The 46,422-nt window shown below is 73.4% G+C and carries 41 protein-coding genes and 1 pseudogene; 14 read left to right on the plus strand and 28 right to left on the minus strand.

Features of this window, described 5'->3' with window-relative positions; genetic code table 11:
• Positions 1–89: 89 nt before the first annotated feature.
• The 13 genes from QC029_RS23195 to QC029_RS23255 all read right to left on the minus strand — a co-directional run bounded on the left by QC029_RS23195 (position 90) and on the right by QC029_RS23255 (position 15,589).
• Entirely contained in the window at positions 90–1,169 is a 1,080-nt protein-coding gene (locus tag QC029_RS23195; protein ID WP_279557697.1) for a pectinesterase family protein, read from the minus strand.
• Complete coding sequence (locus QC029_RS23200) at positions 1,166–2,482, minus strand: polysaccharide lyase family 1 protein (protein ID WP_279557698.1); 1,317 nt, start codon at positions 2,480–2,482, stop codon at positions 1,166–1,168. The genes QC029_RS23195 and QC029_RS23200 overlap by 4 nt, the downstream gene beginning before the upstream one ends.
• 113 nt (positions 2,483–2,595) lie before the next feature.
• Positions 2,596–3,453: a rhamnogalacturonan acetylesterase gene (locus QC029_RS23205; protein WP_279557699.1), complete on the minus strand. Its 858-nt coding sequence runs from the start codon at positions 3,451–3,453 to the stop codon at positions 2,596–2,598.
• 107 nt (positions 3,454–3,560) lie between these two features.
• Positions 3,561–4,904: a sugar ABC transporter substrate-binding protein gene (locus QC029_RS23210; protein WP_279557700.1), complete on the minus strand. Its 1,344-nt coding sequence runs from the start codon at positions 4,902–4,904 to the stop codon at positions 3,561–3,563.
• Between the two features lie 109 nt (positions 4,905–5,013).
• Positions 5,014–6,507 carry a glycoside hydrolase 43 family protein gene (locus tag QC029_RS23215; RefSeq protein WP_279557736.1) on the minus strand — a complete coding sequence of 498 codons (1,494 nt, stop codon included), beginning with the start codon at positions 6,505–6,507 and terminating at the stop codon, positions 5,014–5,016.
• Positions 6,508–6,605: 98 nt separating this feature from the next.
• Positions 6,606–7,484 (minus strand): PmoA family protein, encoded by an 879-nt coding sequence (locus QC029_RS23220; protein ID WP_279557701.1) that lies wholly within the window; start codon positions 7,482–7,484, stop codon positions 6,606–6,608.
• Complete coding sequence (locus tag QC029_RS23225) at positions 7,481–8,752, minus strand: Gfo/Idh/MocA family protein (protein ID WP_279557702.1); 1,272 nt, start codon at positions 8,750–8,752, stop codon at positions 7,481–7,483. The genes QC029_RS23220 and QC029_RS23225 overlap by 4 nt, the downstream gene beginning before the upstream one ends.
• Positions 8,752–9,660, minus strand: coding sequence for a carbohydrate ABC transporter permease (locus QC029_RS23230; protein WP_279557703.1), 909 nt, complete (start codon positions 9,658–9,660; stop codon positions 8,752–8,754). The genes QC029_RS23225 and QC029_RS23230 overlap by 1 nt, the downstream gene beginning before the upstream one ends.
• A complete protein-coding gene (locus QC029_RS23235; RefSeq protein ID WP_279557704.1) occupies positions 9,657–10,613 on the minus strand; it encodes a carbohydrate ABC transporter permease in 957 nt (318 codons plus the stop codon). Before QC029_RS23235 ends, QC029_RS23230 begins: the two co-directional genes overlap by 4 nt.
• 104 nt (positions 10,614–10,717) lie before the next feature.
• A complete protein-coding gene (gene araD, locus QC029_RS23240) occupies positions 10,718–12,463 on the minus strand; it encodes an L-arabinonate dehydratase (protein ID WP_279557705.1) in 1,746 nt (581 codons plus the stop codon).
• Positions 12,460–13,377, minus strand: a complete 918-nt coding sequence (locus tag QC029_RS23245) for a dihydrodipicolinate synthase family protein (protein WP_279557706.1) — start codon at positions 13,375–13,377, stop codon at positions 12,460–12,462. The genes araD and QC029_RS23245 overlap by 4 nt, the downstream gene beginning before the upstream one ends.
• Positions 13,374–14,051 carry a GntR family transcriptional regulator gene (locus tag QC029_RS23250; RefSeq protein WP_279557707.1) on the minus strand — a complete coding sequence of 226 codons (678 nt, stop codon included), beginning with the start codon at positions 14,049–14,051 and terminating at the stop codon, positions 13,374–13,376. Before QC029_RS23250 ends, QC029_RS23245 begins: the two co-directional genes overlap by 4 nt.
• A 326-nt stretch (positions 14,052–14,377) precedes the next feature.
• Positions 14,378–15,589, minus strand: a complete 1,212-nt coding sequence (locus QC029_RS23255) for a hypothetical protein (RefSeq protein ID WP_279557708.1) — start codon at positions 15,587–15,589, stop codon at positions 14,378–14,380.
• Between the two features lie 299 nt (positions 15,590–15,888).
• On the opposite strand from QC029_RS23255, the pseudogene QC029_RS23260 reads away from it, so the two are divergent.
• The 4 genes and pseudogenes from QC029_RS23260 to QC029_RS23275 all read left to right on the plus strand — a co-directional run.
• Positions 15,889–16,269 (plus strand): annotated as a pseudogene (locus QC029_RS23260) (hypothetical protein); the annotation flags it as partial.
• 119 nt (positions 16,270–16,388) lie between these two features.
• Positions 16,389–16,661, plus strand: a complete 273-nt coding sequence (locus QC029_RS23265; protein WP_279557709.1) for a GlsB/YeaQ/YmgE family stress response membrane protein — start codon at positions 16,389–16,391, stop codon at positions 16,659–16,661.
• A gap of 79 nt (positions 16,662–16,740) precedes the next feature.
• Positions 16,741–17,919: a TerD family protein gene (locus QC029_RS23270; RefSeq protein ID WP_279557710.1), complete on the plus strand. Its 1,179-nt coding sequence runs from the start codon at positions 16,741–16,743 to the stop codon at positions 17,917–17,919.
• Positions 17,920–18,245: 326 nt separating this feature from the next.
• Positions 18,246–18,437: a hypothetical protein gene (locus QC029_RS23275; protein ID WP_279557711.1), complete on the plus strand. Its 192-nt coding sequence runs from the start codon at positions 18,246–18,248 to the stop codon at positions 18,435–18,437.
• Positions 18,438–18,519: 82 nt separating this feature from the next.
• On the opposite strand, the gene QC029_RS23280 is transcribed toward QC029_RS23275, so the two are convergent.
• Together QC029_RS23280 and QC029_RS23285 are read right to left on the minus strand one after the other, a co-directional pair.
• On the minus strand, positions 18,520–19,995 hold the full coding sequence (locus QC029_RS23280) for an alkaline phosphatase PhoX (RefSeq protein WP_279557712.1): 1,476 nt from the start codon (positions 19,993–19,995) through the stop codon (positions 18,520–18,522).
• 93 nt (positions 19,996–20,088) lie between these two features.
• Positions 20,089–21,669, minus strand: coding sequence for a hypothetical protein (locus tag QC029_RS23285; protein ID WP_279557713.1), 1,581 nt, complete (start codon positions 21,667–21,669; stop codon positions 20,089–20,091).
• 292 nt (positions 21,670–21,961) lie between these two features.
• On the opposite strand from QC029_RS23285, the gene QC029_RS23290 reads away from it, so the two are divergent.
• Complete coding sequence (locus QC029_RS23290) at positions 21,962–23,791, plus strand: endonuclease/exonuclease/phosphatase family protein (protein WP_279557714.1); 1,830 nt, start codon at positions 21,962–21,964, stop codon at positions 23,789–23,791.
• Positions 23,792–23,970: 179 nt separating this feature from the next.
• Positions 23,971–24,861, plus strand: coding sequence for a 4-hydroxy-tetrahydrodipicolinate synthase (gene dapA, locus QC029_RS23295; RefSeq protein WP_279557715.1), 891 nt, complete (start codon positions 23,971–23,973; stop codon positions 24,859–24,861).
• Positions 24,862–24,877: 16 nt separating this feature from the next.
• Here the strand turns inward: dapA and QC029_RS23300 are convergent, their stop codons facing one another.
• From QC029_RS23300 to QC029_RS23350, 11 genes are all read right to left on the minus strand, one after another.
• Positions 24,878–25,690 carry an EI24 domain-containing protein gene (locus tag QC029_RS23300; protein WP_279557716.1) on the minus strand — a complete coding sequence of 271 codons (813 nt, stop codon included), beginning with the start codon at positions 25,688–25,690 and terminating at the stop codon, positions 24,878–24,880.
• A gap of 202 nt (positions 25,691–25,892) precedes the next feature.
• Complete coding sequence (gene dapD / locus QC029_RS23305) at positions 25,893–26,891, minus strand: 2,3,4,5-tetrahydropyridine-2,6-dicarboxylate N-succinyltransferase (protein ID WP_279557717.1); 999 nt, start codon at positions 26,889–26,891, stop codon at positions 25,893–25,895.
• Between the two features lie 200 nt (positions 26,892–27,091).
• Positions 27,092–27,412 carry a multidrug efflux SMR transporter gene (locus QC029_RS23310; RefSeq protein ID WP_279557718.1) on the minus strand — a complete coding sequence of 107 codons (321 nt, stop codon included), beginning with the start codon at positions 27,410–27,412 and terminating at the stop codon, positions 27,092–27,094.
• Between the two features lie 150 nt (positions 27,413–27,562).
• Entirely contained in the window at positions 27,563–27,898 is a 336-nt protein-coding gene (locus tag QC029_RS23315; protein WP_279557719.1) for a metal-sulfur cluster assembly factor, read from the minus strand.
• On the minus strand, positions 27,895–28,362 hold the full coding sequence (gene sufU, locus QC029_RS23320) for a Fe-S cluster assembly sulfur transfer protein SufU (protein WP_279557720.1): 468 nt from the start codon (positions 28,360–28,362) through the stop codon (positions 27,895–27,897). Before sufU ends, QC029_RS23315 begins: the two co-directional genes overlap by 4 nt.
• A gap of 46 nt (positions 28,363–28,408) precedes the next feature.
• The gene (locus tag QC029_RS23325) at positions 28,409–29,665 is read right to left on the minus strand and encodes a cysteine desulfurase (RefSeq protein WP_279557721.1); all 1,257 of its coding nucleotides are present in this window, start codon (positions 29,663–29,665) and stop codon (positions 28,409–28,411) included.
• A gap of 125 nt (positions 29,666–29,790) precedes the next feature.
• Positions 29,791–30,555: a Fe-S cluster assembly ATPase SufC gene (sufC, locus tag QC029_RS23330; protein WP_279557722.1), complete on the minus strand. Its 765-nt coding sequence runs from the start codon at positions 30,553–30,555 to the stop codon at positions 29,791–29,793.
• Positions 30,556–30,561: 6 nt separating this feature from the next.
• The gene (locus QC029_RS23335; protein WP_279557723.1) at positions 30,562–30,921 is read right to left on the minus strand and encodes a non-heme iron oxygenase ferredoxin subunit; all 360 of its coding nucleotides are present in this window, start codon (positions 30,919–30,921) and stop codon (positions 30,562–30,564) included.
• Positions 30,918–32,099, minus strand: coding sequence for a Fe-S cluster assembly protein SufD (gene sufD / locus QC029_RS23340; RefSeq protein WP_279557724.1), 1,182 nt, complete (start codon positions 32,097–32,099; stop codon positions 30,918–30,920). The genes QC029_RS23335 and sufD overlap by 4 nt, the downstream gene beginning before the upstream one ends.
• Before the next feature lie 110 nt (positions 32,100–32,209).
• Positions 32,210–33,631 (minus strand): Fe-S cluster assembly protein SufB, encoded by a 1,422-nt coding sequence (gene sufB, locus QC029_RS23345; protein WP_279557725.1) that lies wholly within the window; start codon positions 33,629–33,631, stop codon positions 32,210–32,212.
• Positions 33,628–34,410 carry a metalloregulator ArsR/SmtB family transcription factor gene (locus QC029_RS23350; protein WP_279557726.1) on the minus strand — a complete coding sequence of 261 codons (783 nt, stop codon included), beginning with the start codon at positions 34,408–34,410 and terminating at the stop codon, positions 33,628–33,630. The genes sufB and QC029_RS23350 overlap by 4 nt, the downstream gene beginning before the upstream one ends.
• A gap of 225 nt (positions 34,411–34,635) precedes the next feature.
• Between QC029_RS23350 and QC029_RS23355 the strand changes: the two genes are divergently transcribed.
• The 3 genes from QC029_RS23355 to QC029_RS23365 all read left to right on the plus strand — a co-directional run bounded on the left by QC029_RS23355 (position 34,636) and on the right by QC029_RS23365 (position 37,512).
• The gene (locus QC029_RS23355; protein ID WP_279557727.1) at positions 34,636–35,562 is read left to right on the plus strand and encodes an ABC transporter ATP-binding protein; all 927 of its coding nucleotides are present in this window, start codon (positions 34,636–34,638) and stop codon (positions 35,560–35,562) included.
• 62 nt (positions 35,563–35,624) lie between these two features.
• Entirely contained in the window at positions 35,625–36,356 is a 732-nt protein-coding gene (locus QC029_RS23360) for an ABC transporter permease (protein ID WP_279557737.1), read from the plus strand.
• A gap of 130 nt (positions 36,357–36,486) precedes the next feature.
• Positions 36,487–37,512: a heme A synthase gene (locus tag QC029_RS23365; RefSeq protein WP_279557728.1), complete on the plus strand. Its 1,026-nt coding sequence runs from the start codon at positions 36,487–36,489 to the stop codon at positions 37,510–37,512.
• 273 nt (positions 37,513–37,785) lie between these two features.
• On the opposite strand, the gene QC029_RS23370 is transcribed toward QC029_RS23365, so the two are convergent.
• Both QC029_RS23370 and QC029_RS23375 read right to left on the minus strand, forming a co-directional pair.
• Positions 37,786–38,148, minus strand: a complete 363-nt coding sequence (locus tag QC029_RS23370) for a hypothetical protein (RefSeq protein WP_279557729.1) — start codon at positions 38,146–38,148, stop codon at positions 37,786–37,788.
• 140 nt (positions 38,149–38,288) lie between these two features.
• Positions 38,289–39,206 carry a heme o synthase gene (locus QC029_RS23375; protein WP_279557730.1) on the minus strand — a complete coding sequence of 306 codons (918 nt, stop codon included), beginning with the start codon at positions 39,204–39,206 and terminating at the stop codon, positions 38,289–38,291.
• A 510-nt stretch (positions 39,207–39,716) separates the two neighbouring features.
• Between QC029_RS23375 and tkt the strand changes: the two genes are divergently transcribed.
• The 5 genes from tkt to pgl are packed head-to-tail and all read left to right on the plus strand — an operon-like array spanning position 39,717 to position 46,381.
• The gene (tkt, locus tag QC029_RS23380; RefSeq protein ID WP_279557731.1) at positions 39,717–41,810 is read left to right on the plus strand and encodes a transketolase; all 2,094 of its coding nucleotides are present in this window, start codon (positions 39,717–39,719) and stop codon (positions 41,808–41,810) included.
• A gap of 35 nt (positions 41,811–41,845) precedes the next feature.
• Positions 41,846–42,964, plus strand: a complete 1,119-nt coding sequence (gene tal, locus QC029_RS23385) for a transaldolase (protein ID WP_279557732.1) — start codon at positions 41,846–41,848, stop codon at positions 42,962–42,964.
• A gap of 5 nt (positions 42,965–42,969) precedes the next feature.
• Positions 42,970–44,496 carry a glucose-6-phosphate dehydrogenase gene (zwf, locus tag QC029_RS23390; protein ID WP_279557733.1) on the plus strand — a complete coding sequence of 509 codons (1,527 nt, stop codon included), beginning with the start codon at positions 42,970–42,972 and terminating at the stop codon, positions 44,494–44,496.
• Entirely contained in the window at positions 44,493–45,593 is a 1,101-nt protein-coding gene (opcA, locus tag QC029_RS23395) for a glucose-6-phosphate dehydrogenase assembly protein OpcA (protein ID WP_279557734.1), read from the plus strand. Before zwf ends, opcA begins: the two co-directional genes overlap by 4 nt.
• Entirely contained in the window at positions 45,590–46,381 is a 792-nt protein-coding gene (pgl, locus tag QC029_RS23400) for a 6-phosphogluconolactonase (protein WP_279557735.1), read from the plus strand. Before opcA ends, pgl begins: the two co-directional genes overlap by 4 nt.
• Positions 46,382–46,422: the final 41 nt, after the last annotated feature.

Raw genomic sequence — 46,422 nt, forward strand, 5'->3', positions numbered from 1 at the left:
GGGGGCGGCTGCCTCCCCCGGAGCCGGCCCACCGGGCCGAGCCGGGGCGGGGGCCCGCCGACGGGCGCCGGGCCCCCGGGCGACGCCGGTCAGCGGACGGCGGGACGCCAGTCGCCGAGGTAGGCCGCCGGGGTGTGCTCGGCCGCCTCGGCGGCGGTGAGCCGCGGACGCTCGGCGGGATCGGTGACGGCCGCGCCCGGCCCGCGGTTGGCGTGCTCCCGGAAGAAGAAGCCCTGCCAGGGGTACTGCTCGCGCATGTTCGCGTACGGCGCCCGCGCGTCGATGCCGGCGCCGAGCAGGCTGTCGCGCACCACCAGGCTCGGACGGGCGGTCGGATCGCTGCTGGGCACCCACGGACGGGCCAGCTTGTACGCGCCGTCCGGGGCGGTGGTGGTGAGGCGGCAGCGGTGGGCGAGGTAGCCATACCGGGTGCCTCCGGCCGTCGACGGCGCGAAGACGAACCCGTACGGCCGGAAGTCCGCGTCCCGGTCGAGGGTGCGCAGTTCGCAGCCGTGGAAGACGGCGGTCGCCCGGCCGAAGACGAAGTCCACGTCGCCCTCGGCGTAGCAGCGGTGGAAGAACTGCCGCGCGGTGAGCGAGGCGTGCCGCGTGTCGGCGTACAGGGTGTCCTGGTGGCCGAGGAAGCGGCAGCGGTCGAACAGCGAGCGGTCGCCCATCACCTTGATCGCCACCGCCTGGGTGCCGCCGGTGATCTCCGGGTGGTCGGCGCGCAGCCAGTCGTTGGCGAAGGTGATCCGGCGGGCGGTGAAGCCGTCGGGCCGGGCGGTGACGGTGGCGCTGCCGGAGGTGCCGTACGTGCCGGACCCGTCGGGCCTGGGGGTGCCCGCGGCGTTGTCGTGGACGATCACGGTGTCGCGCGGGTCGCCCGTGCCACCCAGCAGGGTCAGCCCGGTCTTGCTCTCCGGGATCTGCACCGTCTCGCGGTAGACGCCGGGGGCCAGGACGATGGTCCAGGGCGTCCCGGGGCGGTCGGGGACGGCGTCGACGGCCGCCTGCACGGTGGTGAAGTCGCCGCTGCCGTCCGGCGCGACCCTCAGCCGGGGGCCGGCGTGCCGGTCCGCGGGGTCCGCGTGGGCCCGGCCCGCCAGGGCCAGGGAGAGGGCGGCGCCGGCTCCGGCGAGGAGGGCGCCGCGGCGGGTGGTGCTCACATGCGGTCCTTTCCGTCCTTGACCTTGAGCTTTCCGGCCCCGGCGTGCCGGTCCACCAGGTACGGGACGGCCAGCGGGTGGTGGACGCGGGTGCGCAGGGTCGGGGTCCAGCCCGCGTCGTCGCCGAGGAGGCGGTCGGGGTTGGCGGCGTTGTGGGCGGCCAGCAGGTCGACGTGCCGGCGGTTGACCCAGTTGTCGCGCTCCGTCATGGAGGTGCCGGGGGTCCACTGGCGGATGGTGTCGGCCGGGGTCAGGCCCTTGTGAAGGGTGAAGGCGTTGTGCTCGGCGACGAGCGCGGCCTCCTTGCCGATGCCCCAGGTGTAGCCGTACTTGGCGCCCTCGTTCTGCTTGAAGTGGTTGTTGTAGGCGTCCACCTTGCCGAAGCGCACGCGCGGGGCGCGCTCGTTGACGTCCTCGAAGAGGTTGTGGTGGAAGGTGGTGCGCAGTTTGCCGCGGTCGTCGGCGGTGGCGGAGTCGCTGTTGCCCAGCAGGATGGTCTTGTCGTGCTCGGTGAAGACGTTCCAGCTCACGGTCACCAGGTCGGCGCCGCGCACGATGTCGAGCAGGCCGTCGTGCTGCTGGAAGAGCTGCCCGAAGTAGCGGGGCTGCTCGCTGTCGGGGCGGCGGCCGTCGGTGAAGGTGTTGTGGTCCAGCCAGACGTGGCGGGAGCCGTAGACCACGACGTTGTCGTACTCGGAGTTCCAGGCCCCGTTCTCGCCGTCGGTGGGGTCCCACTGCGGGAAGCAGTCGTAGGTGTCCTCGAAGGTGATGTTGCGGACGATGACGTTCTCCACGCCCCGGATCTGGAGGCTGGCGCCGAGGACGGTGGCGTCGCGGCCCACGCCGACGATGGTGGTGTTGGAGCCGACGGCGAGCTTGACTCGCTTGTTCTGCTCGGCCGCCGAGGCGGCGCGGGCGTCCTCCAGCGGGCCCGAGGGCTCGGCGTCGCCCCAGACGGCGGGGTCGTACGCCTGGAGGTACTTCTCCAGGGTGTAGCCGTCGCGCTGGTAGTCCTCGCAGGTCAGCGGGTTGCCCTGGTCGTCGGCGTTGCCGTGGATCGTGCCCTTGACCTTGATGATCTTGGGGGTGTCGTCGCCGCCGTTCAGCGCCGCGGCCAGCTCGGCGCGGTTGGTGACGGTGAAGACGTGATCGGCGTCGGCGGCGGCGCCGCCGGTGGTGCCGCCCTCGGCGGCGGCCCAGCCGTCGTTCTCCGGCAGCACGGCGCGGGCGGGGTCCCCGCCGAGGCGCGGTGCGGCCTGGGCGGGTACGGCGAGGGCGGCCAGGGCCAGAGAGGCGCATCCTGCCAGGGCCATGACACGCGCTTGGCACACTTTTCTCTGCACTGCGGCTCCTTCGGTCTCGTTTCGGTGGTGACGGGGACGGCGACGGTGGTGACGGGGTGCGGGGGCCGGACGGCCGCGGTGCGTCAGCCGGCCGTCCAGGTGATCACGCTCTCCGGGACGGCGTCGTCCAGCCGCCGGATCGCGCCCGGATGCGGCAGCCGCCGCTCCTTCAGGCCCCGGGCCGCCATCCGGGCGACCTCGATGGCCCCGCGCGGCCGGAAGTGCGTGTTGTCCTGCTTGCCGCCGGGATGGTTCGGGTGCTCGCCGGGGGCGAGGTGGAGGAAGAGCTCCAGGGTGCCGTCGGGACCCAGCCGGTCCCACTCGGCGAGGCTCGCGGCCTGGACGTCGACCAGCGGCACGCCCTCGGCGGCGGCCAGCGCCCGCATCGCCTCGGGGTACTCGCCGTGGGTGGGCCTCGCCCGCCCGTCCGCGCCGAAGCGGCGCCGCTCGACGGGGGTGAGCAGCACGGGAAGCGCGCCGCGGGCGCGGGCGCCGTCGACGTACCGGCGCAGGTAGTCCTGGTAGGTGGTGTACGGGTCGGTGCCGCGGGCCGGGTCGCCCGTCTTCTCGTCGTTGTGGCCGAACTGGACCAGCAGCAGGTCGCCGGGGCGGATCGCCTCCAGGATCGGGGCCAGGCGGCCCTCGTCGTGGAAGCTCTTGGAACTGCGGCCGTTGACGGCGTGGTTGGCGACCGTCCAGCCGTGGCCCAGGAAGGCCGGCAGGGCCGTGCCCCAGCCTGCCTCGGGGGCGGCGGTGGCGGTCTTGGGCGCGGCGGTGGAGTCGCCGGCGATGTACACGGTGCCCCCGTGCCGGGGGCGGCCGGGGCCGCGGGCGGGAGCGGCGCCGGTGCGTGCGGTGGCGGCGTGTGCGGTGCCGGTGGCGGCGAGGGTGAGCGGGAGCGCGGCGAGCGCCGCGGCCGCGTGGCGGCGGGTGACGGGCACGGGGATACCCCTTGGCTCGGTCGATCGGCTCGGTGGTACCGGATGCGGGCGGGAGGCGGGGGCGGTGCGCGGCGGGGCGGTGCGACCGCCCCGCCGCGCCGGGGCCGTCAGCCCTTCTGCTCGCTCCACTCGGCCTGCGCCTCATTGAGCCGCTCCGCCAGGTCGTCGGCGAACTCCTTGGCCGTCATCTGGCCCAGCAGCAGCTTCTGGAAGTTGGGCTCGGTGTCGGCCTTGCTGATGCCGTTCCAGTCCGGCAGGTAGTACGGGAGCTGGACGATCTTGGTGCTCGGGTCGTCGAGCGACTCCATGGCCGCCTTGGTGGGCTTGGCCTCGTTGATCCACTCGTCGTCCGCGGCGTCGGTGTGGGCCGGGATGGCGCCCGCGGACTCGTTCCAGAGGCTGTTCATCTCGGCGGACGCGGCGAACTCGATGAACTTCCAGGCCGCGGCCTTGTTCCCGCTCGACTTGAACAGCCCCATCCCGTCGACCGGGTTGGAGACCAGGGTGCGCGGACCGCCCTCGGAGGAGGGCGGCATCGGCAGCCCGTCGACGCCGTCCTCGCCGAACGCCTTCACGTGGTCGGTGTAGGAGCCCAGGTTGTGCTGGAGCATCCCGACCTCGCCGCCGGTGAAGGTGGCGACCATCTTGGTGAAGTCGTTGTTCAGGTCGGCCTTGGGCGTGTACTTGTTGTAGAGGCCGACGTACTTCTCCAGGGCCTCGACGTTCTTCGGGTCGTTGACGGTGGTCTTGTCGCCGTTCCAGAAGTTCTCGATGCCGGACTGGGCGTACATCATCTCCAGGGCCTGGGCGACGGAGCCCGCGCCGCCCCGGATGGTGAAGCCGAACCGGTTCTTCTTCCTGTCGGTCAGCTCCTCGGCGGCCCGGTAGAAGTTCTCCCAGGTGGCGGGGGGCTCCAGACCGGCCTTGTCGAACATGTCCGTGCGGTACCACAGCACGCCCTGGTTGGCGGAGGTCGGGACGGTGAACAGGTCCTCCTCGCCGCCGGCGGCCCTGACGCTGTCGACCATGCCCTTGACCAGCTTGCCCTTCAGCGGGCCGTCCTCGATCCGCTCGCCGACCGGGTCCAGCGCCCCCTGGGCGACCATGTTGGCGAGGTAGGCGGTGCCGACCATGCCGACGTCCGGCAGGCTGTCGCCGCCGCCCTGGATGGCCGTGTCGTACTTGGACTGCACGTCGGCGATGGGTATGCCGACGTACTCGACGTCGATGTCCGGGTTCTCCTTCTCGAACTCGGTGATGATCTTCTTCCAGACATCGGTGCGCACACCGCCGTTGTTGTCCCAGAAGACGATCTTCCCCTTGCCCTCGCCCTCGCTGCCCGTCTCGGTGCCCGAGTCGCCGCAGGCGGTGGCGGTCAGGGCGAGGGACGCGCTGATGCCCAGGGCCAGCAGGGAGCGGGCACGGGATCTGCGGCTCTTGTTTCCACTCATCGTCGAGTCTCTTTCCTGGATCGTGCGTTTCCGCGTGGGTGTTCGTGGGGTGCGGGTGTGCGGTGTCCCGGGGTGTGCAGTGGTATGCGGTGGTGTCCGGTGGGCCGGCTCAGGTGGAGCGGAACCGGGTGAAGGCCGCCGTTCCGGCCGGTCCGCCGCCTTCGGGAGCGGTGGCGAACAGGCCGAGCTGGGCGCCGACCCAGCGCCAGGGGGTGGCGGCGAAGGGCGGGCCGGAGGGGATGAATCCGGTGTCGTCCCCGGTGCTCGCCGAGAACAGGCAGCGGGCTCCGGGGAGGAGTTCGACGCGCAGGCGCGCGCGGCCGTCCGGTGCGGGCCGGGGGTGTGCGGCGTCCCGCTCGCGATCGGCGGCGGGCTCGGCGAAGCGGTGCACCAGACGGGTTCCGGAGGCGTCCCGCTCCAGGCCGATCCAGGCGAACGCGTCGCCCAGGACCGCCAGTCCGGCCTTGGCGCCGGTCCGCGCGCCGTCCAGCCGCAGCTCGACCTCGACCGCGCACGGGCGGCCGGGCATCCGCTGGACCAGCACGTTCGGCAGCCGGCGCAGGTCGTGGCCGTCGGCGGTGCGGCGGCAGGCCAGCCACAGCCCGTCGCCGGAGTGGGCCACCGTCCAGCCCTGCCCCGGGTTGGCGGTCCAGGACCACTGGTGGCCGAAGCGCCCGCCGGGGAAGTCGTCGTCGGTGGCGGGGGCCGCCGGGCTCTCGGCGGGGACGGCGGGGACGGTGTGGACGGCGACGGGTTCGCCGTCGTCGCCGATCACCGGCCAGCCGGCTTCCTCGCCCCGGCTCCCGTCGGTCCAGCGCATCGGCTGGAGGTGCACCACCCGCCCGTACGCGCCGCGCTGCTGGAAGTGCAGGAACCAGTCGGAGCCGTCGGCCGCCCGCACCCACGCGCCCTGGTGCGGACCGTTGACGTCCGTGCCGCCCTGGGCGAGCACGATGCGCTCCTCGTAGGGCCCGAAGGGGTCCCGTGAGCGGAACGCGCCCTGCCAGCCGGTCTCCACCCCCCCGGCCGGAGCGAAGATCCAGTACCAGCCGTCGTGCCGGTAGAGCTTGGGGCCCTCCAGGGTGAACCAGCCGGGCAGCGCGTCGCCGTCGACGACCGTCCGCCCCTCGTCGAGCAGCTCACGGCCGTCGGGGCTCATCCGGTGGCCGGTCAGCCGGTTCTTGATCCCCGAGCGGGACTTCGCCCAGGCGTGCACCAGGTAGGCGCGGCCGTCGGAGTCCCACAGCGGGCAGGGGTCGATCAGTCCGCGGCCCGCCTTGAGCAGGTGCGGTCTGCTCCACGGGCCCCGGACGTCCTCGGCGCTGATCTGGTAGACGCCGTGGTCGGGGTCGCCCCAGAAGATCCAGAAGCGGCCGGCGTGGTGGCGGATGGAGGGCGCCCACACCCCGCAGTCGTGGCGCGGCGCGGCGAACGCCTGCTCCGGCTCCAGCCGCTCCAGGGCGTGGCCGATGATCCGCCAGTTCACCAGGTCGCGGGAGTGGAGGATCGGCAGGCCGGGGGCGCGGCCGAAGCTGGAGGCGGTCAGGTAGTAGTCGTCGCCGACGCGGACGACGTCGGGGTCGGACCAGTCGGCGTCCAGCACCGGGTTGCGGTACGTCCGCTCGGCGGCGGCAGGGGCCGCGGGGGCCGTCGCGGCCCGGGAAGGGGCCGCGGGGGCCGTCGCGGTCCGGGAAGGGGCCGTCACGCGATCGCCTCCTCGGTGAGCCGGGCGGCGATCCGGGCGGCGGCGGCCCGGTCCAGCCGCCCGTCGGCGACGCCGGTGACCACGCGCCGGACGACCGGCCGCCCGGCGGGCAGCGGCAGTCTGCGGTCCCAGGCCAGCGCGGAGCCCACGCCCGGGTACTCGGCGGCGCGTACGAACCACCGGTCGCGGCGGGTCTCCTCGGTGGCCCCGGCGAAGACCAGCGTCCAGGTGTCGGTCGCCATGGCCAGCCAGGGCGCCCGCGAGCCGTGCACCGCCTCCTCGCCCTCGGCCCGGTCGGTGAACACCTCCGGCGGGCGGGCCCCGATCGGCGGGCGCCAGAAGAAGCCGCCGTAGCCGGCGCCGGGACGCCCGTTGGTGGCCGGGCTGCCCACCGAGAGCTCCTCCCCGCAGACGTTGGTGAGTTCGGTGGTGAGGTCCAGCGCCCAGCAGCCGTCCTCCAGCTCCCGGGCGGTGACGGTGCGGCGCTCGGTCAGCAGCCGCCGCTCGCCCCGCTGCCAGGCGATCTCCTCGGTGAAACCGTCCTCCCGGCGGTCCGGCCAGCCCAGGTGGCGCTGGCATCCGTGGTTGTCCAGCTCGGCCGGTCCCCGGTCGCGGACGAAGGTGCGTCCTCCCCAGAAGTTGGCGCCGGAGACGTCCGGGACCGCCACGCTCACCCCGAGGTGGTGCACGTGGTCGGCGGGCCGCAGCTCGGTGACGACGGTGCCGCCCAGGGTGCGGACGGGGTGGAGGTACGGGCGCGGCGACTCGCGTCCGGCCAGGCGCGGCCGGTACTCGTAGCGGGCCACGAGCCGTCCGCCGCAGCGCAGTTCGGCGGTGCCGGCGGTCCCGGCGGTGCCGGTGTGCGACTCGGTCATGCCCCGGCCCCCTTCACCGCGGACTCCGCCGCGGGCACCTTCACGGGCGCCGTCACGGGCACCTTCACGGGCGCTGCCCAGGGGGCGCGCGGGCCGGAGCCGTCGGACAGCTCGGAGTACAGGGCCAGTTCCTCCGCCCCCGCCGCGACCAGGTCGTCGATGCCGGCGACGATCCGCCGGGCGGAGCCGTCGCCGCCCGCGCCGGGCTCGGTGCGCCAGGCGCCGGCGGGCAGCGGGCGCGGCTCGGGGGCGGTGCGGACGGCCTCCACCAGCCGCATGAAGGCGCCGGTGCGCTCGGGCGGCACCAGCAGCTCCTCGCCGTCGGCGAGGTGGGCCACGAGGTTGCGCAGCAGGTCGGTGCGGGCGTGCTCGGTGGTCTCGGGCGCCTGCCCGTCGCGCTCCAGCCGCAGGCGGTCCTGCTTGTACCAGAAGGTGATCCGGCCGCTCTCGCCGTGGACGACGACGTACGGTTCGCCGGGCCGCTCGGCGCACAGCGTCACGGCGGCGGTGATCTCGCCCGTCCTCCCGTCGCCGTGCGCGGTGCGGATGCGGACGCAGGAGGTGTCGTCGGACTCGATGGCGTTGGCGCGGTACAGCTCCAGCTCGATGCCGGCGACGTCCTCGGCGCGGTCGCCGCCGTCGATGCGCAGCGCGGTGGCCACGGCGTGGGCGAGGGGGTTGGTGAGCACCCCGTCCACCACGTCCCGGCCGTCCAGGCGCCGCCGCCCGGCCCAGGGGGCGCGGGCCCAGTACGCGTGGTCGCGGGACCAGGCCCCGGCCGCGCCGATGCCCCGCACCGCGCCGATCGCGCCCTCGCCGACCAGGTCGCGGACGGCGGTGACGGCGTGCGAGCCCAGCGACTGGAAGCCGATCTGGCAGGCGACGTCCGCCGCCCGCACTCCCTTCACCAGCCGCTCGAACTCGGCGTACGAGGGCGTGGGCGGCTTCTCCAGCAGGATGTGCACGCCGCGTTCGGCGGCGGCCAGCGCGAGGTCGGCGTGGGTGTGGATCGGGGTGCAGATCACGGCGATCCGCGCGCCGGTGCTCTCCAGCAGGGCGGGGAAGTCGGCGGACTGCTCGGGGCCGCCCAGGCCCTCCAGCTCGCCGGCCTCCAGCGGCTCCAGCTCGCAGATCCCGGCCAGGCGGACCAGGCCCTCCTCCGCGAGGCGGCGGATGTTCTCCAGGTGCCAGCGGCCGTGGCCGCGGGCGCCGGCCAGGACGACGGGCACGGGGGTGCGGACGGGCTCGGAGGAAGCGGTGGTCGTCATCAGCCCTTCACCGCCCCCGCGCTGAAACCGGTGATCAGCCACTTCTGGATGAAGGCGAAGATGATCACCACGGGCACGGCGGCGACCACGCCGCCCGCGGCGAGCGCGCCGAGGTCCACGCTGTCCGATCCGATGAGGGTGTTGAGGCCGACCGGGATCGTCTGCTTGTCCTGCGAGGAGAGGAACATCAGGGCGAACAGGAAGTGGTTCCAGCTGTGCACGAAGGCGAAGGAGCCCACCGCGATCAGTCCGGGGCGCAGCATCGGCAGCACGATGGCCAGGAACGCCCGCATCCGGGAGCAGCCGTCCACCCAGGCCGCCTCCTCCAGCGACTCCGGGACGTTCTTGATGAAGCCGCTGATGAGGATCATCGACAGCGGCAGCTGGAAGACCGTCTCCGCGATGATCACGCTCCACATGGAGTTGATGAGCTGGAGGTTGCGGAAGGTCTCGAACAGCGGGACGAGCATCAGCGCGCCGGGGATGAACTGCGAGCACAGCAGCGCCAGCATGAAGGCGTTCTTCATCCGGAACCGGAAGCGGGCCAGGGCGTACCCGCCGGCCAGCGCCACCGCCATCGTCATCACCATCGAGGCGATGCCGACCTGGGTGCTGTTGAGGAAGTAGGTGCCGAAGCTGCGCTCGTTCCAGACCTTCTCGAAGTGCTCGCCGGTCATCGGCCAGGGCACCAGCGAGGTGGACCCGTTCGGGCGGACCGCGAACAGCAGCATCCAGTAGAAGGGGATGAGCGTGAAGAGCAGGTAGATGCCCAGGGGGAGGTAGATCTGCCAGCGCGGCGGCCCGTCGTCGAGCTTCCGGCGCCGTGCCCTCCTCTCGGCCGGGGGCGGGGTCTCGCCGTCGGCCGGGACGGGCACGCGGGTGCCCTTCTCCACGAGTGCTGCGGTCACTTGTCGTCGCCTCCGAACTTGCTCAGGCGCAGGTAGAGGATCGAGCAGAAGAGCAGGATCACGAAGGCCACGGTGGTCAGCGCGGAGGCGTAGCCGAAGTCGTGGCCCTCGATGCCGGTGTTGGCGACGTAGAGCGGGAGCGTGGTGGTCACGCCCGCCGGCCCGCCGCCGGTGAGGGTGTAGAGCAGGTCGACGTTGTTGAACTCCCACACCGCGCGCAGCAGGGTGGAGAGGATGATCGCGTCCTTCAGGTGCGGCAGGGTGATGTGCCAGAACTGCCGGAAGCGGCTGGCGCCGTCCACCGAGGCCGCCTCGTACAGGTCCTGGGAGATGGACTGCAGGTCGGCGAGGATGAGGATCGCGAAGAAGGGGACGCCGCGCCACAGTTCGGCCAGGACCGCGGCCCAGAAGACGGTGCCGGTGTCGGAGAGGACCGAGGTGCCGTACTCGCCGATGCCGGCGTCCGCGAGGTAGCGGCTCAGCCCGGTGGAGGGGTTGTACAGCAGGATCCAGATGGTGGTGGTGAGCACACCGGAGACGGCCCAGGGGGAGAAGACCAGGGCCCGGGCGATGCCGCGGCCGACGAACGTCTGGTTGACGATCAGCGCGAGCGCCAGGCCGAAGACGAGCTGGAGGCCGACCTCGGCGACGACCCACTTGGCGCTGAAGGCGAGGGTCTGCCAGAACAGCGGGTCCTCGAAGAAGATCTCCCTGAAGTTGTCCAGACCCGCGAAGCCGTTCCGCCAGGGCTTGGTGACGTTGTAGTGCTGGAGGCTGTAGTAGAGGACGCTGAGCATCGGGTAGGCGATGAAGCCCAGCATCAGCAGCCCGGCGGGCGCGATCAGTACGTACGGCAGGCCGCGCTTCCCGGTGATCCCGGGCTTCCTCGGGCTCCCCGGTTTCCCCGGCCTCCCTGGCAGGGCGCGCTTCTTCGGCACGGCGGTGAGGGCCATTGCCGGTGCTCCGTTCTGTCGTCGAATGACTGTCGAACGTCGTTCGAGATGTCGTGTCGGCGGGTGGTTCGGACGGTGGTGCGGGCGGTGCCCGGCGGGCGGGTTCAGCCCGCGTAGGGTTCGGGGACCTCGCCGGGGCGGGCGAGGAAGGCGAAGTCGCAGCCGGTGTCCGCCTGGGTGATGTGCTCCTCGTACAGCGCCCCGTAGCCGCGGCCGTAGCGCCGCTCCGGCGGGCGCCAGGCGGCGCGCCGACGTTCCAGTTCGGCGTCGTCGACCTCCAGGCGCAGGGTGCGCGCGGCCACGTCGAGGGTGATCAGGTCGCCGGTCTCCACCAGGGCGAGCGGCCCGCCCACGTGGGACTCGGGGGCGATGTGCAGGACGCAGGCGCCGTAGCTGGTGCCGCTCATCCGGGCGTCGGAGAGCCGGACCATGTCGCGCACGCCCTGCTTGAGGAGGTGGTCGGGGATGGGCAGCATCCCGTACTCCGGCATGCCCGGCCCGCCCAGCGGCCCGGAGCCGCGCAGTACCAGCACGCTCTCGGCGGTGATGCCGAGGTCCGGGTCGTTGATGGTGGCCTGCATGGCGCGGTAGTCGTCGAAGACGACCGCGGGCCCGGTGTGCTTGAGCAGGTGCCGCTCGGCGGCGATGTGCTTGATGACCGCGCCGTCGGGGGCGAGGTTGCCGCGCAGGACGGCGACGCCGCCCTCGGCGGCGAGCGGGTCGTCGGCGGTGCGGATGACGTCGTCGTCGTGGACGAGCGCGCCGGCGATCTGCTCGCGCAGGGTGTCGTGGGCGACGGTGGGCCGGTCCAGGTGGAGGTGGCCTTGCAGCCGGGAGAGGAAGCCGGGCATCCCGCCCGCGTAGTGGAAGTCCTCCATCAGGTACTTCCCGCCGGGCCGGAGGTTGGCCAGCACCGGCGTGGTGCGGGCGATCCGGTCGAAGTCGTCCAGGGTGAGGTCGATGCCGGAGCGCCCGGCCATGGCGATGAGGTGGATGACGGCGTTGGTGGAGCCGCCCAGCGCGCACACGGTGGCGACGGCGTCCTCGTACGCCTCGCGGGTCAGGACGGTGGAGAGCCTGCGGTCCTCCCACGCCATCTCCACGATCCGGCGCCCGGCCGCGGCGGCCATCCGGGAGTGCCCGGAGTCGACGGCCGGGATGGAGGACGCGCCGGGCATGGTCACGCCCAGGGCCTCGGCCGCTCCGGTCATGGTGGAGGCGGTGCCCATCGTCATGCAGTGGCCGGGCGAGCGGGCCAGGCCGCACTCCAGCTCGGCCATCTCGCAGTCGCCGATGAGGCCGGCGCGCTTGTCGTCCCAGTACTTCCACATGTCGGTGCCCGAGCCGAGGGTCTCGCCGCGCCAGTGGCCGCGCAGCATGGGCCCGGCGGGGACGAAGACGGCGGGCAGGTCGGCGCTGGCCGCGCCCATCAGCAGGGCGGGGGTGGTCTTGTCGCAGCCGCCCATCAGCACCGCGCCGTCCACCGGGTAGGAGCGCAGCAGCTCCTCGGTCTCCAGGGAGAGCAGGTTGCGGTAGAGCATGGGGGTGGGCTTCTGGAAGGTCTCCGAGAGGGTGGAGACGGGGAACTCCAGAGGGAAGCCGCCGGCCTGCCACACCCCGCGCTTGACGGCCTCGGCGCGCTCGCGCAGGTGCTGGTGGCAGGGGTTGATGTCGGACCAGGTGTTGAGGATCGCGATCACCGGCTTGCCCAGGTGCTCCTCGGGGAGGTAGCCGAGCTGGCGGGTGCGGGCGCGGTGGCTGAAGGAGCGCAGTCCGTCGGTGCCGTACCACTGGTGGCTGCGGAGTTCCTCGGGGGCCCGGCGGGCGCGGGGGCCGTGGTGCCCGGTCATGCCGCCTCCCATCCCTTGACGATCGCGGCGACCTCGGCGCGCTGCTCCTCGGGCAGCGTCCGGCTCGGCGGGCGGACGTCGCGGCGGCACAGGCCGAGCTGGGCCAGGGCCTCCTTGACGACGGAGACGTTGTTGGCCGACTGCTGCGCGGCGCGCAGGTCCTCGAAGGCGCGGATGCTCTCCCACACCTCCATCGCGGCGCCGAAGTCCCCGGCGCGCAGGGCGCGGAGCATCTCGACCGAGATCCGCGGGGCGACGTTGACCAGGCCGGAGGTGAAGCCGGTGGCGCCGCAGGCGAAGTAGGCGGGCGCGTACAGCTCGGCCAGTCCGGCCACCCACACGAAGCGGTCCGCCCCGGCGTCGCGGGCGACGGCGGCGAAGCGGGCGGCGTCGGGGACGGCGTACTTGACGCCGATGACGTTGGGGCACGCCTCGCCGAGCCGGGCGAGCGCGGAGCCCTCGATCAGGGGGTTGCGCAGGTAGGGCACGACGCCCAGGTCGGGGACCGCCTCGGCGATGGCGCGGTGGTAGTCCACCCAGCCGGCCTGCGAGACGTAGGGGTTGACGGGCTGGTGGACCATCACCATGCGCGCCCCGGCGTCACGGGCCTGCTCGGCGGCGGCGACCGCGGTGGCCGGGTCGTGGCCGACGCCCACGACGACCTCGGCCTCCCCTCCGGCGTCCGCCACCTCGGCCACGGTCAGCTCGACCTCCAGCCGCCGCTCCTGGGGCGTGAGGGAGTAGAACTCGCTGGTGTTGCCGTTGGGGGTGACGGCGCGGATCCCGGCGTCCAGCAGCCGGCGGACCAGGGCCCGGTAGGTGTCGGCGTCCAGGCGGCCCTCCTCGTCGAACGGCGTGACCGGGATGGCCACGACGTCGGCGAGGGCGGCGCGCTGGGGGGAGAAGTCCGTCATGCCTGGACCTGACCTTCCTGGTTCTCCATGGCCGGGAAGGCCCGGCGGACGAATCCCTCGATGTGGTCGCGCAGCAGCCGGGCCGCGCCGTCGGCGTCCCCGTCCAGGGCGCGGGCGAGGATCTCCCGGTGCTCGGCGGCCTCGCGCTCCCAGGAGGGCACGGCCTCCCAGGCGACGGTGGACACCAGCGCCGCCTGGTCGCGCAGGTCGTCGAGCATCCGCGCCAGCAGCGGGTTGCCGCAGGGCAGGTACAGGGCGCGGTGGAAGTCCCGGTTGGCCAGGGAGCGGTCGGCGCGGTCGGCCGCGGCGTCGGCCCGCTCCAGCGCGGCCCGGGCCCCGGCCAGGTCGGCCTGCGTGGCGACGGTGCGGCGCAGCGCCTCCGGCTCCAGCAGCAGCCGCACGTCGTAGACCGAGCGGGCCATCGAGGCGTCCACGGTGCGCACGGTGGCGCCCTTGTACTCGCTCATCACGACCAGCCCGCGGCCCGCGAGGGTCTTCAGCGCCTCGCGGACCGGGGTCTTGGACACGCCGAACCGTGCGGCCAGCTCGGTCTCCACCAGGGGCTGCCCGGGCGGGAGCTGGCCGGTGAGGATGGCGTGGGTCAGATGCTCCATGACGTACTGCGTCCTGGAGGGGACGGGTACCGGTGCGAGACCGGTCAGTGGGGCTCTCATGCGGGCGGCTCTCAGGTCGGCTTGGCGACGGGCGTACGGAAGACGGCGTGCGACGGCACCCGGGGGCGCGGCGCACACCGCGCATACGGCATCTCGTATACGACGTATGGCGTATGACGTATGAGGTATGGCGTACGACGTGCGGTGGGAAGAAAGTAGGGCGGCCCCCGGGCTCCGTCAACGGTTCTGACAGAACTTTCGAGGGCCGTCCTGAAAGCGCTTACCGTGCGCGACGGCGGAAGTGTCCGCGGTCACGCGGCGCTGCCGCCCGGCGGCGCGGTCGAGGCCGGTCGAGGCCGGTCGAGGCCGGTCGGAGTCCGCCGGGTTCAGCCGAGTCCGGCCAGCGCGGCGCGGACGGCCGCGAGGTCCGCGTCGGAGGCCAGGCCCGCGTGGTAGAGCCGCAGTTCGTCCGCTCCCAGCTCCCGGGCGTGCGCGGCGTCCTCAGCCAGCGCCGCCGGGCGCCCGCCCATGCCCTCGACCACCGTGAAGTTGGCGGCGAGCACGGTGGAGGGGGTGCGGTGCGGGCCGAACGGCGTGAGCACGGCCTCGCGCTCGGCGCCGTCCCCGGTGCACGGCAGCACCACCCCGTCGGCCAGGGCGAGCACGCCGGCGGGGTCCACGCCGACGTTGGCGCCGCAGCGGTGGGGCGCGGGATCGGCGTGCAGCAACACCCGGAATCCTTCGATCCGTTGGGCCTCGGCCGCCTTCCGGACGGCCCCGACGACCTCGTTTCGGAAAGCGCTCGCTACCTGGTCGCGCCACCCCGCCGCGGCACCGGCGAGCTCCGGTCCGAGCAGCTTCCCCACCTCCTCCCACTCCTCCGCGCGCCCGCCGGCCGCGTCCGTCCGCTCCCCCGCCCACAGCGGCTCCAGGGCGCCGGTGACGGCGCGCCGCAGCCGCTCGGGTTCGGCGCCGTGCGCGGCGTACCCCGCCTCGCAGTCCGGGCAGAAGCACAGCGACATCAGGTACTGGCCGGCGCCGCCGAGCCGCACCCCGCCGGTCTTGTCGTGGGCGCTCAGGTGCCCCAGTCCGTACCAGCCGCAGGACTCCAGCTCCACTCCGCGCGCGCCGGGGCGTACGGCGGCCTCGGCGGCCAGGGAGGCGGCGTAGGCGCGCACCTCCCCGCGCGCGATGCAGGGGGCCCAGGGGTAGCGGTCGCCGTAGGCGTTGCGGACGGTCAGGCCGGGGTGCTCGGCCCCGAGCCGGGTGTTGTGGGCGAGGATCACCCAGGAGTGCACCTCCAGCCCGGCGTCGGCGAGGGAGGCCGCGGCCTCGCCGTACGGGTCGTCGCCCTCGACCCACTCCTGCGCGTACGGGCGCGGCCTCCGGCCCTCCCAGCGGGCCGGGTCCGCCGGGTAGTAGACGGCGGAGTGCCGGGCGGCGACGATCCGGTGGCGTGGGTGGCGCGGGGTGAGGGCACGGGTGGAGTGGTAGGCGGAGGCGAGGGTGACCTGTTCGACGCCGAGGTCGGCGATCCGGCGGGCGGCGTCCGGGTCGCCGACGACGTCCCAGGGGTAGACGAAGGCGGAAGCGCGCATCGGCAGCTCCTTGGTGGCTGGTGGGGCCGTTCGGGCCGGCCGGGCGGACGAACGGCCGAACGGGGAGGGGACGGGCGAAGGTTAGATCAGCGGCGCGGGCGACGGCAGGGGTCTCCGGCCCGCCACGGTCGTCCATGATGGCGTCCGCGGTACGCGTCTGTGAACATGCGGCGGAGCCGGTCCGCCCCGCTCCACCGGGGCTGACCAGTGAGGCCGCGCCGCGAGGCCCCTTGACCGGCTTCGGCGGAACTCCTCGGTGCGCCCTCGCATGTGAATCCCGTTCACCGGTGGAGACGCCGATGCCCGCGCCCCGCACGGTCCCGCCCACCGGTGCCGCCGGCGTCGTCGGCACCCTGATGCGCGACCCGCCGCCGCCCCGCGGCTACGGGCCGCGGCTGCTGGACGCCCGCCCGGTGCAGGGCGCGCCGGACGCCGTCGTCACCGGTCCGTGCGACACCGCATCGGCTCCTGCTTCCCCGAACCCACCTCGGTGCGCATGCCTTCGGTCCGGATGGGCCCGGCCGACGGGGCCCGCCTCCCGCACGCCGCACTGACCGCCGGCCCGCGCCCCGGGACGCCGGCCCCAGGACGACTCCGAGCCGTACGCGGCCGAACTCATCGCCGAACAGGGCGAACCCGGCCCGGACGACCCGGAGCACGCCTGCCCGGGCGGCGCGTTCCGCCCCCTTCCGGCCGCCTGGCAGGAAGGGGTCTGGACGTACTCCCGTTCGGGCATGATGACTCCGAACGATCAAGGGCGGCCCTCCCCGCGGCGGCCGCCGACGGGGAGGGGTTCATCATGGACATCGTCAGCTGGCTGGTGCTGGGGCTGGTCACGGGGGTCGTCGCCAAGATCCTGCTGCCGGGCCGCGACCCGGGCGGGCTGGTCGGCACGACGCTGATCGGCATCGTCGGGGCGTTCGTGGGCGGCTGGCTGTCGGCGACCTATCTGGACCGCCCGGTGGAGCGGGACTTCTACGACCCGGCGCTGTGGGTCTCGGCCGTCGCGGGCTCCCTGGTGCTGCTGATCGCCTACCGCCTGCTGTTCGGCCACTCGCGCCCGCCCCGCTGAGCGCCCGGCGCCGGGCCCCGGACGGGCGAGGTAATGGAACCGTAAAGCGAAGTCGTCCGTTATCCGGACCATGACTGCAATGACTCCCGGTTCGAACCTCCCCCTGTCCGCGGCCCGCGTGGCGGTGGACGTCACCGCACCGGTACGGCTCGACGTCTCCGGCCTGCTGATCGCCGCGGACGGCAAGGTGCGCTCCGACGAAGACTTCGTCTTCTACAACCAGCCGTCCGCGCCGGGGGTGGCCCACAGCTCCGCCGGCGGCTCCGACACCATCACCGTGGACACCGCGGCGGTGCCCGCCGACATCGAGAAGGTCGTGGTGACGGCGAGCCTCGACGCCCCGGGCGCCACCTTCTCCGGCACCGAGCCCACCGCGACCATGCGGGACGCGGGGAGCGGTGCGGTGGTGGCCACCTTCACCCCGCCCCGGCTGGGCGCGGAGACGGCGCTGGTGGTCGTCGAGGTGTACCGCAGGGGCGGCGCGTGGAAGGTCCGCGCGGTCGGCCAGGGGTACGCCGACGGGCTGGCGGGCATCGCCACGGACTTCGGCGTGACGGTGGAGGAGCCCGCCGCGACCGCACCGGCGCCCACCGCTCCCCCCGCGACCGCGCCGGCTGCACCGCCGGCACCGGCCGCGCCGCCCGCCGCCGCGCCCGCCCCCGCTCCGGCCTCCGCCCCCGGGAAGATCAACCTGGACAAGGGCCGGGTCGACCTGCGGAAGCACGAGACCGTCTCCCTGGTCAAGGGCGGCAAGCCGCTGCTGACCTCGGTCCGGATGGGCCTGGGCTGGGAGCCCGCCTTCCGCGGCAAGAACGTCGACCTCGACGCGTCGGTCATCGCCTACGACGCCAATCGCAAGAAGATCGACAACTGCTACTTCGGCAAGCTCGCCATCCTGAACGGGGTGATCCAGCACTCCGGCGACAACCTCACCGGCGAGGGCGCGGGCGACGACGAGGCCATCACCGTCCACCTGGGCGGTCTGCCGCCCCAGGTGACGGGTCTGGTCTTCACGGTGAACTCCTTCTCCGGGCAGAAGTTCACCGAGGTCGCCAAGGCGTACTGCCGCCTGATGGACGCCGCCACCGGCGAGGAGCTGGTCCGTTTCGACCTGACCGGCTCCGAGCCGCGCACGGGCGTGCTGATGTGCAAGCTGATCCGCCAGTTCTCGGGCGAGTGGGAGATGACGGCGCTGGGCGACTACGTCGACTCCCGCACGGTCCGCGGCATGGTGAAGCCCGGCGGAGCGGCCCTGTAGGGGACGGGCGGGCATCACACGGGGGAGCGGCGGAGGAGACCTCGAAGGAGACCGCGGAGGGAATCCCGGAGGAGTCGCGGAGGAGTCGCGGAGAAGCCGTGAAGGCCCTGCGCGGGGGCGGCGATCGCGCGTCCGGGCGGTCGGCGGGAGTGATATCCGTCGCATCCGCCGACGGGGTCGGCGCCCCCAACTCCCCGTACCGACGGGAATGTTCGCAGGTCAGCAGCCATTTCGGGCATTTGCGGAGCGATTGAGGTTTGAACCGCACAGGGGGAGGGAAAGCAGTGGGACCTGCCGATGTCATACCCAGCCCCTACGCTGGTTCCATGTCCACCACTCCCGAGCAAGGATCCCCGAGCCCCCAGCGCCAGACGCCCGCCCAGGCGAACGAGGCGCTCCGCGCCTTCGTACGCGCCCACGGAGACCGCCCCTGGTCCCGGGCGGAGCTGGCCGAGCTGGACCGGCTGCGGGCCCTGTGGCGGGCGGCCGAGCGGACCGGGATCACCACCGCGGCCTGAGACCGCGCATGACCGAGGGCCCGCGGGAGGTGACCTCCCGCGGGCCGCGTCACGCGGTACCGCAACCGCCGGCGGCGGCGCCTCAGGGGCGCCGCCAGGGGCCGGTGATCGCGAGCAGGATGCCCGGCTCCTGGATCCCGGCGAACAGCGTCCGGCCGTCCCCTGAGAAGCAGACCCCGGCGAACTCGCTGTACTCCGGCTCCTCCGGCGTGCCGATGTTCACCTCGTTGCGCGCCAGGGGGAAGACCCGGCCGCGGTCGTCGGCGGCCATCAGGTGCTGGAACCCCTCGCCGTCCTCGGCGATGATCACCCCGCCGTGGGGCGAGACCGTGATGTTGTCCGGGCCGTCGAGGCCGCCGGGGGCCAGCGGGTCGCGGTTGACGCCGAAGCGCAGCTTGAGGGTGAGGGTCCGGCGCCGGGGGTCGTAGAACCACACCTGGCCGTCGTGGGGCTCCCCCGGGCTGTCCTCGTCGCGGGCGTAGGAGGCCACCACGTACGCGCCGCCGTCGGCCCACCACATGCCCTCCAGCTTGCGGGCGCGGGTCACCTCGCTCCCGGTGAACTGCCTGCGGACGGGCACCTCGCGGGCGTCGCGGTCGGGGACGTCCACCCAGTCCACCCCGTAGACCGTGCCGGGCCGCACCGCGCGGGAGAGGTCGTCGACGAACCGGCCGCCGGAGTCGAAGCAGCGGAACGCCTGGAGGGTGCCCGCGTCGTCGGCGAGCGAGCGCAGCATCCCCCGCCCGTGCCGGAAGCCGTGCGGCGGCACCCACCGGAACAGCAGGCCGTTGGGGTCGGAGTCGTCCTCCGTCAGGTACATGTGGCCGCGCCGGGGGTCCACGACGACGGCCTCGTGGTCGAAGCGGCCCAGCGCCTTGATCGGCTTCGGGTCGCGGTTGGCGCGCCGGTCGTGCGGGTCGACCTCGAAGACGTATCCGTGGTCGCGGGTCATCCCGTTCTCCCCGGCCCGGTCGGAGTTCTCCTCGCAGGTCAGCCAGGTGCCCCAGGGGGTGACCCCGCCCGCGCAGTTGGTGGAGGTGCCCGCGATGCCCACCCACTCGGCGAGCTTCTCCCCCTCGCGCGAGACCTCCACGACCGTGCAGCCGCCCGCGGCGGCCGGATCGTAGACCAGGCCCTCGGCGAGCGGCACGGGGTGCTCCCAGCCGCCGCGGGGCCCCTTCAGCTCGTGGTTGTTGACCAGCAGCGTCCTGCCCCGCGGCCCGTCGAAGGCCGCGGTGCCGTCGTGCTTGGCGGGGGTGTACTCGCCGGTCTCCAGCCGGGTGACGCCGCAGTGCGTGAGGACGCGGTACGAGAAGCCCGCCGGCAGGGCGAGGATCCCCTCGGGGTCGGGCACCAGCGGACCGTGGCCCCGCGGCCCGTCGCCGCCCTCCCGCCCGTCGTGGTCGTCACGGCTGTCACGGCCGTCACCGCCCTGGGCGCCGAACGCGCCCGAGGTGCCGGCCAGGAAGCCCACACTGCCCGTGAGGGCGATCCCGGCCCCGGCCACGACCGACCGCCTGGTGAGGTCTGTGCGGCTGACTCCGCTGCTGGTCGGCATCGTCTCTCCCGTCGGCTCTGCGCGATGGCACGATGCCGACCACGATCCCGCCCTCCGGCGAACGCGGGTTGAACGCGGTCCGAACCGGTCGGTTCAGCCGCGCGACCGCGCCCTGTACGCCGCCTTGCGGGCGTCCTTCGCCGCCTTGCGGTCGGGGTGCACGCGGCTCATCGCCTCCAGCACCTCCCCGGTCGCCGGGTGGTCGACGCGCCACGCCTTGTCGAAGAAGCCGCTGTGCTGGTCGACCAGGCCGCGCACCAGCTCGCGCAGCTCGTCCGACTCGCCCCCGTCCCCCTCGGTGGCCAGCTGGGCGGCCAGGGTGTCCACGGTCAGCCAGAAGACCATCTCCTCCGACGGCGCCGGCACGTCGGCGAAGCCGCGCTCGGAGAGCCACACCCGGGCCAGTCCGCCCAGGTGGCCGTCGTCGAGGACCTCGCGCAGGGCGGGCTCGGCCTCCGCGCCGGTGAGCGAGAGGGCCTGCTGGCAGGCCAGACGGCGGCGCGGCGCGTCCCGGTCGTCGCCGCGGGCGGCGGCGAGGAGTTCGCGGGCGGCGTCCAGGGGGGCGCGCCGGGCGAGCCACAGCTCGATCTCGGAGCGGGCGGCCTCCTCGCCGTGGCCGGGCAGGGCGGCCAGCAGCGTCCCGGCGCTCTCCTCCGCCAGGTCGCCCACGACCGGGGCGTGGACGCCGGCCTCCAGCATCCGCTGCCGCACGCCGTACAGGCCGAGCGGGGTCAGGCGGACCATGCCGTAGCGGGCCACGTCCTCCTCGCCGAGGTCGTCCGCCCCGTCGAGGTCGTCCAGGACCGCGGAGTCGCCGGGGGCGTTCCCGTCGACCTCCTCGATCAGGGCGGTGTCCACGGGCCGGTAGGCGATGATCCCGGTCGGTTCCAGCACCCGGAACTGCTCGTCCAGCTTCACCATCGTCACCGAGACGTCCTCCAGGACGGAGTCGGTGGGGTGGTCCATGTCCTCGGGGACGACCATCGAGGCGGCGAGCACCGGCAGCGGCACCATCGCCCCGGCCGCCACGGCGGGGTCGGTGGCGGTCAGGACGTAGAGGTTGCCCAGTGCGCCGTCGAGGAAGTCGGCCTCCTCCTCCGGGTCCCAGTCGAGCGCGTCGAGGTCGAGGGAGTCGGGGTCGGTCCGGCCCTCCCCGTCGGCGCCGCCCGGTTCGCCGAGCAGGTCCTCCAGGGCGGGGGTGGCGGCGTCGGCGAGCGCCGCCTCCAGGCCGCCGCGCCAGACGTCCAGGACGTCGGCGGGGCCGCCCCCGGTCAGCAGGGACAGCTCCTCGCCGGGGACCGCCGTGCCGTCGCCGTCCCCGGCGTCCGCTGCGTCCTCGCCCTCGGCGTCCCCGGCGTCCGCTGCGTCCGCTGCGTCCTCAGGGTTCTCGGGGTCCTCGTGGACCTCCAGCAGACCGGTGTCCAGAGCCGTGTCCCACGCCCACGCGGCCTGCGCCGTCCCGTCCTCGTCCCCGTCGAGACCGAGGTGGGCCGCGGCCTCCGCCAGCCGCTCGGCGGACAGCTCGCCCCCGGCTCCGACCCGGACGCCCTCCCCCGCCCAGCGCGCGAGCCGGGCGGCCCGGGACAGCAGCGGCGAGGCCAGTGCGTCCCGCGCCAGTTCGGCTTCGGCGGGCAGCCGTACGGGCGGCACGGTGGGACGGTCGTCACCGGTCATGGGTGAGGTGCTCCTGGGTGAGACGGGCGGTCGGGTCGCTGCCCCAGCGTAGACGGCTTCCGCTTCCGCCGCCCGGTTCACCGGACCTTCCACCGGCGTACACCGGGACCGCTTGACAAGCACCTGACCAGGGCGGCACGTTACGCGCGTAGAAATCGCACAGTGCGAACCACGGGCCGTGCGACCCCGGCACCGCCGGTGCCGGGCGGGCCGCCAACGGCCCCGCCCGGCAACACCCTTCAGCCTCCCCCCAGCACGTCCAGCACCCACAGCACCGTCCCGGAGGGACCCCTTGAGCAGAACCCAGGCGGCCCGTACCGCCGCACTCACCGTCGCAGCCCTGACCTCGACGCTGCTGGCCGTCCCCGCCTCGGCGGCGGAACCGGCCGCCGGCGCGGTCCGCGTCCACGACATCCAGGGCACCACCCGCACCTCGCCCCTGGCCGGCGAGCAGGTGTCGGGGGTGTCCGGCGTCGTCACCGGCGTCCGCGCCTACGGCTCGCGCGGCTTCTGGATCCAGGACACCGCCCCCGACGGGGACGCGGCCACCAGCGAGGGCCTGTTCGTCTTCACCAACTCGGCTCCCGCGGTGGCCGTCGGCGACCTGGTGCGGGTCTCGGGCACGGTCACCGAGTACCGCCCGGGCGGCAACTCCTCCGGCAACCAGACCCTCACCCAGATATCCCGCCCCCAGGTGACCGTCGTCTCCTCCGGCAACCCCCTGCCCGCCCCCGTGACCCTGGACTCCGCCTCCGTCCCCGAGGCGTACGCGCCCGAGGGCGACCCGGCCGCGGGCGGGAGCATCGAGAAGCTCGAACTGCGCCCCGACGCCTACGCGCTGGACCTGTACGAGTCGCTGGAGGGCATGGACGTCCGGATCCGCGACGCGCGGGTGACCGGCCCCAGCACCGAGCACGCCGAACTGTGGGTGACCGTCAAGCCGGAGCAGAACCCGTCGGCGCGCGGCGGCACCGTCTACGGCGGCTACGACGAGCAGAACTCCGGCCGCCTCAAGGTCGAGTCGCTCGCCCCGCTGTCCCAGCGCCCCTTCCCCACCGCGAACACCGGTGACGTGCTGGCCGGCACGACCGCCGGCCCGCTGGACTACGACCAGTACGGCGGCTACCACGTGGTCGCCCGCGAACTGGGCGAGGTCGAGGACCGCGGCCTGGAGCGCGAGCGCACCCGCGCCCAGCGCCGCGGCGAACTGGCCGTCGCCACCTACAACGTGGAGAACCTCCACCCCGGCAACGACCAGGAGAAGTTCGACCGGCTGGCCCGGGGCGTGGTGGAGAACCTCGCCTCCCCCGACGTCCTCGCCCTGGAGGAGATCCAGGACGACAACGGTCCGGTGAACGACGCGGTGGTGTCCGCCGGCGCCACGCTCGCGAAGTTCACCGACGCCATCGTGGCCGCGGGCGGCCCGCGCTACGACTGGCGCGCCGTCGACCCGGTCGACGACGCCGACGGCGGCCAGCCCGGCGGCAACATCCGCAACGTCTTCCTCTTCAACCCCGAGCGGGTCTCCTTCGTGGACCGGCCCGGCGGCGACGCCACCACGGCGGTCGGCGTGGAGCGCGAGCGCGGCCGGGCCGTGCTGACCCACTCCCCCGCCCGCGTCGCGCCGAACGACACGGCGTGGGAGGACAGTCGCAAGCCGCTGGCCGGCGAGTTCCGCTTCCGCGGGCGCACCGTCATCGTGGTCGCCAACCACTTCGCCTCCAAGGGCGGCGACCAGTCCCTGCACGCGGCCGTCCAGCCGCCGAACCGTTCCTCCGAGGTGCAGCGCACGGCCCAGGCGAAGGCGGTCAACCACTTCGTGCGGCAGGTGCTGGCGGTGGAGAGGAAGGCGAACGTCGTCGTCCTCGGCGACATCAACGACTTCGAGTTCTCCGCCACGTCCCGGGAGCTGACCGCGGGCGGCGCGCTGCGCAGCGCGGTGCTCTCGCTGCCCGAGGACGAGCGCTACACGTACGTCTACGACGGCAACGCCCAGGTGCTGGACCAGACCCTGGTCTCCCCGGGGATCCACCGCTTCGACTACGACATCGTGCACGTCAACGCGGAGTTCGCCGACCAGGCGAGCGACCACGACCCCCAGGTGATCCGCTTCCGCCCCTGAGGTGGGGCCCGCCCGGCCGTGCCCCCTCCCCCGGGAGGCGGCACGGCCGGCGCGGCGGGCAGTCGGGGCGCGGTCGGGGGCCTCTCCGGGGAGCCGGGGCGCCCGGGACCGAGGAGGTGGGCCCGTGCCCGGCCGAATCGGTTGGACCGACCGCTTCCGCATGAGCCAGACTCGCCCCCATGCCCGACTCCCCCTTCGGCCGCGTCGCCGCCGCCATGATCACCCCGTTCGACTCCTCCGGCGCCCTGGACCTCCCCGGCGCCCGGCGGCTCGCCGCCCACCTGGTGGACCGGGGCGGCTGCGACTGCCTGGTGCTGAACGGGACCACCGGCGAGTCCCCGACCACCTCCGACGAGGAGAAGACGGCGCTGGTACGGGCGGTGGCCGAGGAGGTCGGCGACCGGGCCCGGATCGTCGCGGGCGTCGGGTCCGCCGACACCCGGCACTCGGTGGAGCTGGCACGGGCGGCCGAGGGGGCCGGCGCCCACGGCCTGCTGGTCGTCACGCCGTACTACTCCCGCCCCACCCAGGAGGCCATCGCCCGCCACCTGGCCACCGTCGCCGACGCCACCGCCCTGCCGGTGATGCTCTACGACATCCCCGCCCGCACCGGAGCGGGCACCGCGCTGACCGCCGAGACGCTGCTGCGGCTCGCGGAGCACCCGCGCGTCCGCGCGGTCAAGGACTGCGCCTACGACCTGATGAAGACGGCGAAGGTGCTGGGCTCCACCGGGCTGGTCTACTACTCCGGCTGCGACGAGACGAACCTGCCGCTGCGCGCGATCGGCGCCCACGGCTGCGTGAGCACGGTCGCCAACGTGGCCGGTCCCGCCGTGCGCGGCGTCCTGGACGCGTTCGACGCCGGTGACCACGCCGAGGCCGCCCGGCGCCACCAGGCCCTGGTGCCGCTGGTCGACGCCATGATGTCGGAGGTCCCCGGCGCGGTCTCCGTCAAGGCGCTGTTCGCGGCGGCGGGGCTGCCGGGCGGCCCGGTGCGCCCGCCGCTGCTGCCGGCCGGGGAGGAGCTGACCGCGCGGCTGGCCGGCGCCCTCCGGCAGGCCCTGTCCTAGCGCGCGGGCCGGGGGCTCAGGCCGGTCCGGCCGGGGGGCCGGGCTTGGTCCACATCCCCTGCGGCCCCTGCGGAGCCGGGTCGCCGTCCGCGGGCGTGCCCGTCAGGTCCCGCACCAGGAGGGTGGCGCCCGCGACCGCGCCGGGCATCAGGAAGACCGCGACCAGCGGCACCAGGAAGCACAGCACCAGCGGGACCCCGAAGCCGATCGCGAGGGCCTTGCGGGTGCGCAGCAGCCGCAGCCGCTCCCGGACCGGGATCTCACGGCGCTGCATGGCCACCGAGGTGAGCTCCAGGGTGAGGAAGAAGCCGGAGACGGCGAAGCCGATCACCGGGACGACCGTCTGGCCGGCGACGGGGACGAAACCGAGCAGGAACAGCACCACGCCGAAGGCCAGGACCCGCACCAGGACGTAGAGGCTGTCGCACAGCGAGATCCACAGGTCCCGCCACAGCGGGCGGTCGGGCCCCTCGGGGCCGCCTCCCTCGGACTCCTCGACCTTCTCCGACAGCGACTCGTAGAAGGGGTCGCCGACCAGCAGGGTGACGGCGGTGAAGGTGATCACCGCCAGCAGCAGGCCGCCGGCGAACAGCAGCGCGGTGAACGTGCCGCGCAACAGCCCCGCCCAGGGCGACTCCCAGTCGTCGGCGAACGGCGTGGCCCAGGCGGCCAGGTCGTCGGCCCAGAAGCCGAGGGCGACCAGGGCCGCCGTGTAGAGCACCAGGGTGACGAGTGCGGGCAGCAGCCCGAAGCCGAACCACCGTCCGTTGCGCAGGACCCACTTCTGGCCCTGTCCCAGGTACCGCATTCCGGTCACGAGATCGCCCATGGCCGCACAGCGTAACGGGCTCGCGGACCGGGGCGCCCGGCGGGCCGGGGAGGACGGCGCGACGGCCGGCGAAACGGCCGGGTGCCCTCCCGGGCCGTCGGGGAACGGCTGTGGGAGGGCACCCGGCGGGGACGGCCCGGCGGGGCCGTGTCCCGGGCTGTTCGGGGCTGCCCAGGGGGCTGTCCCGGGCGGCCCCGCGGCGTCAGTTGTGGCTGTGCAGGGCCTCGTTCAGACCGCCCCAGGAGCCGGAGCGCTGGAGGGCCTCGACGGCTCCGGTGGTGGAGTTGCGGCGGAAGAGGAGGTTGTTCGCGCCGGACAGCTCCAGCGCCTTGACGACCTCGCCGTCGGGCAGGGCGACGCGGGTGCCCGCCGTCAGGTACAGGCCGGCCTCCACGATGCAGTCATCGCCCAGGGAGATGCCGATGCCCGCCTCCGCGCCCAGCAGGCAGCGCTTCCCGATGGAGATGGTCTGCTTGCCGCCGCCGGAGAGGGTGCCCATGATCGAGGCGCCGCCGCCGATGTCGGAGCCGTCGTCGACGACGACGCCCGCGCTGATGCGACCCTCGACCATGGAGGTGCCCAGCGTCCCGGCGTTGAAGTTGACGAAGCCCTCGTGCATCACGGTGGTGCCGGAGGCGAGGTGGGCGCCCAGCCGCACCCGGTCGGCGTCGCCGATGCGCACGCCCGTGGGGATGACGTAGTCGGTCATCCGCGGGAACTTGTCGACGCTGGTGACCGTGAGCTGCCGGCCCTCCGCGCGGGCGGCGAGGCGGACGCCCTCGACCCGGTCGACGGGTACGGGGCCGAGGCTGGTCCAGGCCACGTTGGCGAGCAGACCGAAGATCCCGTCCAGGTTCTGGCCGTGCGGCCTCACCAGACGGTGGCTGAGCAGGTGCAGCCGCAGATAGGCGTCGTGCGCGTCCAGCGGCTTGTCCTCCAGGGAGGAGACGACCGTACGGACGGCGATGACCTCGACGCCGCGGAGCGGGTCCGGGCCCAGGGCCCGCGGTGCGGCCTCGCCCAGCAGCTCGGCGGCGCGCTCGGCGCTCAGCCGCTCGGTCCCGGCGGGGCCGGGGGCGTCGGACAGCTCGGGCGCGGGGAACCAGGTGTCGAGGACGGCACCGCCGTCGAGCGCGACGGTGGCGAGTCCGGCGGCGACGGCGCCGGTCGTACGGGGGGAGGGTGCGGGTGCTTCGGTCATGGCCAAACGCTAACCGGACACGTTCCGCGAGCGCGAACCGGTCCCACCGGCCGGACGCGCACCGGCCCCTTGCCGCGACCCCGTGCCGCCGGGACGTGCCGCCGGGACGTGCCGCCGGAACGTACTGCCGGGACGTACCGCCGGGGCCGGGCTCCGGCCCCGGCGGGAAGCGGGTCCAGGGCGGGTTCACGGCGGCGCCGTCAGTGCCCGCCGCCCAGGTTGAGGACCACCACCCCGGCGACGACCAGGAGGATCCCGGTGATCCTGGCGGCGGTGACCGCCTCCCCGATGAAGACCATGCCGATCACGGCGATGGCGGCGGTGCCGGCACCCGACCAGATCGCGTAGGCGGTGCCCACGGACATGCTCTTGAGCGTCTGCGCGAGCAGGACGAACGCGACGAGGTATCCGGCGGCGGTCCCCAGGGTGGGCCACAGCCGGGTGAAGCCGTCGCTGTACTTCATCGAGGTGGTCGCCAGGACCTCGGCCAGGATCGCGCACGCCAGCGTCAGGTAAGCCATGCCCACGAGGCTACGCAGCGGCCGCGGGCGGGCCGCACGGTGCCCGCGCGCACGCGTCGGCCGGGGCCCCGGGAGGGACCCCGGCCGACGGGGAGGCGGTGGCGTTCCGGACGCCGGACGTTCCTGCTCCGGGCCCGGGCGCCGGGCGTCTCAGACGTTGAAGCCGAGCGCGCGGAGCTGCTCGCGGCCTTCGTCGGTGATCTTGTCCGGGCCCCACGGCGGCATCCAGACCCAGTTGATCCGCAGCTCGTTGACGATGCCCTCGGTCGCCGACTTCGCCTGGTCCTCGATCACGTCGGTCAGCGGGCAGGCCGCGGACGTCAGGGTCATGTCCAGGGTGGCGACGTTGGAGTCGTCGATGTGGATGCCGTAGATCAGGCCCAGGTTGACGACGTCGATGCCCAGCTCGGGGTCCACCACGTCGTACAGCGCCTCGCGGACCTCTTCCTCGCTCGCCGGCTTCGTCGTGGTCGGGGTCTCGCTCATGCGGTCTTCTCCTCAACGGCGCCGTCGCCCAGGGCCTGGGCGGTGGCGTCCTTCCATGCCATCCAGCTCAGCAGGGCACACTTCACGCGTGCCGGGTACTTGGAGACCCCCGCGAACGCGACCGCGTCCTCCAGGATCTCCTCCATCGCGTCGTCCGGCTCGATCCGGCCCTTGGACTGCATCAGCTCCAGGAAGGTCTCCTGGATCCGCCGCGCCTCGGCCAGCTCCTTGCCGACCAGCAGGTCGTTCAGCACCGAGGCGCTGGCCTGGCTGATGGAACAGCCCTGCCCCTCGTAGCTGACGTCCGCGATGGTGGAGCCGTCCATCCTCACCCGCAGCGTGACCTCGTCGCCGCACGTCGGGTTGACGTGGTGCACCTCGGCGTCGCCGTCGCGGAGGCCCCGTCCGTGCGGGTGCTTGTAGTGGTCCAGGATCACGTCCTGGTACATGGAGTCAAGCTTCACGAGTCACCTTCAGCCGCTGCAGTCGTCCGTCGTCGGTCACGGAACATCAACCGAAGAAGTTCCGCACGTGCTCCAGTCCCTCCACCAGGGCGTCGACCTCGGCGGGGGTGGAGTACAGATAGAACGACGCTCGCGTGGTCGCGGGAATTCCGTACCTGAGGCATACGGGTCGTGCGCAGTGATGGCCGACCCGTACCGCGATGCCCTCCTCGTCGAGCACCTGGCCCACGTCGTGGGGGTGGATGTCGCCGAGCGCGAAGGAGATCGCGGCGCCGCGGTCCTCGGCCGTGGCCGGGCCGATGATCCGCAGGTCGGGCACCTCCTGGAGCCTGCGCACCGCGTACTCGGTGATCGCGTGCTCGTGGGCCGCGATGCGGTCCATGCCGATCGACGAGAGGTAGTCCACGGCGGCGCCCAGCCCGACGGCCTGGGCGATCGGCGGCGTGCCCGCCTCGAACTTGTGCGGCGCGGGGGCGTAGGTGGAGGAGTGCATCGAGACGGTCTCGATCATCTCGCCGCCGCCGAGGAACGGCGGCAGGTCCTCCAGCAGCTCCTGGCGTCCCCACAGCACGCCGATGCCGGTCGGCCCGCACATCTTGTGGCCGGTGAAGGCGACGAAGTCGGCCTGGAGCGCCTGGACGTCCACGGCCATGTGCGGGGCGGCCTGGGAGGCGTCGATCACCACCAGCGCGCCGACCTCCTGGGCGCGGCGGACGATCGTCTCGACCGGGTTGAGCGTGCCCAGGATGTTGGAGACCAGCACGAACGAGACGACCTTGGTCCGCTCGGTGATGATCCGGTCGATGTCCGACAGGTCCAGGCGGCCGTCGTCGGTCAGGCCGAACCACTTCAGCTTCGCGCCGGTGCGCTGCGCCAGCAGCTGCCACGGCACGATGTTGGAGTGGTGCTCCATCTCCGTGATGACGATCTCGGTCTGGTCGTCGACGCGGTACGGCTCGTCGGCCCAGCCGAGCATGTTCGCCACGAGGTTGAGCGACTCCGAGGCGTTCTTGGTGAAGATGACCTCGTCGCGGCTCGGTGCGTTGACGAAGGCGGCGACCTTGTCGCGCGCTCCCTCGTACAGCGCCGTGGCCTCCTCGGCGAGCACGTGCACGCCGCGGTGGACGTTGGCGTTGTGCCGCACGTAGTAGTCGTTCAGCGCGTCGAGCACCTGGTTCGGCTTCTGGGAGGTCGCCGCGTTGTCCAGGTACACGACCTTCTTCCCGTCGTGGACCACTCGGTCCAGCAGCGGGAAGTCCTTGCGGATCGCGTCCGTGTCGAGAAGGCCCGGCAGCTGTGTCACGCTCGTGTATCTCCGTTCTCCCCCGGGGCCTCACGCTCCGGGGGGTACCCCATTCCGCGCCCGTCCGGCCGGGCCGGGGACGCCGTCGGTGCGCGGGGCCGCCGCCGCGGCCCCGCGGGCAGGGCTCACGCCGTCCGGTCGCCCTTGACGTAGGCCTCGTAGCCCTCTTCCTCCAGCTTGTCCGCCAGCTCCGGGCCGCCGGACTCGGCGATCCGGCCGGCCGCGAAGACGTGGACGTGGTCGGGCTTGATGTAGCGCAGGATGCGCGTGTAGTGGGTGATCAGCAGGGTGCCGACCTCGCCGGTCTCGCGGACGCGGTTGACGCCCTCGGAGACGACGCGCAGGGCGTCGACGTCCAGGCCGGAGTCGGTCTCGTCGAGGATCGCGATCTTCGGCCTGAGCAGCTCGAGCTGAAGGATCTCGTGGCGCTTCTTCTCACCGCCGGAGAAGCCCTCGTTGACGTTGCGCTCGGCGAACGCGGGGTCGATGGAGAGCCGCTCCATGGCCTCCTTGACCTCCTTCACCCAGGTGCGCAGCTTGGGGGCCTCGCCGCGGATGGCGGTGGCGGCGGTGCGCAGGAAGTTGGAGACGGAGACGCCGGGCACCTCGACCGGGTACTGCATGGCGAGGAAGACGCCGGCGCGGGCGCGCTCGTCGACGCTCATCTCCAGGACGTCCTCGCCGTCCAGGGTGACGGTGCCGCCGGTGATCGTGTACTTCGGGTGGCCCGCCAGCGAGTAGGCGAGGGTGGACTTGCCGGAGCCGTTCGGGCCCATGATGGCGTGCGTCTCGCCCTGCTTCACGGTCAGGTCGACGCCGCGCAGGATCTCCCGGGGGCCGTTCTCGGCCTCGACGGAGACGTGCAGGTCGTGGATCTCAAGCGTTGCCATGGGGCTTCAGGACTCCTGGGTGATGGAGACGAGCACGGCCGCGTCGGGGCCGTCTCCTTCGATCTTGACGGGGTATACGGGGACGGGACGCGTGGCGGGCGGGCCGTCGGGCTTGCCGGTGCGCAGGTCGAAGCTGGAGCCGTGCAGCCAGCACTCGATGTGGCAGTCCTCCACCTCGCCCTCGGAGAGCGAGACGTTCGCGTGCGAGCAGATGTCGTTGACGGCGAAGACCTCTCCCCCGGTGCGGACGAGCGAGACCGGGACGCCCTCGATCTCCACCCGCCTGGGGGTGTCCTCCTCCAGCTCGCCGAGCGAGGCGGCGCGGACGAAGCCCGCGCTGCCCACCGTGCTCTCGCCGGTGCTCATGCGACCGACTCCTCGAGCTCTTCCTCGATCTTGGCGAGCAGGCGCTCCTGGAGGTCGGGCAGGCCGATCTGCTGGACCAGCTCGGCGAAGAAGCCGCGGACCACCAGGCGGCGGGCGTCCTTCTCCGGGATGCCGCGCGCCATCAGGTAGAACAGCTGCTCGTCGTCGAAGCGGCCGGTGGCCGAGGCGTGCCCGGCGCCGACGATCTCGCCGGTCTCGATCTCCAGGTTGGGCACCGAGTCCACCCGCGCGCCGTCGGTGAGGACGAGGTTGCGGTTGAGCTCGTAGGTGTCGGTGCCGGTGGCCGAGGCGCGGATCACCACGTCGCCGATCCACACGGCGTGCGCGTCCTGACCCTGGAGGGCGCCCTTGTAGACGACGTTGCTGCGGCAGTTCGGGGTCTCGTGGTCGACGAAGAGCCGGTGCTCCTGGTGCTGGCCGTTGTCGGTGAAGTACAGGCCGTACAGCTCGGCCTCGCCGCCCGGGCCCGCGTAGTTGACGCGCGGGTGGAGGCGCACCACGTCGCCGCCGAAGGTGACGATCACGGACTTGAAGGTGGCGTCGCGGCCGACCAGCGCGTTGTGCTGGGAGCAGTGCACGGCGGTGTCGTCCCAGTCCTGCACGGAGACGACCGTCAGCTTGGCGCCGTCGCCGAGCACGTACTCGACGTTGGCGGCGCGCAGCCCGTCGCCGGTGTGGTCGATGACGACGACGGCCTCGGCGAAGGCGCCCAGCTCGAAGACGGTGTGCCCGAAGGAGACGCCGCCCTGGCCCTGGATGCTCACCCGGATCGGATCGGTGAGCACGGTCTCCCGGGGCACGGTGACGACCGCGGCCTTCTCGAAGGCGCTGTAGGCCTGCGCCGCGACCCGGTCGACCGGCTTGCCGGCCCGGCCGAGGCGGGCGTCGTCGCGGCCGACGGTCTCCACCGTCACGCCCTCGGGCGCGGAGACGTCGACCTTGACCCCGCCGTCCGCCCTGGCGGTGCCGTCGTGCAGGCCCTTGAGCCGCTCCAGGGGAGTGAAGCGCCACTCCTCCTCGCGGCCGTGCGGGACGGGGAAGTCCGCCACGTCGAAGGACGGCGGCGCGCTCATCCGGGTGGCGACGGTGGACTCGGCCGCCACCGCGATCGATCCGGCGGTCGTGGACCCGGCCGGGATGTTCTGAGCCTCAGCCATGGCTGTCGTGTTGCTCGCTCTCTGTCTTCTGTGTTCGCCGGCCTCCGGGCGCGTCGGCGTCCGGAGGCCCGCTCACGGTCACGAAGGGGGAAGGACGGGTGGCCGGCCGGTCAGCCGACCGCGCCCTCCATCTGCAGCTCGATCAGCCGGTTGAGCTCCAGCGCGTACTCCATGGGCAGCTCCTTGGCGATCGGCTCGACGAAGCCGCGCACGATCATCGCCATCGCCTCGTCCTCGGACATGCCGCGGCTCATGAGGTAGAAGAGCTGGTCGTCGCTGACCTTGGAGACCGTCGCCTCGTGGCCCATCGTCACGTCGTCCTCGCGGACGTCGACGTAGGGGTAGGTGTCCGAGCGCGAGATGGTGTCCACCAGCAGCGCGTCGCACAGCACGTTGGACTTGGAGTTCTCGGCACCCTCGCCGATCTCGATCAGACCGCGGTACGAGGTGCGGCCGCCGCCCCGCGCCACCGACTTGGAGACGATGTTGGAGGAGGTGTTGGGCGCCATGTGCACCATCTTGGCGCCGGCGTCCTGGTGCTGGCCCTCGCCCGCGAAGGCGATCGAGAGGGTCTCGCCCTTGGCGTGCTCGCCCATCAGGTAGACGGCCGGGTACTTCATGGTCACCTTGGAGCCGATGTTGCCGTCGACCCACTCCATGGTCGCGCCCTCGTAGGCCACGGCGCGCTTGGTGACCAGGTTGTAGACGTTGTTCGACCAGTTCTGGATGGTCGTGTAGCGGCAGCGGGCGCCCTTCTTGACGATGATCTCCACGACCGCCGAGTGCAGCGAGTCCGACTGGTAGATCGGCGCGGTGCAGCCCTCGACGTAGTGGACGTAGGCGTCCTCGTCGACGATGATCAGCGTCCGCTCGAACTGGCCCATGTTCTCGGTGTTGATCCGGAAGTAGGCCTGGAGCGGGATGTCCACGTGGACGCCCTTGGGCACGTAGATGAAGGAGCCGCCGGACCACACCGCGGTGTTCAGCGCGGCGAACTTGTTGTCGCCGGCCGGGATGACGGTGCCGAAGTACTCCTGGAACAGCTCCGGGTGCTCCTTGAGGGCGGTGTCGGTGTCCAGGAAGATGACGCCCTGCTTCTCCAGGTCCTCGCGGATCTGGTGGTAGACCACCTCGGACTCGTACTGGGCGGCGACGCCGGCGACCAGGCGCTGCTTCTCGGCCTCGGGGATGCCCAGCTTGTCGTAGGTGTTCTTGATGTCCTCCGGCAGGTCCTCCCAGGACTGGGCCTGCTTCTCGGTGGACCGCACGAAGTACTTGATGTTGTCGAAGTCGATGCCGCTCAGGTCGGAGCCCCAGTTCGGCATGGGCTTCTTCTCGAAGAGCTTCAGGCCCTTCATGCGGAGCTTCAGCATCCACTCCGGCTCGGACTTCTTGCCCGAGATGTCGCGGACGACCTCCTCGGAGAGGCCGCGCTTGGCCGAGGCGCCGGCGGCGTCCGGGTCGGCCCAGCCGTACTCGTACTTGCCCAGGCCCTCCAGCTCAGGGTGGGCAGTCTCCGTGGGGAGAGTCATGCGGGGTTCCTCCCGGCTGTGCTTGCAGATGCTGTCGCTGCGGTGGTCTCGGATGTCTTGGGCGCTGCCGCTGGGGCCGACCCGGGGATGAACGTCGTGCACACTCCGTCGCCGTGGGCGATGGTGGCCAGACGCTGCACATGGGTGCCGAGCAGGCGGGAGAAGACCTCGGTCTCCGCCTCGCACAGCTGCGGGAACCGCTCGGCGGCGTGGGCCACCGGGCAGTGGTGCTGGCAGAGCTGCTCTCCGCTGGAGGCGGGCGCGCCGCGCGCAGTGGCAGCGTACCCGTCCCGGGAGAGAGCCTCGGCCAGAACCCTGGCGCGGTCCTCGGGCGCGGCTCGTTCCAGCTCGGCTCGGTACCGCTCGGCCTGGGCCGCGACCCGGGCGCGGGCGAAGGCCGCGACCGCGGCCTGCCCCTTCTCGCCGCCTCCCGCGGCCTGCTCTATCCAGTGCAGGGCGTCGACGGCGAGCTGGTCGTATGCCTGGTCGAAGGCGCTGCGCCCGTAGTCGGTGAGCGCGAAGGCCCTGGCGGGACGGCCCCGGCCGCGCGAACCGTAGACGCGCTTCTCGCGGGGCTCGACGACGCCGTCGGCGACGAGGGCGTCGAGGTGGCGGCGGACCGCCGCCTGGGTGAGCTCCAGCCGCTGGGCCAGCTCGGCCGCCGTGGACGGGCCGTGGTCCAGGATGGAGCGCGCGACCCTGTTGCGGGTGCCGTGGTGCTCGTCCGGGGCGGAGGGGCCGGGGGCACGGGTGTCACCGGTGCCGTGGTGGGCCGCCATGTGCGTTCGCGCCTCCTCACTCCGTCCGGGTTCCGCAGCGCCTCCCCCCGCCGTGGCCGGACTGCCGGTCCGGCGGGTGCGCTTTTTCACAACGCCATTGTTGCGTAATTCGGAGGAGAGCGGCAAGCCGCGCCCTGACCGGCCCGGATGGCATGCGTCACGTAAGGCGTGCCTTACCGGCACCGCTGCGCGGGGCCGCCCCCGGAGGCTCCTAGACTCGCCCGTATGCGAGACACGGCGGCCGTCGAGGTCGCGGGGCTGGTGAAGCGGTACGGGAGCAGGACCGCGGTGGACGGGCTGGACCTCACCGTCGGGCGCGGCACCGTCACCGCCGTCCTCGGCCCCAACGGAGCCGGGAAGACCACCACCATCGAGACCTGCGAGGGCTACCGCCGGCCCGACGCGGGCACCGTCCGCGTCCTGGGCCTGGATCCGGTCGCGGACGCGGAGGCGCTGCGCCCCCGGATCGGCGTGATGCTCCAGAGCGGCGGGGTCTACCCCACCGTCCGCGCCGCGGAGATGCTCCGCCACATGGCCGCGCTGCACGCCGACCCGCTGGACACCGGCGCGCTGATCGAACGACTGGGGCTGGCCGGCTGCGGCCGGACCCCCTACCGGCGGCTGTCGGGCGGCCAGCAGCAGCGGCTCGCGCTCGCCATGGCCGTCGTCGGCCGGCCCGAGCTGGTCTTCCTGGACGAGCCGACCGCCGGCCTGGACCCGCAGGCCCGCCGCTCCGCCTGGGACCTGGTGCGGGAGCTGCGCGCGGACGGCGTGACGGTGGTGCTGAGCACCCACTTCATGGACGAGGCCGAGTCCCTGGCCGACGACGTCGCGATCATCGACGAGGGCCGGGTGATCGCGCGGGGCAGCCCCGAGGAGCTGTGCCGCGGCGGCGCCGAGAACACCCTGAGCTTCACCGGGCGCCCCGGGCTCGATCTGGCCTCGCTGCTCAAGGCGCTGCCGCCGGGCACCGCCGCCGCCGAGCTGACCCCCGGCTCGTACCGCCTGACCGGCGCCGTCGACCCCCACCTCCTGGCCACGGTAACGTCCTGGTGCGCGCAGAACGGGGTGATGCCGGACGGCATCGCGGTGGAGCGGCACACGCTGGAGGACGTCTTCCTGGACCTGACGGGCAAGGAGCTGCGGTCGTGAGCACGGGAACCACCGGACCGGGCACGTACGCCCCCAGGCCGGGCGCCGCGCCGCTGCCGAGGATGATCGCCGCGCAGGCCGCGCTGGAGACGCGGCTGCTGCTGCGCCACGGCGAGCAGCTGCTGCTGACCATCGTCATCCCCACCCTGCTGCTGGTGCTGTTCAGCGCCGTGGACATCGTCGACCTGGCGGAGGACGGGGACGGCGGGGGCGGGCGCGTGGACTTCCTGGCGCCGGGCGTGCTGGCGCTGGCCGTGCTCTCCACCGCCTTCACCGGCCAGGCCATCTCCACCGGCTTCGAGCGGCGCTACGGCGTCCTCAAGCGGCTGGGCGCCTCCCCCCTGCCCCGGTGGGGGCTGATGACGGCCAAGACGTGCGCGGTGCTGGTCACCGAGGTGCTGCAGGTGGCGCTGCTGGCGTCGGTGGCCCTGGCGCTGGGCTGGTCGCCGCACGGCAGCCCGCTCGCCGTGGCGCTGCTGCTGGTCGCCGGGACGGCGGCGTTCTCCGGGCTCGGGCTGCTGATGGCCGGGACGCTGCGGGCCGAGGCGACGCTGGCGGGGGCGAACCTCGTCTTCGTCCTGCTGCTGGTCGGCGGCGGGGTGGTGGTGCCGCTGGAGAGGTTCCCCGAGCCGGTGCGCGGCGTGCTGGAGCTGCTGCCGATCTCCGCGCTCTCCGAGGGCCTGCGGGAGGTGCTGCGGGACGGCGCCGGGACGCCCTGGGGGAACCTGGCGGTCCTCGGGGTGTGGGCGGTGGCCGGCCTGGCCGCCGCGGCCCGCTTCTTCCGCTGGGAGTGAGACCCGGGGTCCGGGAACGCGGCCCGGGAACGCGACCCGGGAGCGCGCCCCGAGAGCGTGGCCCCCTCCTCCGCGCTCCCTGCGCGCCCCCTCGTGAAAGCTTGCACAAGCGCCCGCCTACCATGGGTCCGTGCCCAATCTGCTCGAATTCGCGCGAAACCCCGTCGCGTACGTCGCCAGGCGCTGGACCCCCGCCCAGCGCACCGTGGAGCGCGCCACCCTGACCGCGCTCGTCCTGAGCGTGGTCATCGTGGTCACCGGCGGGGTGGTGCGGCTGACCGGCTCCGGGCTGGGCTGCGACACCTGGCCCAAGTGCAGCGGGGACAGCCTGGTCGCCACGCCCGAGATGGGGCTGCACGGCGCCATCGAGTTCGGCAACCGGCTGCTGACGTACGTGCTGTGCGCCGCGGTCGGCTGGGCGATCGTCGCGGTGCGCTCGGCCGAGCCGCGCCGCCGGAGCCTGTCGCGGCTCGCCTGGTCGCAGTTCTGGCTGGTCGCCGCCAACGGCGTGCTGGGCGGCGTGACGGTGCTGCTGCGGCTGAACCCGTACACCGTCGCCGCGCACTTCCTGCTCGCCAGCGTGCTCATCACGGTCGCCGCCGTCACCTGGCTGCGGGTCCGCGAGGGCGACGAGGCGCCGCGCCCGCTGGCCGGGCCGCGGATCCGGCAGCTCGCGGTGGCGCTGACGGCCGTGTCGGTGGCGCTGATCGTCGTCGGCACCATGGTGACGGGCGCGGGGCCCCACGCGGGCGACAGCAGCGACGTACCGCGGATGGGCGTGGACTGGGAGGCGACCGCCCGGGCGCACGCCCTGCTGGCCTGGGCCGTGGTGGGCCTGACCGTGCTGCTGTGGCTGGCACTGCGCGCCGTGGACGCCCCCAGGGGCCCGCTCGACCGCACCCGGGACCTCTTCCTGGTCCTGCTGGCCCAGGGCGCGATCGGCTACGTCCAGTACTTCACCGAACTGCCCGAGGTGCTGGTCGCGGCGCACCTGCTCGGCTCCTGCCTGGTGTGGATCGCCGTCCTGAGGGCGCTGCTGTCGCTGCGCGAGCGCGGCCTGCCGCCCGTGGCCGACGCCCCGGAGCCCGTGCACGCCGCCGCCCCGGCCGCGGAGGCGGACCGGCCCGCTCCGGCCGCGGCGGTGCCGGGCCGGTAGGTCCGGCCGGCGCGGCGGGCCGCCGGGGCGGTACGGGCGGTTCCCCCGCCTGTCGCCCCGGCGGCCCGCCGCGTGCGGGGCCCGCGCCCGCACCGCGTACGGCCGCATCCGGCCGTGCCCGGGCAGCGGCGGTGGACAGCGCGGTGGGCGGCGCGGTGGACAGGAGCACGCCGAACGGCGAAGGGGGTCCGCGGCGGGCGCCGGGAGGCCGCGGCGGTACGCACGTCCCGCCGCGGGGCGGGGCGCCGGGGTGCGCGGCGCCCGCGCGGCGCGTCAGCGGTTCTCCGGTCCCCCGACCTGGATGCCGGCCATCCGCTCCCACTCGTAGGGGCCGGTGCGGATACGGGCGGCGAGGTCTCCGTCGAGGGTCTCGTGGACGGTCACCCCGGCCTTCTCGGCGGCCTTCTCCGCGACCTCGCGGGAGGGGGCCACCAGGTCGCCCCAGCCGCCGTCGGCGCCGACGAGGACGATCCGCACGCCGCGCTCGCCGAGGTACGCGATCTGGGCGTCGGCGCCGCCGCCGCGCTCCCCGGCGAACCGGGTGATCTCCTTGGCGAGCTTGGTCACCCAGCGCTGGGCCTTGGCGTCGGGCTTGGCGTCGGGCCCGGTCTCTTCCGCCTGCTGTGTGCTGTCCATGGACAGGATGCTACCGATGGGTAAATCGCCTGGCGACCACCACTCCGGGTGGCCTGCGCCACGCCCAGCCGCTCCGCGGCGCCGGCGGCGCGCCGGAGGCGGTGAATCACCGCAGGAAGGTGATCGGCCCAGGAAGGTGGTCACCGCAGGAAGGGGTCCACCGCCACCGCCACGAACAGCAGCGACACATAGGTGATGGACCAGTGGAACAGCCGCATCTCCCTGAGCTTCGCGCCCGTGATCCCGGCTCTGGCCCGCGCCTGGAGGGCGTGCGCCTCCTTCAGCCACCACGCCCCCGCGACGGCCGCGACGAGCGGGTAGAACCAGCCGACGTACCCCAGCGGCCACAGGGCCAGCGAGACGGCGACCATCACCCAGCTGTAGAGGACGATCTGCCGGGCCACGGCCCTGTTGCCCGCGACGACCGGGAGCATCGGGACGCCGACGCGCGCGTAGTCGTCCTTGACCTTCATGGACAGCGGCCAGTAGTGCGGCGGCGTCCAGAAGAAGATGACCAGGAAGAGGACGACGGCGGCCCAGCTCACCTCGTTCGTCACCGACGACCAGCCGATGAGCACCGGCATGCAGCCCGCGATGCCGCCCCAGACGATGTTCTGGGAGGTGCGCCGCTTGAGGAGCATCGTGTAGACGACGACGTAGAACAGCAGCGCGCCCAGGGACAGGGCCGCCGAGAGCCAGTTGACCGTCCACCCGAACCACAGGGTGGAGACCACGGCCAGGGTGACGCCGAAGACCAGGGCCTCGCGCGGGGTCAGGACCCCGGTGACCAGGGGGCGCCGCTCGGTGCGGTGCATCAGCGCGTCGATGTCCCGGTCGAGGTACATGTTCAGCGCGTTGGCGCCGCCCGCCGACAGGTAGCCGCCCAGGCAGGTCGCCAGGACCAGCCACAGGTCGGGCACGCCCTGCTCGGCGAGGAACATCACCGGAATGGTGGTGATCAGCAGAAGTTCGATGATCCGCGGCTTGGTCAGCGCCACGTAGCCCTTGATGCGGGCCCCGAGCGGCCGGTGTGCTGGGCTCGGATCGAGCTCCCCCACGGCCCTCCGGGAGTGGGCGGTACCCCCACCCGCGGGACGGGATTCGACGGCCGTCACGGACACCCCTGATCACAGTGCGACATGCGCGGCTCGCGCCGCGTGGGAACACAGCGAGCCCGGGACCCCCGGGGTCCCGTCACGGCTCGCACGTACCACGCCACTCTAGACGCTGGCCATACGCCGCTCGCTCCGGGGGTGGCCCGTGTTGGCGTACGCGGCGCGGGCGGGCCCGGCGGGCGGAGGGGCGGGCGGAGGGACGGACGGGGGGTGCGGCGGACGCGGCGGGTACGGCCCGCGCGGCGGCGGACGGGGGCGCTCATATGGGCCCCGCTTTTGACAGATGCCCAGGTGAGCGCTTGTCGGGCGCCACTTTCGGATGTTTCGTTCTTCCGGCTGTTCAAAGGATGAGCGGCCGGAAAGGGGGAACACCGGCGGGGGTACGCTCGACACCGCCCGGTGTGACCTGTCAGACACCGGCCTTCGACATGTGGAGAGGAGCCCTGACGCAGGGTGAGCACCAAGCCGACCACCACAGATCTCGAGTGGACCGAACTGGATCAGCGGGCTGTCGACACCGTACGGGTCCTGGCGATGGACGCCGTACAGAAAGTCGGTAACGGGCACCCCGGTACCGCCATGAGCCTCGCTCCCGCGGCGTACCTGCTCTTCCAGAAGCTGATGCGGCACGACCCGTCCGACGCGCGGTGGGCGGGCCGGGACCGGTTCGTCCTCTCCCCGGGCCACACCAGCCTGACGCTGTACATCCAGCTCTACCTGTCCGGCTACGGGCTGGAGCTGGACGACCTGAAGGCCTTCCGCACCTGGGGCAGCAAGACCCCGGGTCACCCGGAGTACGGCCACACGGTCGGGGTCGAGACCACCACCGGCCCGCTCGGCCAGGGCATCGCCAACGCCGTGGGCATGGCGATGGCCGCCCGCTACGAGCGCGGCCTGTTCGACCCGGACGCCGCCCCGGGCTCCTCGCCCTTCGACCACACCATCTGGGCGATCGTCTCCGACGGCGACCTGGAGGAGGGCGTCTCGGCCGAGGCGTCCTCGCTGGCCGGCCACCAGAAGCTGGGCAACATCGTCGCCCTGTACGACGACAACCACATCTCGATCGAGGGCGACACCGCGACCGCGCTCTCCGAGGACGTGCTCAAGCGCTACGAGGCGTACGGCTGGCACGTCCAGCGCATCGAGCAGTCGCCCAACGGCGACTTCGACGTCCAGGCGCTGTACGCGGCGCTGAAAGCGGCTCGGGAGGAGACCGAGCGCCCCTCGCTCATCGCCGCGCGCACGATCATCGCCTGGCCCGCGCCGAACGCGCAGAACACCGAGGCCTCGCACGGCTCCGCGCTGGGCGACGAGGAGGTCGCGGCCACCAAGCGCGTGCTGGGCTTCGACCCCGAGCGGCACTTCGAGGTGGCCGACGAGGTCCTCGCGCACGCCCGCAAGGTCGTCGACCGGGGCCGCGAGGCGCGCGAGGCCTGGGAGGGCGAGCTCGCGAAGTGGCGCGAGGCCAACCCCGGGCGCGCCGCCGAGTTCGACCGGATCAGCGCCGGGAAGCTGCCCGAGGGCTGGGAGAAGGCGCTGCCCGTCTTCCCCGCCGGCAAGGACATGGCGACCCGCAAGGCGTCCGGCGCGGTGCTCAAGGAGCTGGGCGGCGTGATCCCCGAGCTGTGGGGCGGCTCCGCCGACCTCGCGGGCTCCAACAACACCACCATCGACGCCTCGTCGTCCTTCCTCCCGGCGGACAACCCGCTGCCGGAGGCGAACCCGTACGGCCGCACGGTGCACTTCGGCATCCGCGAGCACGCCATGGGCTCGACCATGAACGGCATCGCGCTGCACGGCAACACCCGGATCTACGGCGGCACCTTCCTGGTGTTCTCCGACTACATGCGTCCGGCGGTGCGGCTGGCGGCGCTGATGGGGCTGCCGGTCACCTACGTGTGGACGCACGACTCCATCGGCCTGGGCGAGGACGGCCCGACCCACCAGCCCGTCGAGCACATGGCCGCGCTGCGCGCGATCCCGGGCCTGAACATGGTCCGCCCGGCCGACGCCAACGAGACGGCCATCGCCTGGCGCGAGATCATGCGCCGCCACGGCGACCGCCCGGCCCCGCACGGCATCGCGCTGACCCGCCAGAACGTGCCGACCTACGAGGCGAACGAGGACGCCGCCCGCGGCGGGTACGTGATGTTCGAGGCGGCGGACCCGGAGGGGCGGGACCGCGAGCCGCAGGTCGTCCTCATCGCCACCGGCTCGGAGGTGCAGCTCGCCGTCGCCGCGCGCGAGACGCTCCAGGCCGAGGGCGTGCCCACCCGGGTGGTGTCGATGCCGTGCCTGGAGTGGTTCGAGGAGCAGGACCAGGCGTACCGCGACAGCGTGCTGCCGCCGTCGGTGCGGGCGCGCGTGGCGGTCGAGGCAGGTGTCGGCCTGACGTGGTACCGGTACGTCGGCGACGCGGGCCGGGTCGTCTCCCTGGAGCACTTCGGCGCCTCGGCCGACTACAAGGTCCTCTACCGCGAGTTCGGCCTGACCGGCGAGGCGGTCGTCGCCGCCGCCCGGGAATCGATCGACGCCGCCGCACGCTGACGCCCACAGGCAATGGAACAGGAGATGCATCCCTCATGACAGACGCACTCAAGCGCCTGAGCGACGAAGGCGTCGCGATCTGGCTGGACGACCTGTCCCGCCACCGCATCACGTCGGGCAACCTCGCCGAACTGCTGGACGAGCAGCACGTCGTGGGCGTCACCACCAACCCGTCGATCTTCCAGAAGGCGATCTCCTCCGGCGACGGCTACGACCAGCAGCTCGCCGACCTCGCCTCCCGCGGCGTGACGGTGGAGGAGGCGATCCGGATGATCACCACCGCCGACGTCCGCGACGCCGCCGACATCCTGCGCCCGGTCTTCGACGCCACGAACGGCCAGGACGGCCGGGTCTCCATCGAGGTGGACCCGCGGCTGGCCCACGCCACGCGGCCCACGGTCGCCGAGGCCAAGCAGCTCGCCTGGCTGGTGGACCGGCCCAACACCCTGATCAAGATCCCCGCCACCACCGCCGGGCTCCCGGCGATCACGGAGACCATCGCCGCGGGCATCAGCGTCAACGTCACGCTGATCTTCTCGCTGGAGCGCTACCGGATGGTGATGGACGCCTACCTGGAGGGTCTGGAGCAGGCGAAGGCCAGGGGCCTGGACCTGTCCGAGATCCACTCCGTGGCGTCGTTCTTCGTCTCCCGCGTGGACACCGAGATCGACAAGCGGCTGGTGGCCCTGGGCACCGACGAGGCGCTGGCGCTGCGCGGCAAGGCGGCGCTGGCCAACGCCCGGCTCGCCTACCAGGCGTACGAGGAGGTCGTCGCCTCCGACCGCTGGACGGCCCTGGAGGCCGCCGGCGCCAACCGGCAGCGCCCGCTGTGGGCCTCCACCGGTGTGAAGGACCCCAGCTACCCCGACACCCTCTACGTCACCGAGCTGGTCGCCCCGAACACGGTGAACACCATGCCGGAGGCCACCCTGGCGGCCGTCGGCGACCACGGCGAGATCACCGGCGACACGGTGCGCGGCACCTACGAGCGGGCCCGCGCCGACCTCGACGCGATCGCCGCGCTCGGCATCGACTACGACGAGGTCGTCGAGCAGCTCGAGGTCGAGGGCGTGGACAAGTTCGAGCAGGCCTGGAACGACCTGCTGGCCTCCACCGAGGCCGAGCTGAAGCGCCTCGCCCCGAAGGAGGCGTAACGCACGTGAGCAGCGCAGCCAACCCGCTGCGTGACGCCCAGGACCGACGGCTCCCGCGCATCGCGGGGCCGTCGGGCCTGGTGATCTTCGGCGTCACGGGCGATTTGTCACGAAAGAAGCTGATGCCGGCCATCTACGACCTGGCCAACCGGGGTCTGCTCCCGCCGGGCTTCTCCCTCGTCGGCTTCGCCCGCCGCGAATGGGAGGACCAGGACTTCTGCCAGGTCGTGCACGACTCGGTCAAGCAGTACGCCCGCACCCCCTTCCGCGAGGAGGTCTGGCGGCAGCTGGGCGAGGGCATGCGCTTCGTCCCCGGCGTCTTCGACGACGACGAGGCCTTCGCCAGGCTGAAGTCCACCATCGAGGAGCTGGACAAGTCGCGCGGCACCGGGGGCAACTTCGCCTTCTACCTCTCGGTCCCCCCGAAGTTCTTCCCCACCGTGCTGCAGCAGCTCAAGAAGCACGAGCTGTCCGACGCGCCCGCCGGGTCCTGGCGCCGCGCGGTCATCGAGAAGCCCTTCGGCCACGACCTGGCCAGCGCCCAGGAGCTGAACCGGGTCGTCCACCAGGTCTTCCGCCAGTCCGACGTCTTCCGGATCGACCACTACCTGGGCAAGGAGACCGTCCAGAACATCCTGGCGCTGCGCTTCGCCAACACGATGTTCGAGCCGCTGTGGAACCGCTCGTACGTGGACCACGTGCAGATCACGATGGCCGAGGACATCGGCATCGGGGGCCGCGCGGGCTACTACGACGGGATCGGCGCCGCGCGCGACGTCATCCAGAACCACCTGCTCCAGCTCCTGGCCCTGACCGCGATGGAGGAGCCCGTCTCCTTCGACGCCAAGGCGCTGGTCACCGAGAAGCTCAAGGTGCTCAACGCGGTGCGGCTGCCGAAGGACCTGGGCCTGCACACCGTGCGCGGCCAGTACCGGGCGGGCTGGCAGGGCGGCGAGAAGGTGCCCGGCTACCTGGAGGAGGAGGGCATCGACCCGGCCTCGCGGACCGACACCTACGCCGCCATCAAGCTGGAGATCGACAACCGCCGCTGGGCGGGGGTCCCCTTCTACCTGCGCACGGGCAAGCGGCTGGGCCGCCGGGTCACCGAGATCGCGGTGGTCTTCCAGCGCGCCCCCTACTCCCCCTTCGATGCCACCGACACCCAGGAGCTGGGCCAGAACGCGCTGGTCATCCGGGTCCAGCCGGACGAGGGCGTCATGATCCGGTTCGGCTCCAAGGTGCCCGGCACCTCGATGGAGATCCGCGACGTGACGATGGACTTCGCCTACGGCGAGTCCTTCACCGAGTCCAGCCCCGAGGCGTACGAGAGGCTCATCCTGGACGTGCTGCTGGGCGACGCCAACCTCTTCCCCCGGCACCAGGAGGTCGAGCGGTCCTGGGAGATCCTGGACCCGGTCGAGGAGTACTGGGACCAGCACGGCAGGCCCGAGCCGTACACCGCCGGGACCTGGGGGCCCCAGGCGGCCGACGAGATGCTCGCACGTGACGGACGGAGCTGGCGGCGGCCATGAACATCGACCTCACGGACACCACGTCCGGCCGGATCAACGCGGCTCTGGTACGAGCGCGGCGGGCGATGGGCAGCCCGGCCGTCGGGATGGTGCTCACGCTCGTCATCGTGACGGACGAGGGTAGCCACTACGACGCGCTGAAGGCGGCCAGCGACGCGTCGAAGGAGCACCCGTCGCGCATCCTCGTCGTCGTCCGGCGCCCGGGCCGCTCGCCGCGCGACCGGGCCACGGCCCGGCTCGACGCCGAGGTGCGGGTGGGCGGTGAGACCGGCACCGGGGAGACGGTCCTGCTGCGCCTGCACGGCGAGCTGGCCAACCACGCCCACAGCGTCGTCCTGCCCCTGCTGCTCCCGGACGCGCCGGTCGTCGTCTGGTGGCCGGCCGACGCGCCCGAGTTCCCCTCGAAGGACCCGCTGGGCGCCCTCGCGCAGCGCCGCATCACCGACGCGGCCGAGACCGAGGACCCGGTCGCGGCGCTCAGGCAGCGCGCCGCGACGTATGCGCCCGGCGACACCGACCTGGCCTGGACCCGCGTCACCCTGTGGCGCAGCGTGCTGGCGGCCGCCCTGGACCAGAAGCAGGCCCGGGTCAACCGGGCGGTGGTCGAGGGCGAGGAGTACAACCCCAGCTCGGAGCTGCTGGCGCTGTGGCTCGCCGACCGCCTGGGCGTCCCCGTCGAGCGCGTGCTCTCCGAGGGCCCCGGCATCACGGCGGTGCGGCTGGCGACGGCCGAGGGCGACATCTGCCTGGACCGCGGCGACGGCTCGCTCGCGGCGCTCTCGGTACCCGGCCAGCCGGACCGGAGCGTGGCCCTCCACCGGCGTTCCACGGCCGAGCTGATCGCCGAGGAGCTGCGGCGCCTGGACCCGGACGAGACCTACGCCCAGGCGGTCCGCTTCGGCATCGACCGGCTGGGGCGCGCGCAGGTGGCGGAGGCGGAGGCCGCCGGGGCGGCGAAGGCGGAGCGGGCCTCCGGGGAGGAGCCCGCCGCCGGGGAGGAACCGGCCGGCGACGAGGAGACCGGCGGGGATTCCGGGGACGGCGGGGACTCCGGGAACGGCGCCGGGAAGCGGTCCGGCCGGGCGGCGGCCCGGTGACCGGCCCCGAGGGGGCTCCCCCGCACCTCGTCGTCCACCCGGACAAGGAGCGGATGGCCCGGGCCACGGCCGCGCGCCTGGTCACCGCGGTCGTGGACGCCCAGACCGCCCGCGGCGGCGCCCACGTCGCCCTGACCGGGGGCCGCAACGGAAACGCCCTGCTGGCCGCGCTGGCCGGGGCCCCGGGGCGGGACGCGGTGGACTGGTCCCGCGTCGACCTGTGGTGGGGCGACGAGCGGTTCCTGCCCGACGGCGACCCGGACCGCAACCACACCCAGGCCCGCGAGGCGTTCCTGGACGCGGTCCCGCTGGACCCGGCGCGCGTCCACCCCATGCCCGCCTCCGACGGACCGCACGGCGACGACGTCGACGCGGCGGCCGAAGCGTACGCGGCGGAGCTGGCCGCCGCCGCGGGCCGCGGCGGCGGCACGGGCGGGGGGCCGCTCCCCTTCGACGTGCTGCTGCTGGGACTCGGCCCGGACACCCACGTGGCCTCGCTCTTCCCCGGCCACCCGGCCGTGCGGGAGGACCGGCGCGCGGTCGTCGGCGTGCGGGAGGCCCCCAAGCCCCCGCCGACCCGGATCTCCCTGACCCTCCCGGCCGTCCGGGCGGCCCGGGAGGTCTGGCTGCTGGCGGCGGGCGGGGACAAGGCCGAGGCGGCCGCCGGCGCGCTGGCGGCCGACGATCCGCTGCGGACCCCCGCCGCGGGCGCCCGGGGGCGCGAGCGCACCCTGTGGATCCTCGACGAGGCGGCGGCGGCCCTGCTGCCCGACTCGGCCCGGGGCTGAACGGAACACGGCGGCGGCTCCGCCCCCCTCGGGGGCGGAGC

Source organism: Streptomyces sp. DH37 (assembly GCF_029813835.1).
Taxonomy (GTDB): domain Bacteria; phylum Actinomycetota; class Actinomycetes; order Streptomycetales; family Streptomycetaceae; genus Streptomyces.

Coding starts and splice junctions, on each gene's coding strand:
- QC029_RS23350 (WP_279557726.1), bottom strand. CDS start 34,410: ATGGCGGCCCACCACGGCACCGGTGACACCCGTGCCCCCGGCCCCTCC.
- QC029_RS23315 (WP_279557719.1), bottom strand. CDS start 27,898: ATGAGCGAGACCCCGACCACGACGAAGCCGGCGAGCGAGGAAGAGGTC.
- sufD (WP_279557724.1), bottom strand. CDS start 32,099: ATGGCTGAGGCTCAGAACATCCCGGCCGGGTCCACGACCGCCGGATCG.
- opcA (WP_279557734.1), top strand. CDS start 44,493: ATGAACATCGACCTCACGGACACCACGTCCGGCCGGATCAACGCGGCT.
- QC029_RS23235 (WP_279557704.1), bottom strand. CDS start 10,613: ATGGCCCTCACCGCCGTGCCGAAGAAGCGCGCCCTGCCAGGGAGGCCG.
- QC029_RS23270 (WP_279557710.1), top strand. CDS start 16,741: ATGACTCCCGGTTCGAACCTCCCCCTGTCCGCGGCCCGCGTGGCGGTG.
- QC029_RS23335 (WP_279557723.1), bottom strand. CDS start 30,921: ATGAGCACCGGCGAGAGCACGGTGGGCAGCGCGGGCTTCGTCCGCGCC.
- QC029_RS23300 (WP_279557716.1), bottom strand. CDS start 25,690: ATGGGCGATCTCGTGACCGGAATGCGGTACCTGGGACAGGGCCAGAAG.
- dapA (WP_279557715.1), top strand. CDS start 23,971: ATGCCCGACTCCCCCTTCGGCCGCGTCGCCGCCGCCATGATCACCCCG.
- QC029_RS23225 (WP_279557702.1), bottom strand. CDS start 8,752: ATGACGACCACCGCTTCCTCCGAGCCCGTCCGCACCCCCGTGCCCGTC.
- QC029_RS23255 (WP_279557708.1), bottom strand. CDS start 15,589: ATGCGCGCTTCCGCCTTCGTCTACCCCTGGGACGTCGTCGGCGACCCG.
- QC029_RS23280 (WP_279557712.1), bottom strand. CDS start 19,995: ATGCCGACCAGCAGCGGAGTCAGCCGCACAGACCTCACCAGGCGGTCG.
- dapD (WP_279557717.1), bottom strand. CDS start 26,891: ATGACCGAAGCACCCGCACCCTCCCCCCGTACGACCGGCGCCGTCGCC.
- QC029_RS23285 (WP_279557713.1), bottom strand. CDS start 21,669: ATGACCGGTGACGACCGTCCCACCGTGCCGCCCGTACGGCTGCCCGCC.
- QC029_RS23265 (WP_279557709.1), top strand. CDS start 16,389: ATGGACATCGTCAGCTGGCTGGTGCTGGGGCTGGTCACGGGGGTCGTC.
- QC029_RS23245 (WP_279557706.1), bottom strand. CDS start 13,377: ATGACGGACTTCTCCCCCCAGCGCGCCGCCCTCGCCGACGTCGTGGCC.
- sufB (WP_279557725.1), bottom strand. CDS start 33,631: ATGACTCTCCCCACGGAGACTGCCCACCCTGAGCTGGAGGGCCTGGGC.
- QC029_RS23250 (WP_279557707.1), bottom strand. CDS start 14,051: ATGAGAGCCCCACTGACCGGTCTCGCACCGGTACCCGTCCCCTCCAGG.
- QC029_RS23310 (WP_279557718.1), bottom strand. CDS start 27,412: ATGGCTTACCTGACGCTGGCGTGCGCGATCCTGGCCGAGGTCCTGGCG.
- QC029_RS23370 (WP_279557729.1), bottom strand. CDS start 38,148: ATGGACAGCACACAGCAGGCGGAAGAGACCGGGCCCGACGCCAAGCCC.
- QC029_RS23200 (WP_279557698.1), bottom strand. CDS start 2,482: ATGGCCCTGGCAGGATGCGCCTCTCTGGCCCTGGCCGCCCTCGCCGTA.
- sufC (WP_279557722.1), bottom strand. CDS start 30,555: ATGGCAACGCTTGAGATCCACGACCTGCACGTCTCCGTCGAGGCCGAG.
- QC029_RS23220 (WP_279557701.1), bottom strand. CDS start 7,484: ATGACCGAGTCGCACACCGGCACCGCCGGGACCGCCGGCACCGCCGAA.
- QC029_RS23210 (WP_279557700.1), bottom strand. CDS start 4,904: ATGAGTGGAAACAAGAGCCGCAGATCCCGTGCCCGCTCCCTGCTGGCC.
- QC029_RS23275 (WP_279557711.1), top strand. CDS start 18,246: ATGTCCACCACTCCCGAGCAAGGATCCCCGAGCCCCCAGCGCCAGACG.
- QC029_RS23360 (WP_279557737.1), top strand. CDS start 35,625: ATGATCGCCGCGCAGGCCGCGCTGGAGACGCGGCTGCTGCTGCGCCAC.
- tal (WP_279557732.1), top strand. CDS start 41,846: ATGACAGACGCACTCAAGCGCCTGAGCGACGAAGGCGTCGCGATCTGG.
- araD (WP_279557705.1), bottom strand. CDS start 12,463: ATGACCGGGCACCACGGCCCCCGCGCCCGCCGGGCCCCCGAGGAACTC.
- QC029_RS23355 (WP_279557727.1), top strand. CDS start 34,636: ATGCGAGACACGGCGGCCGTCGAGGTCGCGGGGCTGGTGAAGCGGTAC.